Consider the following 57,671-nt stretch of genomic DNA (forward strand, 5'->3'; position numbering starts at 1 on the left):
ATGTAATGTTTTTCGATCCGCTAATCGTCATGCAAACAAACGGGGAGATTATAGATCTTATCTGGAAAATAACTGAAAAGGAGAATTAATCTTGAAAAAAATGTCTTTAGTTTTTGTGCTTTGCATATTATTGATAGCCGGCTGTGTGAAGACACAGCCGGCTTCGGAGGTTTCCGAAGTTTCTTCTCTAGCGTCTGCAAGCAGTGAAGAAATGGGTTCTTCGGAATCGACAGTTTCGGAGGATTCCAGCATTATTCCGGAATCGAATACTGCTGTTTTTGAATACGGTGATTATGAATATGAAATTGTTGGTGACAGCATTACTATTGTGAAATACAATGGTGACGATGAGGAGCTTGTAATTCCTGATACGATGGACGGGCTTTCGGTGACCGTGATTGGAGAGGGCGCATTCAAAGAAAATGAAACCTTAAAAAGTGTGGTAATTTCGGACAATGTTATCCTAATTGATAAAGCCGCTTTTCGCAAATGTACAGAGTTGGAAAGCGTTCAATTTGGGGAAAACGTTGAAGAGATCGGTGAAGGCAGCTTTTCGGCTTGCCAAAACCTGAAACAAATTATTATAAACAATAGCTTAAAAACAATTAAAAAATCTGCATTTGACGGTTGTCTAAGTCTTCAGGCACTTGATTTGCCGGAAAGTGTTGAGAGCATTGGAGAAATGGCTTTTGAGGTATCAGGGATTAAGAATTTCGTGTTTCCAAATAAAATTAAGGAAATAAACAGGGGAACATTTTATTTATCGGATTTAGAAACAGTTGTTTTACCGGAAAACGTTGAAATTATCGGAGCTGCATTTGCCGCGACAGCGATTACCGAGATATTTATTCCCGATAGTGTTATTTCAATCAGTGATTATGCTTTCGATGAATGCTCAAGGGAATTAGTTTTGCTTTACGACAACAATCTACTTGTCCCGCAATATGCAGAGAAAAACAACATTCTGTGTTTTCAAATTGATGAATATGACCCGATACTTACAGTGGTATTGGTAAACGGCAAGCCCTTGAATGACGATGAAAATATCGGAATCAGTCAGGAGGATTATAACATTGTAAAAAGACAGAATAATTTTACTATAGAATGGTTTGAATATGCTGTTTCAAACGACTATATTTGTTTTTTAGCGAATGAAGAACGGACAGATGAAACGATTAAAGCAAAATTAACAAAAGCCGCCACGCTGTTGTATCAATGCGGAATTACCGATTTTGACCCGGAGAATATTGAAAGTGCGGATTCTGATTATCTTGATAAAATGGCCACTTTGGCCATCTATTCGAGATCTGAAGACGGAACCGAAGTAGATGATAAAAAGGGATCCTCCGGTGTCATTTTTGTGGATGACAGAACTTTTTATTACTATTATACAATTTTCTTTGGTGTTGACCCCGATTTTTCAAAAATTACAGGACATTCGCAGCAGCAAAAGGGGATTTGGTATTACCCGAAGGAGTTTTCGGAGGTGCAGACCGAGGTGTTGGCGTTTTCAAGTGACGCCGAGAAAATGGAATATACTTTAACGTTGCGTTTTACTCCGGAAATCGGAACTCCTATCAAAAAAACATTTTCTTTCATAATGACGGAAGAAGACACTATTGGCGGTGAACAATACAGGATTACTTTGACGGGGATTTATTAAACAAAGGGATTTTTCTTAAAGAAAACCACGAATGGCGCCGGAGCATTTTGCTCCGGCATCATTTACAATATGGGAAAATTATGCTATACTACAGGCAAGAGGAATCACTTTTCCAATGTTATAAATTTGCGGAGCAGGGGATATTTGATGAAAAAAATAGTATGTGTATTGTTGATGATCATATTTCTGTGCGGATGTGCGACAGCGAATTCAGCAAATTCTACAGAAAATTCTACAAGTTCTGAGAATTCCGCGAGTTCTGAAAATCCTGTAAGTTCTGCAAGTTTTATAAATTCCGCAAGTTCCGAAAGCGCAGAAGAATCCGAATTGATCTATATGAGCTTTGATTCTTTTGGTGGTGAGAGCAGCTACGATGTCGCTGATTTTATAAACAACCCTTGGGACAATCAGTTATATGAGGATATACACGTTGTTTTTCGATTTGAGAAGCAAAACGGGCAATTAATATTAACAGGCATCTCAAGTGAAGATGGATCTCACAAGCAAGGACAGTTTCTTACCCTCAATGACCCGGACAACTGGGGATGGAAAAAGTTTAGAACAAGCGAGTATTTTCAACGAGCGATTATATTTCTATGTGATGAAGAAGGTATCAAAGAGTGTTTCCGGGAAAACGGCATTGAGAACATCCAAAAGATGGTCATTTTAGATGGTCCGAATGTAGAAACAGGTTATATCATTACAGCAATCACCGAAACGCAAGCGTATTTTATGACAGTACCCATATCGAATGAGAAATACGGTGATTATATATTTCAAAAGGTTTATACACAGGATGAATTTTTGAAAATTTTCAACCCCCGGTCGGCAAAAGTTTTTATCAATGAACAAGAAATAACATTTTTAACGACGCCTTTATTTGGCTACACATTCCTTGAAATAGATTTGTTTGAATTTTTAGATGCGCTTGATATTCAATATACTTATGACGAGGAGAATAATATAATCAGCTCAAACGAAGTAATCTTACAAATTAAAGAATACAGTGATGGTTCATATTGCGTGGATATATTTAAAAACGGCAGTGAGCATGTGGATGGTAAGGGAGGCGCGAGATATGAAAATGGGAAATATATCGGAAACTTATTATTTTATGATGAATTATGCCGCGTTTTGGGGTATGATATGGAATTGCACTATGATGATTACAGCGTGCGGATTGTGAAAAGCTGATCGGCGTTTGAATTTCAAGCAGGGCGTTTACCCTGCTGAATTTTTTAATAGCGGATTTTAGGTGGGATATGAAACGAGAACCGCATTTTTCGGAAAAGGAATATTTCTGACCGAAAAAGCGGTGAAACGCGGATAAAGTGATTGACAAGCTTGCGTTATTTGGATATAATGTACCCTATGGGTTTATGCCCGTTCGTTTAACACAAAGGAGGGAAGAGTATGCTTAGGACATACCAGCCGAAAAAACGGCAGCGGCAGAAGGAACACGGTTTCCGCAAGCGCATGAGCACAGCCAACGGGAGAAAAGTGCTTGCCCGCCGCAGAGCCAAGGGCAGACACGTCCTGTCCTATTAAAGATGCGGGTCGGTAACGCCGTTGCACTGCGCAACAACTGGGAGTTTCACCGTGCATACAGACGCGGGAAATGCGTTGCCGGGCCTGTATTGATCTGTTATTGCTTCAAGGGAAAAGGCCGGCGCACCCGCATCGGGGTCACGGCCGCGAAAAAGATCGGGTCTGCGGTGGAGCGAAACCGCGCACGGCGCGTGATTAAAGAGGCCTACCGCAGCATCTGTCCGCGGATTGACGGCGGTTGGGACTTGGTATTCGTCGCCCGTGAGGGCACGGGGAAGAAAAAAAGCCCGGAGATCGCCGCCGTGATGCAGGCACAATTGAAAAAGGCCGGTGTGCTTGCGTGAGAAAGCTCTTTATCGCGCTGATCCGCAGCTATCAGAAAATTCGTCCGCCTTGGTCGAAAGGGAACTGCAAATACTATCCCACCTGTTCCAATTACGCCATTGAAGCATATGAGACCTATGGGACCGTCGGCGGCGGTTTGCTTGCGGTATGGCGCATCCTGAGATGCAATCCGTTTTCGAAAGGCGGAGTCGATCCGGTGCCGAATCGATTTTGGATTTTTCGCAACCGCAAAACAGAAAGCATGAAAGGCAAGAAATGAGATGGATTTGATAACGGCATTCGGGACCGCTGTGTCCGGTATAGTGAAAATTGTCGCTGAGGCGGCTGCTGCTTCCAATGCGATGACCTTTTGGGATTACGTCGTTCTCCCACTGGGTGCAATCTTCAAGTTTTGCTATACGATACTGCCTAACTTCAGCTTAGCGGTGCTGCTGTTCGCAATCATCTTCAAAGCCGTTCTGTTTCCGCTCGACATCAAGCGCCAGCGCTCTCAAGCCAAAATGGTGCGGTTCCAGCCCAAAATCAACGCTATTCAGAAAAAGTACGCTACCGATAAGCAGCGTCAAAACGAAGAGATTCAAAAGCTCTATACCGAAGAGGGTTATAATCCGATGGGCGGCTGTCTGCCGTCGCTGCTTCCACTGCCGATCTTTCTCGGACTCTACCGGGTCATCGTGCGGCCGTTGTCCTTTTTGGCCGGCTCGTTATTCGATATCGGCACTCGTGCGGCTCAGGTGGTAACAGATGTTGCAACATTAAAATCCCATGTGACGATTGCGGGAATGACAACCTACAATCAAGAACTTTATCTTTTCCGTTATCTCAAAAGCAATCCTGAATGGTTTACAGGTTCCGGTTTGATTGAACCGGCCTCCCATTTGGATATGTCGCTGTTCGGCCTTTTCAAAAATTTTGATCTGAGTTTAGGCGTCGGACAGGAAGGGGCAAGTTGGATTTATTGGGTCTTCCCGATTCTGACCGTCCTCGCCAGTGTCGCCAGCTCCTATTACATGGGCCAGATCAACAAGCGTAACAACGAGGGTATGTCGGGTGCGAATGCCGCAGCAAGTCCGTTCATGGTGATCGGTATGCCGTTACTGACCGGCCTCATTACCTATCGGTTTCCGGCCTGCGTGCTGCTGTACTGGATTTACAACAGTTTGCTGATGCTGGGTTCCACAGTGATTTTAAACAAGTTCTGGCCGATGAGCAGGATGGTCGCCGAATATGAGGCAAAGCTTGAACAGATGCGGCTGAGCGGAAAGCCGGTTACCAAAACTTCGCAATTCCGGGACAAACTCGCACAGGCACAAAAAGCTACCGATGAAAAGCAAACCCGGTATAACGATTATGTAGATAAATCAAAATCCCAGAAAAAAGAACTGGAGCGCAGATTGATCGCCAAGGCACGCGAAGAGGAGCTCGCCAAGCAGGGTGAGGTGTACGAGGAAAAGATCGATCCCAAAGCGCGGGATTTGATGGAAAAGCAGATGGAAAAAGACCGTATCAAAGCGGAAAAAGAAAGAGCGAAAGAGACCCCGGCGAATGCAGAAGCACGCGCCGCTTATATCAAAATGATGGAGAGCAAGAAAAAGAGGGGCAGGAAGTAGCTCGGGAGCTTAGGAGGCATTTTAATGAAAGAGATCACCGCGACGGGCAAGACCGTTGAGGATGCGGTTGCAAGCGCGCTGAAGCAGCTGGGTGCAACCGAAGATCAAGTTCAGATTGAGATTATTTCACGCGGCAGTAAGGGTGTCTTAGGGATCGGTTCGACCGAGGCACAGGTCAAAGTCACCTTATTGGGCAAGGAAGATGCAGTGGCTGACGGAGAGCAGTATCTGTGCGAAATCCTGAACGCGATGGGCGTTGACGAGTATGATGTCGAAATTAAAAGGGATGCGGAGAGCGTCACCTATAATATTACCTCCGACGGCGACGTCGGCTTTGTAATCGGTTATCACGGCGATGTTTTGGATGCGCTGTCGGCCATCATTTCACTGGCAGTCAACCGCGATGCGGATTACAGGTATCATGTCAACGTCGACTTAAACGGCTATCGTGAAAAGCGGGTTGAGTCACTAAAGGATTATGCCGCACGCGCAGTCGATAAAGCCAATTCGAGTGGTTATGTCACGGTTGCGAATCCGATGAAACCGTTTGAGCGTATGATTCTGCACACTGTCGTTCAGGAGAATTCGGACGTGGTGTCGTGGTCGGAGGGCGAAGAACCCCGCCGCCGGGTCATCATTGCGCCTCTTTCCAAGGTGAAGAAGGTCGGTGACAAATACGAGCGCATCGATAAGCGGGATAATTTCCGTAAGCGCGACGACCGGCGTTCGTCCGGTTATGACCGAAATGACCGCGGTGACCGAAACGACCGGAATGATCGCGGAAATCGCGGCGGCGGCAGAGGCGGGAACGACGGACAACGCCCGATCAAGCCCATCAGCACCGGCGATAAGATCACGGTCGGCAGGCCCGTCAGAAGTGATTTCGCGGGCGGTCTTTATTCTAAGATCGAAGTGGATCATCCGAACACGAGTTCGGCTGCGGACCAAAGCACTGATGAATAATTCTGCGGCGGGGTAAACCCCGCCGTTTTACTTTTGATTATTTTGGGGGCAATTATGTATAAAATTGATCGGGATAAAATTGCAAAGGCATACGATCTGGCAAGATCGGCATTTTTAGCCTACGGCATTGATACAGACGCAGCGATTCAAAAATTCGAGACAATTCCGGTCTCGCTGCACTGCTGGCAGGGCGATGACGTCATGGGATTCGAGGATCTTGGGAACATCCACAGCGAAAACGTCGTCACCGGTAATTATCCCGGTGCTGCTCGAAACGGAAATGAGCTGCGGCTTGATATCGATACGGCGTTTTGTATGTCTCCCTGCAAACACCGCGTGAATCTGCACAGCATTTATGCTGAACCGAAAAAGAAGAAGGGGCGGGACGAATACACGGCCGAGGATTTTGAAACATGGATTTCCTGGGCGGTCGGGAACGGTTACGGGCTCGATTTCAATCCCACGTTTTTTAAGCATCCGATGATGGTGGGCGGATTTTCGCTGTCGTCCCGTGATAAAAAGGTACGCGATTTTTGGGTTAAAGTCGGTAAGAATTCCAGAGCAATCGCCGAGGCGATGGGGAAAGCTACCGGCACACCCTGCTGGAACAACATTTGGATTCCGGACGGATTGAAGGATCAGCCGGCAAACCGGAAATTATACCGTAAACTGCTGGCTGACTCACTGGACCGCATATTTGAGGATAAATACGACAGTCAATATGTCGTCGACGTGCTTGAGGGGAAACTCTTCGGCATCGGCACAGAGTGTTTCACGGTCGGCTCGCATGAGTTCTATCTGGGCTATGCGGCCACACATGGCGTCGGAATTACAATGGATACCGGGCACTATCACCCGACCGAGACTGCAATCGATAAACTCTCCTCGGTGACGCCGTTCGTCAAGAACGTGATGCTGCATGTCAGCCGCGGCGTACGGTGGGACAGCGATCATGTTTTGATTCAAGGCGACGATTTGAACGGGCTGATGAGCGAGCTGAAGCGCGGAAACTATTTCGGTCAGGTCGCTGTCGGGCTGGACTATTTCGACGCTCAGATCAACCGGGTCGCGGCTTGGATTATCGGGATGCGGGCGGCCGGAAAAGCGATGCTGACGGCGCTGTGCGAACCCGGCCATCTGCTGGAGGAGGCCGAGGCTAACGACGACTTCACAACGAGACTGGCATTGTTTGACGAATTCAAGAACCTGCCGATCAATCCGGTATGGGATATGCTGTGCGTGCGGCGGGGCGTTCCGGTAGGCGCTGAGTGGATTGAACTGCTTAAAGATTATGAACAGAAGATCTTGTCCAACAGAAAATGATATGGCAGTGAATGATTGGCATATCTGTGGATTGTAAACAATGGGTTTAAGGACACGTAAAGATTGACAAAGCAGAACGGTACGGGTATAATAAAATCGAAATTAAAGTGTGGAGCGTGGTTGTTGTGAGCAGTGTGACCGAAGATATTTCAATGCCCGTCGGCAAATTGGGGATTATCCCGCTGCAGGGCTGCAGCGAAATCGCCTCCCGAGCCGACGGTTATATCAAAGAATGGCGTGAAAGCGAACAGAGTTTCCTCGTCAGCGCATGTTGTCCGCGATTCGGTACCGGTGAGAGCAAGGGGATGATCAATCAATCGGTACGCGGGGACGACCTTTTTGTTTTGTGCGACATCTTCGATTACGGCACCACCTATAACATGTACGGCACCAAAACCCGTATGAGTCCCGACGATCATTACGGTGACCTCAAGCGTATCATCGCAGCCGTGGGCGGAAAAGCCCGCCGCATCAGCGTGATTATGCCGATGCTCTACGGCGGCCGTCAGCATCGCAGAGCTGCCAGAGAGTCGTTGGATTGTGCAATTATGCTGCAGGAACTGCAGAATATCGGCGTCGCCAACATCATCACTTTTGACGCCCACGATTCCCGGGTACAAAATGCCGTACCCTTTTGCGGATTCGAGAACATCAAACCGTATTACCAAATGATCAAAGCGATTTACCGCGCGGTACCCGACATCAAGCTCGACGCCGAACACACGCTCATTGTCTCACCCGACGCAGGCGGAATGGACCGCTGTATGTATTATTCCTCGATTCTGTCGCTTGATTTGGGTATGTATTATAAACGCAGGGACTATTCCAAAATCGTCAACGGGCGCAACCCCATCATAGCGCATGAATTTTTGGGCAATAATGTGAACGGCAAGGACATCATCATCGTCGATGATATGATTTCTTCCGGGGATTCGATTCTTGACATTGCCGAGCATCTCAAAGAAATGGGCGCACAGCGCATTTTCGTCTTTGCCACGTTCGGGCTGTTCTGCGAAGGGATTTCGCGGTTCGACGAAGCCTATGCCGCCGGGCAGCTTGCAAAAGTCTTTACCACCAATCTCAACTATCGGACCGACGAATTGAAGTCGCGGGTTTGGTATGAGGAAGTGGACATGTCCAAGTATATCGCGTTACTCATCGACGCGCTCAACTTTGACCGGTCACTGAGCGATCTGATCGATCCCGCCGCCCGTATTAAGAAATTACTGGCCAAAAAACGGGTTTGAGTACTTTAAAAAGATCAAATTTTCATCACCGAAATTTACTTGTATGTTCATAATATTTTGATAAATTAATTCAGAAATCAACCGGCATTCCATTTGAAAGGACAGAGCATATGGTAAAACGGATATTTGTGATTATCTTGGTCGCCGTTTTTTTGATCGGCGGCTGTTCTCCGAGCGGTTCCGAGACCTCCGTTCCGAAAATCAACTATGAAGATCTCTCACTTCCGACCGATCTCGAGATCGTGGCTCCTGCGTTTTTTTACAACTACGGCGATGACACCTTGACAGTGGACGAACGCAATGAATGGACCGACGCGATGAGTGAACGGTACGGGGTCTATATCACGGTAACCGTACCTGTCGATACGACTTATTCGAGTACAATGCAAGAGGCGTATAACCAGAATATTCACGGCGTGGTTAACGTCGGCGGGCTCGATGTGGTGCAGTATTTCAAGGACGGCGGGGCAATTTTGCCGCTGGATGATTATCTGGCAGACAATCCCGCATGGCTTTCGCTGCCTGAAGAGATGCGCAATATGTATATGATCGACGGTCATATTTGGGCTATTCCGAGCAGCTTTTATTATACGATGAAAACCCGTTCCTTCCGCACCGACTGGCTGGAGCAGCTTGGGCTTGAGGTTCCGACCGATTTGGACAGCTTAAGAGAATATGCGCTTGCGGTTGCGAATTCTGACATTGAAGGCGCTGCGATCGGCGGCGGAGCGGATCTTTCATGGGCTTTGGATATTTTAAACGCGTTTGGCGTGCGCATTGATTCCTCGGGGCAGTTCGGTTATGCTTATGACCCCGAAACAGGCACTTTCATCGACGGGTTTTTACAGTCGGAGGCGGCTGAAGCGCTGCAATACCTTCGTGAGCTCTATGAAGCCGACGCATTTGATACGAATCTGTGGAACATGACGTCTGAAGACGTTTGGGAAGCGCTCGACAACGGGGAATATGGCAGTTATTATACCACCGTCGGCGAAGGTAAATACGGCTACGGAATGTATGCCGCAGCAAATGCCATCTATGAGCAGACTTCGGAATGGCCTACCACCGATGAAAAGTGGAACGAATTGACCACGCTGTATACCGAGATCACTTCACTGTCGAACAACGGATATGAAGTGCCGCAGATTCTGTTCCCTACGGGAAGCGCTTTTGTGTTGATCAACGGTACCGCTCAACCTGCTGAGACCGCGAATTTCTTTGTCGATCTGCTGTATGGTTCGGAACCCAACTATATCGAGGCCTATGTCGGGTTGGAGGACAATATCGTTCGTAATTCCGACGGTTCGATCACACTCAAAATGATGCTCGATGAAGACGCGTCCGAAGAAGCGGGAGAAGGCGTTTATGTCACACGGCATATGGCCAATTTGGTGGGCATCATTGAAGGCGTATATGATTCCGAAAATCTCGAGATTATCGGGAGCGACAATGAGAATGTCCGCATTCGTAAGCAGGAATCGGCGGCATACAACAGTCAGACCATGACCACGGCTCTGAATGCCGAGGACGTGCTGAAGCTGGATCTGCAATATTCATTCCCGGTTTCTCAAACCTTGAATGCCAATGTCAGCGACATTGCCACCGCATTTCACACTTGTTTTGTCAACGCCATCAGCAATGAAGATTATACTGTGCAGCAGGCGCTGAGCGAATATGCCATTGCTATGGAACAGTTGGGCGCACAGCAGGTATTGGTTGAAGCCAACGCCGTCATCGGAAAGACCCCGACACAGAGATATTGATTGAGGATTTTAAAAACCGGCCTCTCCGTTTCGGAGAGGCCGAAGTTATAAAGAAGGTAATTGATTGATGGACACGATTAAAATCACGGACAAAAAAGGGGTAAAGATCATTGCGCATCGCGGCGTCAGCGGGATTGAGACGGAAAATACCAATTCGGCCTTCATCGCAGCGGGAAACAGGAGTTATTTCGGAATCGAAACCGATATTCATAAAACGGGCGACGGAAAATTTGTTTTGATTCACGATGATACGACCGGCAGGGTTGCAATCGACGATCTGGCGGTTGAGAAATCGACGTTTGATACCCTGCGGTCATTGATCCTCACCGACCGTGACGGGATTAAAAGACGCAGTGATTTGCGTATACCGACGCTGGCGGAGTATATAAACATCAACATGAAATACGGAAAGGTCGGCGTGCTGGAACTGAAAAACGCTATGGAAGAAGACGATATTTACCGTATTTGCGATGAAATCGAACGCCTCGGATATATGAACGGTGTAATATTTATCTCGTTTTGTTATGAAAATCTTGTTTACCTGAGAAAGAAGTATCCCCAACAAGCCGCGCAGTTTCTGACCGGTGAATACGACGGCGGGTTGATCGGGCGGCTCAAAGAATATAATCTGGACCTCGATATTCATTACAAAGCGCTCACCGCTGAAAATACCGCTATGCTGAAAGAAGCGGGAATTACGGTCAATTGCTGGACGGTGGATGATTCCGCTGATGCGGCAAAACTGATCGGTTACGGTGTGGATATGATCACGTCAAATATTCTGGAATAGACGAAATTCCATGTTTTGCGGCCGGTGGTTCTTCCGCCGGCCGCTTTTTGTGTATGATAAAAATTCCCACGGCATAACATAGGGTAAAAATGCGGGAGGAAACCGAGATGAAAGTTGCGCTTTTGACCATGTTCAACGGTTTGAGCAATACCTATTCGCTTGTCAACGTCGTTGCGGAACATCTGAAAATGCTGCTTGACGCCGGGATAAGCACAAAGGTTCTGGTCAGTCAGGATTGTTCAGACGAAGAACGGAGGGGTATCTTCGCAGATGAGCGGCTCGAGTGGGTGAAAATCACGAACCGGATCGACGGAAAACGGATGGAATGGCACGATTACGCCCTGCCAAACGGCACGCCGCACGAGACCTTTTTTGCCGAAACGGAGGCGATTGCAGCAGATTTAAAAAACGCCCTTGCCGACGTGGACGTCTGCATTATGCATGATATTCATTATCAGGGCTGGCATCTGATACATAACGTCGCCATTCGAAAAGCGCAGGAAAATCTGCCGAAAGTCAGATTTATCGCTTTTACGCATTCTGCTCCGGTAAACCGGCCTCCGGTTTTGAAATATCCTTTTTCCTGCCGGTATACGCCGATGCCGAATACGGTATATGTCTATCCCACTCATTCCGGGATTCCCGCGCTGGCCAGACAGTACGGCGTGCCCGAAGGCCGGTGCCGGGTGGTATACAACAGCGTCGACCTGATTACCCCCCTGAGCGAAGACCTCAAACAACTGCACAACCAAACGGATTTGTTAAAACCGGATATTTTAATCGTCTATCCGGGCAGATTTACCCCCGGCAAAAAATTCGAGAAAACTGCCGCTTTAGCTGGGGCCATCCGCAAAAAGACGGAACTGACGGTCAAGGTTATTTTTTGCGATTTTCCGTGCATGGACATTGAGCCGGCCAAATATAAGCTCGCCGTCCGGATGGCCGGCTGTCTTTGCGGCCTTGACGAGGAGGATATGGCTTTTACCAGTGATCTCGGCTGGCCACATGGATTTCCGCGAAGCGGCGTTTTTGAACTTTTTACGCTTTCAAATCTTTTTATCTGTCCCTCTTACTCCGAGTCCTTTGGCTTGACGGTGCTCGAGGCGGCAAGCCGCGGGAATTTTCTGGTGCTGAATGAGGCGGTTCCGGCGCTCGAAGAACTCGGGAAACGGCTGGGCGCTTACTTTATGCGGTGGGATGCCCGCAATTTCGGGTTTGACACCAAAGAAGACTATAAGCCCTCGGAACCGGCATATTTGGAAGAACACGCGGCGAGGATCGTCGACCGGATGAGGGACAATGCGGTCTTGCGGGCCAAGACTCTGGTCAGACGCGAGTTCAATCCGGATTGGATTTGGTACAATCAGTTACAGCCGCTGATCGAAGATATTTAGTAATGAGAAAACAGCAAGACCTCCGTTGGGAAGCGGGGGTCTTGCGTTTTTACGCGATAACGTTTTAAGCAACAATATGGGCGTGGGCCGCAACATAGATGGTATCCCCTTCAAACTCGCTTACTTTGACGGTGAAAGTAAAGGTTGAAAAATATCCGTCGGGGTTGGTAACGGTATACTGATAAGGGAAAAGTCCCGGCGCGCTGTTTGTGGGAATCTCATCTTCCGCATAAAGGTGAACCTGATCCATCAGATACGGGGAATTTGTGCTGATTGTCACCAGAAGATCGTCTCCGGAACGGAGCATTTCGACCGATCCGATCGGGATATGCACAGCACCGAGTCCCAAGTCGACGGTTTTTTGATCCTGATCGCTTTCGATATACGTGTATTGTGCGTTGCCGGTGCCGAAAGGGGTTCCGACGGACCACGCGGAGCCGATATCGGGGTCACTCGTCGACGAGGATGAGCTCGAAGAGGAAGAGGTTGTCGTAATACTGGCGGGGATTGCGAGTACATTGTCCAGTTTGAATTGCAAAAGCATTTCCTTTTTGATGATGTCCTTCAGTGCGTGGTCTACGGAGGCATCGGCTGCGAGAAGCTGGTCGAAAGTCGGCGGGGGAATTAATCTGTGAAAACGTCCGAGTGTACCGAGGACATATTGCAGTTTTTCCGCTTCCGCGTCAATCAGGTGCGCAAGACCGAATTCCTCGAAGGCCACCGATGCCAGCAGTAAATTGACGGCATCTTCAAGTGATATATCAACGGGCATTTGGGTGTCCGAAAAATTAGTAAATGACATAAAACATCTCCTTTCAAGGGTTTCACCCCATTGTATTTTACAGGCGCTTCTTTTGTTCCTTTGCAGTCACAACGGTTTCATCTTCGTTATATAATGGGTTAGAAATCCAGCGGATTCTTATCCGTTTACATATGAAAGAGGAAAGATTATGTCATCGAAAATCCCGGGTAAAAAGGCGAATCATGAGATTGATTTTGACGAATCGGTAAACCTTCTGCTGTCTTCCATCGCTATGGAGGAGATGAGTTTATCGCGCCTGATGGATGTGGAAAAAGAAAAAGTACAATACGCGCTTGAACGCTGCAGGGAACATTGCGGCGGTATGCAGGAGGCGGTGGAAGTCAATAAAAGCGTCAATGAAATGATGAAGACATTGGCGAAATTCCAAATGCTCTTGCAATTCAAATTGGAAAATGTGCGGGAATTGCTACCGCTTACGACCACGACTACGACCACAACAACCACGACCACGACCGCTACCACAACTTCCTGCACGGTGACGGTCTCTTCAACCTGCACCTGTCCGGCAACCGTATTGACGGGTTGTAATTGCTGCCTGATCGGAACCGGAAAGGGCTGTGTTCAAAACAGCTGTGATGATTTATACGGGAAATATGCTCAACTGCATGCTTTTATTAATGACAGCGATCACAGGGGCGGGACGATCCGGTATATGGCGGGCGATCATTGCGACGGGCTGTATTTTTCCGCTGTAAAGCGCGGAATCAAGGAAATTTGTCCCGATTGCCGTCTGAACCGATTTACGGTTTGCGGAGAAGGGACAGCGGAAATCAATCGTCCCTGCGGGCACGAACGAATCGGGAAAGCTGCTTTTGCGCTGACCGTTCAATACACGGTTGAGCACGGCCTTGTATTCAGAATGCAAATCCAAAAAGCGGATCCGTGTTTTGAACATGACAGCGGGTTTATTCCCGTCAAAGTGCCGCCGTCCACGTTATGTATGAAGCTTTGCTGTTAACTGATCGGCCATAGAGAATTAGTATAAAAATGAATCCGGCATACGTTGATACGAGCCGGATGAAAAGGATTTTGTTTGATTTTTTTCAGTTGACCAATCGCGCGTAGGCCGAAATATAGATTGTTCTGCCTAAATAGCCCCTGACATCCACATTAAAGGTATGAACGCGAAAATATTCGGACGGATCGGTTACGACATAACGATAGGGGAAGTTTTCCGGGTTGCTGTCGATCGGCGCAACAAGACCCACATACAGATATACTCGATTCATTATATGCGGTCTGGCGGTTGCAATCGTTACCAGTAAATCGGTGCCGCAGCGAACTATTCGGACCGTACCCACGGGAATGCGTTTACAGGCCAAATTCAAATCGGCGGCTTTACAGAGTTCACCGAGTTCAAGCGTCGTATACTGTGCACAACCGGTGCCGAAATCTATTCCTGCCACCCAGGCGGATTTATCGGATGGCGGTCTATGTGCGCTTTCTGCAACGCTTAAGGTGGCACTCGCCGCGGTGCTCACTATGACTGAGGTGGTTGTCGTGGATGCCGAAGAGGTGGATGTGGTGGTGATCGCAGCGGTTGAGACAGCGGTCTCGGCAACCGGGGTATCGGATGAGAGGCTGAGGATATTCTCCAGTTTGAGCTGGAGCAGAACTTCTTTTTTTATGACGTCGCGCAGGGTCTGATCCGCACATTGATTGACTTCGAGAATTTGATCGGGTGTTGAAGGCGGGTCCGGCGGGGTCTGTCCGTCCAGTGTCCCCAGCATGTATTGAATTTTTTCCGCCTCCGCATTGATCAGATTGGCCAATGCAAATTCTTCAAAGGCCACCGAGGCGAGCAGCAGATTGACGGAACTGCCGAGAGAAAGATCGGCGGGATCGCCTATGTCGATGAAATTAGGAAACGGCATAATAAAGCTCCTTCATACAATCTCATCCCATTGTATTTTTATTGTATCGGTTTTGTGCATGGCAGGCAGTCACAGATGGTGAAATAACGCTATATAATAGGGTACGGGTTATGATACATGCAACCTGAATGTCTGAAAAACAAGATGTATTAAACAAGAACAGGGGAGGGTGAGAAATATTATGTCAACTCCGGTGATTCCGTCAATAAAACCGGATTCGGTGATGACGTTTGATGAGGCCATGCGTATGTTGACAGCCTCGACTGCCGCGCAGGCGGAAAGTTTGACGAAACTGGCCGACATCGAACGTGAGAGGGTTACATATATCATCAAAAGCAACGGAGTCGATGCACAGGGCATCAGCGAAAGCGTTGAGGAAATTCTGGGGACGATCGAAAAATTCCAAGTGCTCTTGGCGCTGAAAGAGGAACAGATACAGCAGGTGACCGTTTCGTCGGTATCCAGACCGGAGCTGCCTGTCAGGGCCTCTGAATCGGTCTCAGATCAGGGAATTTTGACACAGAGGTATTCTGTACCCCAGCTTCGCGAACCCGACCCCCGGTCCTGTGCTGCCGCTCAACGCCCGTGTGCGAATCAATCCGGCCTGATCGGTTTGGCAAAGGGCAGCGTTGCAAATCCCGAGGACGCTGTTTACGGTGAAAACGCCGCTTTGCGCGCTTTTATCCCGAGTGTTGACGTCATGAACCGCTCAATTCGCTATACGGCCGGCGAAACCGACAGCGGAATTTATTTTTACGCTTACGGACGGAATGTTTCCGTGCAGAATGACGCCCGGGGGCAAAACAAAACAACCCGCTTCGGCTGCTGCTGGAACGGGTTGGTGATCAGCGGGGAGGGGACGGTACGCTTCAGACGGCCGGATATACCGGATCGTTCCGATTTGGCGGATTGTACAGCGAAAGCCCCCTATGTGCTGACCGTTCAGAATGCGGAACGCGGGCTGAAATTTCGGATGCAGATCGCCGCATCGGGAGATTGTCCCGCATATGACAGCGGGTGGGTTGCGGTAAAAGATTCGGTATCAAATCTTTGCATGCGGATTTGCTGTTGACTTTTTATTTTCCGCATTCGTCGGCATGTTCGTGCTGGTGACAGACCGAACCGGTGGATTTGAGATCGCCTTTCAGGTAATTTTCGACCGCTTCGCGTGCGCTGCCTTCCGCCCCGACGATGACTTCGATGTTTCTCTCGTTGAAGATCTCGACTGCGCCGCCGCCCATTCCGCCTGCGATGATGACGTTGACGCCCATATCGCCGAGAAAGTTCGGCAGAAATCCGGGTCTGTGGCCGGGGTTCGGGACGACGCTTTTGCTTTGAATGGCGCCGTCTTTTGTCTCATAGATGTTGAAATTTTCACAATGTCCGAAATGCCCCGAGATTTGAGTTTCCATGCTTGCAACTGCGATTTTCATGTTGTTTCCTCCATAATTTGTTGATTTTGGTTTGACAGAATGTGTCAGGCCGTGTTTTTTATTGATATAAAACAGCCATTGTACGTTCATATACCGTGTGCAGGGCGTTTTTCGCGGGACAATCGATGTCCGCGATGCTGCGTCCGGCGTTGATGGCTTCCGGCACATGCTTGTCATAAGGAATGCGTCCCGTATAAGGGATATTATTTTCTTTGCAGAAGGTCTCGATTGCCCTTGTGTTTTCGATGCAGGTGTCGTATTTGTTGATGCAGACGGCGGTTTTCGCGCCGAGAATCGCTGCGGTTTTCAGGATGCGCTGCATATCGCTGAAACCCGAGAGGGTCGGTTCCGCAACCACGAGTACGAGATCCACGCCGCTTACAGAGGCGATGACCGGACAGCCGATGCCGGGCGAACCGTCGATAATCTGCAGTTCGGTGTCGGGAAGGGCATTTGTCAGCGCCGTTTTGACCTGCGTCACGAGTTTGCCGGAATTGCCGCGCCCCATCTTGAGTTTCGCAGTCGAAAAGACGCGTGTGTCCCGATAGAGTTCGAGTTCGCCGGAGACGTCGTCGTGCAGAACAGCCGCGCCGACAGGGCAAACGTATTCACAGACGCCGCAGCCCTCACAGGCGTATTCATCGACGGTAAAATGCTGTCCGTCGGGGTGAATGGCGTCAAATCGGCAATGTTCTCGGCATAATCCGCAGCCGATGCATTTTTGAACGTCGATAACGGCTTTTTGGGAGCCCTGAAAGTCACTGCGTTCGGGCATGGCGTTCATCCGCGTGACGATGTGGAGATTGGGTGCGTCGACGTCACAGTCGGCAAAAGCGAGTGCGTTGGAAAAGGCAATGAAAGCCGCCGCCGTCGTGGTCTTTCCGGTGCCGCCTTTGCCGCTGAGAATCAGCAGTTTTTTCATATACGCACCTCCTGTACCTGTTTCAGAAGACGGGTAAACAGTTTATTCGTTTCAATATCTTGCAAAGAGGCAACTTGTGCCGCCGCACACAGAGCCGCCAGTTTTTCGCTGTATGGGATTCGGCAGAGAATCGGAATTTGATTCTGTGTGCAGAATAAATCGAGCGGCGCATAATCCCCGTCGGTTTTGTTGATGACGATTCCGAGCGGCTTTTGAAACAGGCGGACGAGTTCATATACCATTTCGAGGTTGTGCAGTCCAAAAGAAGTCGGTTCGGCGACCAGAATGCAAAAATCCGCATCCGCCACACTTTCCATTACCGCGCAGGAACTGCCGGGCGGGCAGTCAATGATCGTCAGCGCTTTCGGCTTTGCCATTTGCAGCGCCGCCTTGATAACGGGGATAGCGGAGGCCTCGCCGAGGTTGAGCACACCCGTGACGACTTGTGTGTTTTGATATTTGCCGGTTTCGATTATTCCCACCGAACGTTCGGTTTCGGCGACGGCGCGGCTCGGACACACTAAAGCACAGCCACCGCAGGCGTGGCAGACCTCCGGAAACACCATGGGTTTGTCTTTGATAAATACCAGTGCGTTGAATCTGCAAAAATCCACGCATTTTCGGCAGCCGATACATTTTGTTTCGTTAAAAGCGGGGAGCATGGTGTAAACTGGTTCCCGCTCCGGATTTTCGGGTTTGAGAAAAAGCCGGCCGTTCGGTTCTTCGACGTCGCAGTCAATGTAGGTCGCATGGCCGGCGGCGGAGGCAAGGTTGACGCTGACAAAAGTCTTTCCTGCGCCGCCTTTTCCGCTGAGTACCGCGATTTTCATTGTTTTCCATGAAAGCCGGGATGAAAATTGTTCAGAAGTTCCAGTCTTCCGGCTTTCAGATCAGCGAGATTTTGACCGGCATCGCCGCCGGAACTCTTGTAAATTTCAATGCCTGCGGCTTTGAGCACCTGCGCGGCGTTTTCTCCGCAGCGGGGGGTGATGAGCGCTTTGGCGCCTCTGTCGACGACAACCTGCGCCGCTTTGATTCCGGCGCCGCCCTGTGCGTTTGCCGCCTCGTTGACAACCGTTTCGGATTTGCCCGTCTCGGTATCATAAAAAAGGAAAAACGGTGCTCTGCCGAAAGAGACGCAGACGCTTGTGCTTTCACTGTTTTCATTGACTGGAATCGCTGTAATCATATATTTATGACCATCCTTTCAAAGCGTCAGCCGGAGTGCGCTCCGGCTGACCTCCGTGTTCTGCTTTAACGGTCCAGCAATTGCTCTTCGATTGCCGAGAGCTCATCCTGAAGCAGTCTTTTTCGCGCGTTCAGCACTTCTTTTGAATCCACCGCAGTATAACGGCGAAACCCGCGCCCACTGCCATAACCGCGGCCAAGACCGCAGCCATACCGAAAAAATCCGGTTGTACCGCTGGTACACTTACCAAGAGCGCGGCCGGTTTTAGGACCGAGCCCCAGCGGACCCGTACCATCCATTCCGGGCATAATCGACACCTCCTTTCAAGTAAACGACATATGCCATTTATAAAACTATTATACCCCATAAATGACATATGTCAATAACTTTATTGACATTTTTCTAAAAAAATTTATAATTAAAAAGAATGGAGGGATTTCTTTGAGCATATCCGCCTTTTTCCCGATATGGGATAAACTGAGCGCTGAGGAGAAAGAGACGCTCGAAAACGCCGCGCAGCCGCGTTTTGCAAAAAAGGGAACATTGGTTTACGGCGGTTCCTCCGATTGCATCGGGTTGTTTGTCATCCGTTCGGGACAGCTGCGGGCATACATATTATCCGACGAGGGCAGGGAAGTTACGATTTATCGCCTGTTCGAGCGGGACATCTGCCTGTTTTCCGCTTCCTGTATGATGTCCAGCATTCAATTCGAAATTGCAATCGAAGCCGAAAAAGACACCGAACTCTGGGTGATTCCGACGGCTGTTTATAAAAATCTGATGGAGAAATCCGCCGTTATTGCCAATTATACCAACGAGATTATGGCTTCGCGCTTTTCGGAAGTGATGTGGCTGATCGAACAGATTATGTGGAAGAGTTTCGATAAACGGTTGGCTGCGTTTTTATTGGAAGAAAGCATCCTCGATGATTCAGGGGCGTTGAAGATCACCCATGAAAAAATCGCAAATCATTTGGGAACGGCACGCGAGGTCGTGACAAGAATGTTGAATTATTTCCAGTCGGAAGATATGATCACCCTGACGCGCGGAGAGATTAAGATCAAAGACCGAAAACGGCTGGAGGCACTTGCGGAATAAAAAACGAATCCGCCGTCCGGTGCAACTCCGGGCGGCGGATTTAAGCAACCGCACATGATGGGGATTGATCATTCGTCAAACGAATGGTAGCGGTTGTTATGAGGAAGAGATTAGGCGAGCATTGAGAGGATTTGCTGTTTGGGTCTGGCACCCAATGCTTGATTGGTGATTTTGCCGTCTTTGATGACGACAAGCGTCGGAATGCTCATGATGTTGAACGCAGCGGCCAGTTCGCGCTGTTCGTCTACATTGACCTTGCCGACTTTGATGGTCGGGGTTTCATTGGAAATTTCATCAACGACCGGAGAGACCATCCGACAGGGGCCGCACCAAGAAGCCCAGAAATCAAGCAAAACAGGGATTTTGCTTTCCATAACTTCTTTTTGGAAATTGTCTTTTGTGATGTGGATGACTGACATAAAATTACCTCCTGTCATGTACGGTTAAAAGTTTTATTTATGAAAGTGAAAGCGCGCCCATCGGGCAGAAGCGAACACATTTGCCGCAGCTGATACATTTGCTGTCGTCGACAGTAGGTGCTGCGAAACCTGTTTGTGACAATGCTTGTGTCGGACACACCCGAACCGAGGGGCAGGGGTGGTTTTGCGGGCAGCGGTGTTTGTTGACCTGAAGTTTGTTATTGGACTGAGCGGGTGTTTCTTGTTTGTTTGAGAAACCGAAAGGCATTTTGGAATCACGTCTCCTTCGTGGGATTATGGTTGTATTATAAACCGCCGCAGGATTGCCTTCCGTGATAAACTCACATATGAAAAACAGACCCTCCGGAATGTTGATTCAGGGGGCTTATCATGCTCATAATCTTCGTTTAGTATGTAAAGTATTCGGTATCAATCCAAAGCGGGATGAACTTGAACTCATTAATTATTTTCCTGCGATATTCGCCGTCTTTGAATATTTTTTGTGCACCGCGCATTTCGGGTTTGATATTATATTCATAACCTTTTAGATTTTCAATAAAGCCATTAAAAAATTCTTTCGCTTCAATTTCTTTTTCAAGTTTAAAATAACACTCCATAATCATTGCAAGAGTAAATAGATCTATATGCCACTTTTGAAAAGTGGTTTCACTTAGCTGATAAGTTAGTTCATATTCGGAGCATAAAAAAGATAATGCCAAAACATCCGGCTCTAAATCCAGACAACCATTGTTTATAATTTCAAAGAGGACATCTCTTCCTTTATTATGATCTGTTTGCCAAACCGAAAATGCGTATGCGAGTTTTACTGCAAACCGATCATCCTCATTTTCGCATAAATTCCATGAATTTTGAAAATGAGCGGCAGCTTTTTCGAATTCCTCAATTTTATAATAAGAAGATGCAAGAAGATAGTGGCTTATAAAGACGTCGGATACTTCCAGCGCTTTTTGGAACCAAACAACTGCTTCGTTATATTGATGTTTCATATTTGCAATGCGCCCGAGATACATGAGATTTTCAAATAATGCGCTATTTTGCTCATGAGCTCTTCGTAAATATTTCAGACTGAGTGCGTTTGCGCTTCGGACTTTACCCTCCGGTGTTTCTGTTCCGTACATGTAGTAATACACGCCGAGATTGTGATACGAAACAGGGCCGGGATATTTTTTTGCATTTGCTTTGAATTTCTTCTGCGCCTGATAACAAGGCCCATACTTTTTTAAATATTTTACTGTGGTTTTATTTGACAAATTGATAAGCGTTCACCACTTTCAAATTCATTGAATCTTCCGCTTGAATAGATTGATTACCCTTTTGCTGTCTTCGCGCATTTCATAGGATACACTACCACATTACCAAAGAATTGTCAATTTAACGGGGTAATCATAAATTATCGTTTTAGGCAAAACTAGCGCTGAAAACCATTGAATGAAAGTGAAAATTTTTACGCGTTATATAAAAGGGAGAAATCAATATGAAAAATCAACAGCAGAGAATCAATTGATGGTATTCCGGCGAATTTTTCACAGATCAGCGAATAGAGCGACTGCGATTGCGGGAAGGAAAATAGAGCTGAGAATATTGCAAGGTTTGTAAATTTTTTCATTGACACACGATTTGTCAGGTGATATAATCAATTCAAACTTAGTGTTTGTGAGGGGATTATTTTATGAAAAAATTCATTGCGGCAGCACTGCTGCTTGTCCTTGTTGTGTCCATGCTCGGCTGCTCCACATCGGGACCTGCCACAAGAGGTACGGTAACCAATGGGGTTTACACCAACGACTATTTCGGACTGTCTTTTGTCATTCCGGACGGATGGAAAGCGCTTTCGGATGAGGAATATGCTGCGAAATTCCCCTATCCGCTGCCCACCAACGAGGAATTGGCGGAATTCGAAAGCGAATTTAAAGATTTGCGCATCGAAAAAGTCGCGGATGACACGGATTATATCATCATCTCGTACAGCATGCTGTTCGACAAGGGTTCAACCGATAACCAGATTAAGAATAAAATTGCCATGGTCGCAAGCTCCCTGCAGTTTGGCATAATCGATCCGATCACAATCGGCGATGCTGAATATTCAATCATGGCAGGTACCGCTGAAGACAGCACAAAGACGACTTACTACATTTGGAGCAAGGAAATGATCGGAAAGTTCCGTCCGTTGATTTGGGTTGTGGTTGACAGCAACGAATCCATCGATAATATTGTATCGGGTTTCTCGACCATATCGGAATAATTGACAGCAGAAAAACCCCCTGCAGGATAACTGCAGGGGGTTTTGTTATTGCTTGCTCGCCATCCCGTTTTTGAGGATGTCCAATAGCGTATCTACGTTTTCCAGGATTTTTTCATCCTCCAGATCCGGAGAAATCACGGTGTCGATTTTATTCATCAGAGTGGAGATGATAAACGCGGTTGTCTGAACGGGCAGATCCTCACGGAGTTCACCGGCTTCTTTGGCGCGCAGGATCATCTGTTCCATCATATTTTCCATCATGCCGCCGAAACCGGCGTTGATGACCTCCCGAATATCGTTTTCCTCCTCCAAAATCCGCTGAAACAATGCGTGATAGCGGGGTTCGGCCTTGGCAAAGCGCAGTCCGACCACGGCCTTTTGACGAAAATTTTCGAAAAAGCCGGTATCTTTTGTTTGGGCTTCGTATTCTTGAAATGTGGCTACTTTCTCGCCGGCGATTTTAATGAGCAAAGACAGGTAGAGTTCCAGTTTATCGTGAAACCGGTAATAAAAACTGCCTTTGTTCATTTCGGCTGCTTTTAGTATCTCGTTCAGCGAGGCCTCTTTGTACGAATGGGCGGCAAACTCATTCAGCGCCGCTTCAAAAAGCGCCGCATTTGTCTCGAGCGGATTTTGCGCTCCCTCTTCAATCCATTTCATGCAATCTCCAAATGGTGCTTATTCGTCTTCGGCCAGTTTTTGCCGCGCCGCCTTTTTTTCCTGCTGCTTTTTCAGCCATTTCGGCGCATAAATGATCTTGAGCGTGACGAGCCCGACAACGCCCGCCACGATCAGAACCCACCAATACCATTTCATACAAACAACTCCTTTCATTATCTGCCGATTCGGATTTTGGTTTTCTTTGCGAAGTAAAACGCCATCATTAAAAACCAGGGTGTGCCCACTGCCAGCGACATCAGGCAGGGGAAGAGCATTGCGCCGCCGTTGTTGATCGCATCAATTGCGCGATACTGCCAGTACATCGGGAAGATATAATAGGCGATCCGCCAGTTTCCGTGTACAAAGAACGCTGAAATGGGCAGAATCATTGAAATCGGCATCAGCGCTTTCATCACGCCGACTGCGGCAATTTGGTTCGCGGCGAACGCGCCGATAAGGAAGATAAACAGCCCCGAAACCGGAACGCTGAACAGGGCCAGCAGCAGGAATCCGGGCAACGCCTGTCCTCTGCCCATGATGAGTGTCGCGATCGTGATTCCCGCGATACTCAACACCAGTGACGGAATCAGTTTGATCAGAATATAGTTGGCCAATTTGAGCGGACTGACCGAGACCGCGCTGATCATATTGCTCTCGCGCTCGTTGACGATGGAAAACCCGATGGTCGCGCCGCCGATAAACAGGCTCATCAGCAATATTGCGATCATGGAGACATTATAGGCCAAGCTGCCTTTGGGTTCGATCGATTCTGCCTGATAGGAGACTTGGGCGCCGGAGAGGGCAGTCTGTACCAGTTGGCGTGTTCCCGCCATATAGTCGTCCCCTTCGTCGCCGGCAAATACCAGCACAGGTGCACCGTCTTCGATGACGATCCCGGCTACGGCGTCGGTGGCACGGACGCGGGACAAGAGTTTGGTTTCATCCGAAAACAACTCGATATCGGCGATGCGTGACAGCATTTCGACAGCGCCTGCGTCGGCCTGATCGCTGACCGCGAGTTTGAGCGACGCGCTTTGAGTTGCGCCGAAAATAAGGATAAAAACGATTGCCAAGATCGCCGGAGCCAGTGCCATGAACAGCGAGATGCCGTTGCGGAAAACCAGCTTAAATTCTTTGCCGAGGGAGGTTATAATCGCTTTCATGCTCTGACCTCCTTTAAAAACAACTTGGAGACCATTAAAGAAGCGATAAGATAGGAGATAATCAGCCAGCCGACCATGGACAGAATCGTGTAGAGCGTTTCGGGCGTGCCGCCGAACAGGGATTTTTGGAAGGCGAACAGAATCGGATAGGACGGGATGAACTTCATCCACAGCGGTGAGAAGGCGGGGGTGGTATAGGAAATAACCGGAAGCATATTGATGCCGAGCAGCACTACCATTGAGAAAAACCAGCCGCTCATCTCATGAAACAATGTTGTATACGCCAGCCCGATCAGCGTGAAGATCAGCGTACCGAAAAAGGCCAGCGGGAGAAAAACATCCCATGCGATGTCAAAGCCGATGGTGAAAACGCAGATTAGAGTTGCATATAACGTCCCGATGACTGAAAACAGAAGTGATTTTGAGATCAAATACCTTGCCGTTCCGGTCGGGGAAATACGCAGAACATTGACGGTGCCGTCCTCTTTTTCGGCGAGCATCAGTGCACCGCCTAAGATAAAGCCCGTGAGCAGGGCTTCAAAGCAGATAAAAATAGGCGATATCCGCAAATTGAACGGGATGACCTCGGTCTGTGCGTTTAAAATTTCAACCGAGATTTCCTGAGAACCCGCACCGCTCAGCATCAGCATCACGGCGTTCAGCGTTTTTTCGGAGAGTCCGGGATGGACGACGGTGAGGCCGTCGCTGCCGCCGATCAGACCGATCATGCCGCCGTCGCTTACGGCTTCGCGCAGGGCTTCTTCGCTGTCCATGACCTCGCCGTAAAGCGCGCCGTTGGTCAGATTATAGGTGACGATGTTGAATTCTTCCGGGGCGATTTCCGACGGAAGCGCCAAATTCACCACCAGTACGATCACCACGAGCGTGCCTGCCAGCACCCAGAACAGTGCGTTGGTCAGCAGCCGTTTGAAGTCCTGTACGCATAAAAAGAATACGCTTTTCATGCGGTCAGCTCCTTTCCGGTGACACGCAAAAAGATTTCTTCCAAAGTCGCCTCCTGCGAATGGAGTTTGATGACGTCTGCGGTTTTTAAAAATGCAGCCAGCCCGGCTTTGTCGTCCATCGGGAAGAAACGTTCGCTTTCGGCACCGTTTTCCCGGTAAAGAACCCGGATTTCGCGCTTTCCGAAGCGCAGTTTTAAAGCGTCGGGCGAATCGCTGGCCGCGATGACCCCGCCGTAGAGGAATGCCACGGTATCGCAGAGCGCGTCGGCGAGTTCCATGTTGTGGGTCGTCAGAAAAATGGCGGCGCCTTGTTCACGCTGTGCGCGGATCAGTTCCCGGATGCCGACGGCGGTTTTCGGGTCGAGGCCGCCGGTGGGTTCGTCCAAAAACAGATACTTGGGTTTGTTGATCAACGCCCGCGCAAAGGTGAGCCGCTGCTTCATGCCCTTGGAGTAGTTGGAAACGCGTTTGTTGGCGTCTTCACGCAGGCCGACCTGTTCGAGCAGTTCCATCGGATTTAGCGTCGGCACCGAAAACAGCGCGGCGTAATAGCGCAGGTTTTCGAGGCCGGTCAGCGAGGAATAGAGGTTCGGCTGCTCGAATGACACGCCGATTTGGTTGAAAAAGCGCGTTTTCAGTTCGCGGACCGACTTGCCCTCGTAGGTGATCTCGCCTTTTTGCAGCGCCAAAAGACCGGTCATGATGTTCTGGATCGTCGATTTGCCCGCGCCGGACGGCCCGAGAAATCCGAAAATTTTACCGCTTTCGACCTGAAAGCTGATGTCCGAGACGGCGCATTTGCCCTTGCCCTCGTAGTCGTGATACACATGGCTGACTTGAATCATATAAAACCCTCCTTGACGGTTGCCAAGCTTTGACCGGGTGGTCAATTTGATTATAAACCCATTTGACCGGTCAGTCAAGAGGTTTTTGAAAAATATTTTTTGTTTTTATATAAAAATTTTCGGAGATATGATATATTGAATTCGTAAATTTTTCGGGAGGATTATCGGAATGCGGATTTATCGGGACTGCAAAATGACGAAAACCGAAGACGGGTTTATCATCGAAAACGATAAAATTACGCGCAAAGTCGTTTTTTACGGCAACGTGCCCGTGACTGAATATATTGAAGATAAACAAAGCGGGTATCGGTGGAGTTCTCCGGCGAATCCGGCGGCGGCGTTTTATTTGCCGGTGCTGGATTTTAATAAGTGCAAAATCTCTTTTAACGGCTTCACCGACGACTGTTTGGGGCTTTCGCAAACCGGACTCGTGGCGGAGACGGTTTTCGAAGCGGGAAACATCACGGTCAAATGGCAGAACGTGATTTTTCCGGGCATCGCTTTTGTCACGACAAAATTGTCCGTGATCGTCGGCGGGGAAATCGTTTTGGGTAAAACTGAGGACAAAGTCACAGTTAGTGAGGGCATCGAGAACGCTACGCTCGGGAAAAATACGGCTGCGACCGGCATTCTGTTTCCGCCGCCCGATACCATCGAGGCCATCCGCCTGAACAGCCGCCACACCCGCCTGACCCGCACACGGCTGATCGACGTCTCCGACCATCACAACAATTTTGTCGAGGAACAGACCGAGATCCCCTATCTGATGTGGGAACAGCGTTTCGACGGGCATTTCTTTTTGTTCGACGACTACATCCACGGGCGCGGGCTGATGCTGGTCAAGGAAGCGCCCTGTCCGGCGGGGCATCTTGCCAAAACCAAAGAGGATATGCGTACCTACAATGCCCACTACGCGTTTTTAACCGGCAGCGGCATCGATTACGAAAACCTGCCGAAAAACGACGAGATCGCCCTTTATCAGGCCTCTGTGGGCGTCGGAGAGGCAGCGGCGCTGAACGATGAATATAAAAAGCTCTACCGTGCGCAATACCGGGGTCTTGAGACCCGCGGGCTTTATATGATGAGCAACACTTGGGGCGACCGCAGCCAGGACGCGGCGGTCTGCGAATCATTTATGCTCGGCGAAATCGAGCGTGCGGCGCAGATCGGCATCGATGTGGTGCAGATTGACGACGGCTGGCAGAAAGGTAAAACAGCCAACTCGATTTTGGTGAAAAATAAACTCTGGAGCGGCGATTATTACGACAGCGACCCGGATTTTTGGAAGCCGAATCTCGAAAAGTTCCCCGGCGGACTGGAGGTTATCGCAAAGGCCATCAAAGAAAAGGATTTGCAACTCGGGTTATGGTTTTCGCCCGATCTTGCGAACGATTACGAGTTATGGGAAAAAGATGCCGAGACGCTGCTGGGCCTGCACCGCAGATATGACGTGCGGTTTTTCAAATTGGACGGCATTATTTTGAAAAACAAGCAGAGCGAGATCAATCTGCTCAAGATGATGCGGCGGGTGACTACCGAGAGCGGCGGCAAGGTTTGGTTCAACATGGACATCACCGCGCAGATCCGGCTCGGACATCTGTATCAAAAGGAATACGGCAGCTTGTTCATCGAGAACCGCTACACCGATTCGGTGAATTATTATCCGCACTATACGCTGAAAAACGTGTGGGAGTTATCCAAATACATCCCGGTGGGCAAGTGCCAGTTCGAGCTTCTGAACGTGCGCCGAAATGAGCAGAAATATAATGAGCGGTACGGCGAACCCGACCCGCTGCGTCCGGCGCTTTGGCCGATGGACACGGTGTTCGCCTGCACGATGGTATCCTGCCCGCTGTTTTGGATGGAGATGAGCCATCTGGCCGACGAGGACGTGAAACTTCTGGCGGATATCGTGCGTATTTTTAAACAGCACCGCGAGCGGATGGCAGCGGGGAACGTCCGTCCGATCGGCGAATTGCCCGATGGAATGAGCTACACCGGTTTTGACATCGACTGCGGCGACGGTGGCTATCTGCTGTTGTTCCGTGAATTTTCGCAGGAGAAAACGCATTTTTATCCGACGGACAGCGCAGGGAGAGAATACAAGATACTCTACACCAACGGAGGCGGCACGATTGAAAAGGCCGACAGGGGTATTACGGTGAAACTCGAAAAGCCCGCGTCATTCCTCTTTGCCAAGTATCAAAAGCGCTGAAAATTTTCATATATAGAAAACCCTCTGCGTTTATGACGCAGGGGGTTTTAAATTTGAAATGTTTTTATCGGAAAATAAATTTTTCAAGGGGTATTGCTTTTTAAATACGGGTGTGGTATAACCATATTGTACTTATTAGTTAAGTAAGTAACTAATTAATGAAGGAGAAAAGTATGGAACCCAAACCGTTGATGTTGGTGATCAAACACACCTATAAAGAGTGGACCAACTATATGCGCAAAATGGCGCTCGAATGCGGAATTCCGGATTCTTACCGGATGATCATCATACACCTCTCAAGGCATCCCGGCGCGAGCCAGAAGGATGTGGCGGAGAACTGTCAAAAGACCTCCGCTGCCATCAGCCAGACGGTCAAGGAGATGCAGCTGACTGGATATATCACCAAAGAGACCGATGAAAAAGACCAGCGTTTTGCCAAGCTGTATCTGACCGAAAAAGGGCAGGAAAGTGCGGATCGGCTCCGGGAAAAAATCCACGAGGCCGACCGTCTGATCACCTCGGTGGTCACGACTGAAAAAGAAGCGCAGATGATTGAATTTTTAGAGATGCTCTCCGAAACCATACAAACGAGGTTATAAGTTTTTATGTTGAAATATATCAAGAAATATTGGCATTGGTGCCTGCTGGCGCCGATTTTTATGCTGGGCGAAATCACGATGGACCTTTGGCAGCCGGATTTGATGGCGACGATTGTGGACGACGGCGTCATCGGGCAGAACATGAGCATTATTCTGACGATCGGTGTCAAAATGATTCTGCTGGTGCTGTTCGGCGGTTTCTGCGGGATCATGTCCGGCGTTTTTGCCAACTTTGCGGCGCAGTATTTCGGCAACGATCTGCGCAAGGACCTGTTCGGCAGGATCATGGATCTCTCCTTTGAGCAGACCGATAAAATCTCTACCGGCTCGCTGATCACCCGTATTACCAACGACGTCACCCAGGTGCAGAATGTGGTGATGCTTTCCATTCGATCAGTGGTTCGCAGCACCGCCATGTTTTTAGGCGGCATTTATATGCTGTACAGGCAGTCGCCGCGGTTTGCCGTGGTGGTCGCCTGCGGGCTGCCGTTTGTCGTTGCGATCGTGGTCTTTTTTATGAAAAAAGCCGCGCCGATGTTTGCGGTTGTTCAGGAAAAACTGGACGGCGTAAACAACGTCATGCAGGAGGATATCGCTGGTGCGCGCGTCGTTAAGGCCTATGTCAAGGAGGATTATGAACTCAGCCGTTTTGACAACGCGAACGACGCGCTTTACGGCATCAATCTGAAAGTGCAGTCCTTGCTGGCGTTTATGAGTCCGGGCATGAACATCGTGTTGAATCTCTGCGTCGTCGGCATCATCTATATCGGGGGCATGACGGTTCAAAACAGCGGAAGCGTCACCACGGGTGAGATTATAGCCGCCATCACCTATGTCGGGCTTATTCTGAACAGCGTGATGTTTATGGCGAATCTCTTTCAGACGATAACCCGCGCCAAGGCCTCTGCCGCTCGTATCAACGAGGTTTTGAATTGTGAGCGGGTCATCACCGGAGGCGGTTATGCGGAAAGTTCCGATCGCCGCGGTGAAGTGGAATTCAAGCATGTGAAATTCGCCTATCCCAATTCCGGCGGCCGCGAAGTGCTGGAAGACATCAATCTGACCGTCCGCCGGGGTGAGACGCTGGCGGTTCTCGGCGCGACCGGCAGCGGTAAAACCTCGCTGATCAACCTGATTCCGCGATTTTATGATGTGACGGAGGGCGAAGTGCTGGTGGACGGCGTCGATGTCAGGGAATACGACCTCACGGCGCTGCGGGATAAAATCGCCGTGGTTCTCCAGAAAGCGGAACTGTATTCGCGCCCGATTGAGGCGAATATCCGTTGGGGCAAAGCTGACGCGACCCCGTGGGAGATCAAGAGCGCGGCGGAAATCGCCCAGGCGGACGACTTCATCTGCGCCACGCCGAACGGTTATTATACGCAGGTCACGGAAGGCGGGCATTCGCTCTCCGGCGGGCAGAAACAGCGCATTTCCATTGCGCGTGCCGTGTTGAAAGACCCTGAAATCCTGATTTTCGACGACTCTTCCAGCGCGCTTGACTTGAAAACCGAGGCAAAACTGTATGCGGCGCTGAAAAAAGAATGCCCCGACACCACCAAAATCATCATCGCCCAACGCATCGCCTCAGTCAAGGACGCGAATCGGATCGCCATCATCGACGGCGGCAGAATCACGGCCTGCGGGACGCATGAGGAGTTATTGAAAACGTCTCCGATCTATCGGGATATTTACAATTCGCAGCTGAAGAAAGGAGGCGAAATCGATGCGTGAACAAAAGCACAACCCCGGGGAAGTTCCGGCGGGTTTTGAACATACGCAGACCTCGGAGGCCAGTTACCGGAAAGTTGAACAGAAAAAAACACAGCAGATGGAATTCGGACCCCGCGGCGGTCCCGGGCGCAATATGGGACAGACGATCGAAAAGCCCAAAGCCGTGCAAAAAACGATTTCGCGCCTTTTGAAATATTTTGAAAACGAAAAGAAACTCTTGTGGCTTTTGGTCATATCGGTTGTGGCGGCGACGCTTGCCTCACTGGCCGCACCCGCGATGCAGGGCGATGCGATCGACCGGATCACGAAACTGGAGTGGAGCGGTTTCGGGCAGCTGCTGATCGTTTTACTGATCGTCTATTTTGTCTATACGGGCTGCACATTGGCGCAAATGCTGATCTCGGCGCACCTGAGCCAACGCATCGTTCAGAAAATGCGTCACGACCTGTTTCGGAAAATCGACAATCTGCCGATTAAATACCTCGACACACATTCCAACGGCGACGTGATGAGCCGCATGACAAACGACGTCGAGAACATCTCGAATACGGTTTCGCAGAGCATGAGTTCGTTGATTTCCGGCATTTTGACAATCCTCGGAACGATTGCGATCATGTCATGGTATTGCTGGCAGCTCACTTTGATCACGATGGCGACGGTGGTCATCACGGTGGTCGTGACCAAGAAGCTGTCAAGTGTCATGCGCCGCATTTACAAAAAGCGTGCGCAGGTCTTGGGGCGGCTGAACGGCCATTCCGAGGAGATGATCACCGGCTATAAATCCATCGTGGCTTACAGCCGGCAGAAAGACGTTGTCAGTGAGTTCAATGCGACCTCCGACGAACTGACGAAGGTCGGCATCAAAGCGGAAATTCTCGGCGGCTCCATGGGGCCGATTATGAACTGCATCTCCAACATCGGATTCGTCATCGTCGCGGCTTTCGGCGGGTATTTCGCGCTGACGGGACTGATCACGGTCGGCACGATTTCCGCGTTCATCATCTATGCGAGGCAGTTCTCGCGCCCGATCAACATGATCGCGCAGCTGTACGGCTCGGTGCAGACGGCGATGGCCGGCGCGGAACGCGTGTTTGAGCTGATCGACCAGCCCGATGAGGACAACAGCGGTGATCGGAATCTTGAAAAGGTGACGGGCGAAATTTCTTTCAAAGACGTCGATTTCTCCTACATCCCCGACAAGCAGGTGCTGTATAAATTCGATTTGGATATCAAGCCGGGTCAGAAAATCGCGTTGGTCGGGGCGACCGGCAGCGGCAAAACGACGGTCGTCAATCTGCTGATGCGGTTTTACGACGTGGATTCGGGCGAAATTCAAATCGACGGCGTCAACATCAAGGACATCAAGCGCGACGAACTGCGCCATAACGTGGCCATCGTGCTTCAGGATACGGTGTTGTTTTCCGATACGATTGAACGGAATATCAAATATGCCAATCTCGACGCCTCCGATGAGCAGATGCGCTATGCGGCCGAGATGAGCAATTCCGTCTATTTTATCGAGCGTCTTCCCGAACAGTATCAGACGTTTTTGAAGCATGCGGGCGCAAATCTCTCGCACGGGCAGCGTCAGCTGCTTGCGATTGCGCGCGTGGTGCTGGCCGACCCGAAGATTTTGGTATTGGACGAGGCCACGTCGTCGGTCGATACGAGAACCGAAAAGCACATTCAGGACGCCATGGTCAATCTGATGAAAAACCGGACGAGTTTGATCATCGCGCACCGGCTTTCCACGATTCAGGACGCCGACAAGATCGTTGTTATGGATCAGGGGCGTGTCGTCGAGAGCGGAAATCACGAGGAACTGCTGGCGCAGAAAAGCCGTTACTATTCGCTGTATATGACCCAGTTTGCCGGAAATCAGATTTAAATTGACAAAAATGCCGATCAAAGATATTCTATAATCAGGAAGTCATAGAAACTGACAGAGGCGGAGGGATTTTGATGGCGGAAATTTATCTGGCGGGCGGCTGTTTTTGGGGTATGGAGAAATACATCGCGTCGGTGCGCGGGGTCAAGTCCACGCAGGTCGGTTATGCCAACGGCAAGACCGCGAATCCGACCTATCAGGAGGTCTGTCACAACGACACCGGCCATGCCGAGACGGTGGAAGTGGTTTACGATCCGAAAATCGTCCCGCTGGGCTTTTTGTTGGAACTTTACTATTCTGCAATAGATCCGACTTCAATCAACAAGCAGGGAGGGGACACGGGAACCCAATACCGCACGGGCATCTATTACACGGATGAGGCCGATTTTCCGACAATCAAGCAGTCGATTCTGAAACTGCAGACGCGTTTGGACAAGCCGGTCGCGATAGAAGTCAAGCCGCTTGAAAATTTTTATCCCGCCGAGGAATATCATCAGAAATACCTCGATAAAAACCCGGGCGGGTACTGCCATATCCGACCCGAAAAGTTTGAAAAAGCCGCGAACGCGGTCGTGAATCCGGCGGATTACGCCGCATCGGACGCGGAAACCCTGCAAAAGAAATTAAATGACATGCAGTTTGCGGTCACGCAGCAAAGCGCCACCGAGCCGCCGTTTCGCAACGAGTTTTTCGACCACTACCGTCCGGGCATCTATGTGGATATCACGACCGGAGAGCCGCTGTTTTCCTCCGTGGATAAGTTCGAATCAAGCTGCGGCTGGCCGGCGTTTTCCAAGCCGATTGACCCGAACGTCGTGCGCGAAAAAGACGACCTGACCTTCGGGATGGTCCGTACCGAGGTGCGCAGCCGGGTCGGGAATGCCCATTTGGGGCATGTGTTCGAAGACGGCCCGCAGGAAAAAGGCGGTCTGCGCTACTGCATCAACAGCGCGTCGCTGCGCTTTGTCCCCAAAGAGGACATGGAAAAAGAGGGCTACAGGTATTTGCTCGATTTGGTGTAAACTGATTTAAAAAAATAGATATGATCGTTAAATTAAAATCAAAATCGCCCTCGTATTAATGATACGGGGGCGATTTTCAGATGATAAAAGAATTTAATATAGCATGATTGGAGCTTCCGGAAAGTCCTCAACATTTGACGAAATGGAGTTATATAAATTGCTGCCCCAAACCCAGAGATGTTCGTCTGAAGTTAAGGCGAAGGTAGCGAAACCTGCTTGAACTGAGATCACATCACCGGAAACCGGAATTTCTACCGGTGTATAGACAATAGCTGGGTTTGTGCCGATTCCCAAACTGGTATAATCAGAATCAGAGTTACCATTGTTGTTTTTCCCCCAGCCATAGAGGTTGCCGCTTTCGGAAATAGCATATGCGGTAAAGGCATTGCTGATGATACGCGTGATTTTTTCGGGAAGATCAATTTTTACAGGCACCGATGAAGACGTCACGGTTTCGTCAACACCGAGTTGTCCGACGTCATTTGCGCCCCAAGCATATACGGTTCCGTCGTCCAGCAGTGCATAACTCGCACCGCGTCCTGCCGCCACACTGATAACAGTTCCTTCAAGTGCTACAGCGGCGGCATAGGATCGGTTATTCTCAATCAATTCCCCGTTTTCATCTAGTCCCTTTACAGTCAGGCCATCGCCGAGTTCTCCGTAGTAATTGCTGCCCCAAGTGTAGATCTTTCCGTCTGTACATAGTGCAATTAAATGAGTATCGTATCCGCAGACCATTATAGCTTCGGCGGGTAATTGAGCTGTAATAGGAACGGACGACCATGTTTCATCAGTTGTTCCGAAGAGCTGTCCCTGTTCGTTCCAGCCCCAGATATATAATTCGCCGCTGATGCCCTTTGCCAGACCAACCATGCCATGCGCTTGAAAAATTTCCGAAATCGCTTCCGGAAGATCCTTTTGCATGGGTGTTGAATCGTAATTGAATGTGCTGCTGCTTTTCGGAAGTTCCGTTAATCCCCAAGTATAAACATTTCCGCTTTCACAGAGAGCTACGCAAAGAGCGCCCGGCGCCAAATCGACGACTTTTTCAGGGATATTGATCTTTGTGGGTTCATTGACGATTTCGTCTTCCGTGGGCAGACCGAGACAGCCACGGCTATTATATCCCCAAGCATATAGTATACCATCATCGGTAAGGCCGTATGAGGAGCCACCGTCAGTAAATATTTTTACAAACTCAGAGAGTTTTATTGTCGCGTCCGTCGGTTCTGTTTCGTCGGAATTGACTTGGGACAGGATTGATTCAGAGCTGTTTGAAACTTTACTGGGTGCGGACGAAACTATGGTTAACGCGCTATCCGATGACGTCGAAATATTTTTTGAACAGCTTAAGCATGTCGCCAGAAGCAGAAAAGATAATAACATGATAAAAAATTTTTTCAATGGTTGAGTTTCCTTTCAAATATAAATTTTATCATAGCCAGCGGTTTTTATACCGCTGGCTATGATAAAGAAAATTAATATGGCATATTGGGGAAAAGCACATACGTGAATGGATCAAGAATGGTACTATCATTACCTGCTCTTACTTCAAAGTGGAGGTGATTCCCCGTGGAATTCCCCGTTGAACCTGTACGACCTAAGTATAATCCAGCAGCCACAGACAATGTCCCTCTTGAAATTTCAATGGTGTTTACAGATATTCCACGAGGCTCATCAGGATTTGGATAAGTCAGATAGGTAAATCCACCACGGAATATGGATAAATGAGCATAATATGCTATTATTCCAGTATCAGAGCATGTCAGCTTAATATAGTTGCCATAACTGACCATTACAAGGCCTTCTTCAGGGTCATTTTCATGACGTGTTAAATATTCTGCACTTCCGTTTGTGATGGCATATACAGAGGTTGTTGTACCTACACCTCCGATATCAATACCATTATGCGAACCACTATAATCTTTAGTTCTATAACCACTGGTAATTGGTTTATTATAACCATATTGTGGAATTAAAATATAACTTTCTGATACATATCCCCTTTTGTTTCCGCTAGATGTGTAGTATTCAATATGATACCAAGAGGAATTTTCTGCTTTTAACACGGTAATTAATTCTCTGTTACTGATCGTACCAATATCAGCATATGTGGTTCCGGGACCACCGTATACATGAACAGTGCTGCCATATGTATTTATGCCCAATATGTTGATATTGTTGTTTTCATAAGAAACAGAAGATAAACTACCCGAAAGAGATGTGCTTAAAATATAACCTCGTGTAGTTACGCCGTTTTTTGTATATTGAACCAAGTAATACGATCCTGATCTTTCGATTGCATAACCGCCCTGAGCATATGTAAGGGTTTCTCTAAGGACATAGCTCGTACTTGGCCCATAATAAACAGCGGCAGAACTTAATATTGTAACATATACATAAGAATCAGTGTTATTACCTGCGATGCGATAAGTTGATGTAATATCAGTTCCTCCGGAAACGGGAGATGTTATAGTACAATCCCCATATTCACCATAGTCATAAACACCTTCAGTTTCACAACTTTCGTTTGAATTGAATGAATCTCCATCTCCTGCATAGACGGGTAGTGACAATGTTGTTATACACATGATAATTGTTATGATTATTGCGATTATTTTCTTTGACATTTTATTTCTTCCTTTCTTTTCATAGATGTATTTAAAGGTAAAATTACAATTATAGGCATCATCGGTTCCTTTCAATATTTTCCGAATTTGTTATTAAATGATTGAATAATAACATTATATTCAATTATACAATAAATGTCAAGCAGTAAATAACAAATTATTTACTATATTTTAAAATTTCATGGACGAGTGTTGAAATTTTTAATTATTAAAGTATAATTTAAGTAAAATCCGAAGCGGAGAATTATCATGAGACACATTAAACACGAGACCGATTTTTGCGTGGTGGGCGGCGGGATGGCCGGCATGTGCGCGGCGATTGCGGCGGCACGGCACGGCGCAAAAGTGATTTTAATGCAGGACAGGCCGGTGCTGGGCGGCAACGCCTCCTCCGAGATTCGCATGCACATTTGCGGCGCTGACCGCAGCGACGGCAAGGGCTTACGCGAGAGCGGCATTCTGGAAGAAATTGAACTGGCGAATATCTACCACAACGCCATGCGCAATTTCAGCATGTGGGATATGGTTTTATTTTCGATGGTCAAACGCGAAAAGAACATCATGCTGCTGCTGAACTGCTCGTGCAATGAAATTGAAATGTCGGGAAATACCATCGTCAGCGTCAAGGGCTGGCAGGGTACTTCCGAGATCTTTCACACGGTCAAGGCCAAACTCTTTGCCGATTGTTCGGGCGACAGCGTGCTGGCGCCGTTGTCGGGTGCGCAGTTCCGAATCGGCCGGGAGGCAAGAGACGAGTTCGGCGAATCCATCGAACCCGAACAGGCCGATAAAAAGACCATGGGCATGAGCTGCTTGATTCAGGCGAAAAAGTATGACCGCAAGATGGAATACCGCCCGCCGGAATGGGCAACGAAACTCGATTACGATTATGAAAAGTTGCTTTCGACAAGGGGTGCGAATATTGAAAACTGCACCAACTTCTGGTGGCTGGAACTCGGCGGCGAAAACGACAGCATTCACGACACCGACAAACTGCGTGACGAGTTGGTCGCGCTGGCGTTCGGGGTCTGGGATTATATCAAAAACAGCGGGAAATACAACGCCGACGACTGGGCCATCGAGTGGGTCGGCTTTTTGCCGGGCAAGCGCGAGAGCCGCCGTTATGAGGGCGATTACATGCTGACGCAGAACGACATTCGGGACGTCAGGGCATTCGACGATATCGTCGGGTACGGCGGTTGGAGCATGGACGACCACAACCCCGGCGGGTTTCAGTTTGCGGGAAAGCCGACGATTTTTCACCCCGCGCCGCAGCCCTACAACATTCCGTACCGATGTCTTTACAGCAAAAATATCGAAAACCTGTTTTTCGCCGGACGCAACATCAGCGCGACCCACGCGGCCATGTCCTCGACGCGGGTGATGGGTACCTGTGCGATATTGGGGCAGGCCGTCGGTGCCGCGGCCGCAATCGCAACGAAAAACGGCACGACACCGCGCGGCGTACTGCAAAACCATCTGGCGGAACTGCAGAATACCTTGCTGGAGGACAACTGTTATCTGCCGTCGAAAGAGAAAAAAATCTCTCCGCTGACCGCAAAAGGTCGTTTTGTCTGCGATGGGACGAATTCGGAAGCGTTGACAAATGGCATCGAACGCAATCTCGGCGACGTCAATCATTTTCACGGCAGCCGGATTGACCTTGTCTGGGAAAAACCCGAGCGGGTCGGACAAATGCGCATCGTGTTTGACAGCGAACTTGAGCGGCTTGATAAAAATATGCCCTTTGAGTGGGGCATGGAGCCGTATCACCGCAGGATGCCGAACCGGCTTGTGCGGGATTTCGACATTTCGGTGAAAGTCAACGGGTTTTGGGTGTTAAAGCAACAGGTCAGAGACAATCACGAGCGGCTTGTTCGGATCACGCTCGATTTGGTGTGCGAATCCGTTCGGCTGGATATAATCAAAACTTGGGGCGGTGAAAACACCGCAAACATCTTTGCGTTTGAAGCGCAGGATTAAATTATTCATAAGAAAACGAGATAAAAATGACGGTTTTCTGTCGGTTTCGACGGTTTTTTTGCGTTGTCTTGTCAGGAAAAAGAGAAAGTGGTATAATATATCTGTTGCGCTCCGGGCGTGGTTTTACGCCCGTCACAGGCGCTTCGTTTCATTTTTATCTAAATTTTCAGTGATATGTTTTATTGAAAAAGGAGGGCATGGACATGAAGCTGGTGGTGTTTGTACTCAATAAAACCGAGAAGCTCGAAGCGGTTCTTGAAGAACTTGCGCGGGAAAACATCTGCGGCGGAACCATCCTGAGAAGCGAGGGTATGGCACGGGTGCTCAAAGATTACGAGGGGAATGATATTCCGTTCATCGGTTCGATTCGGGCGATTATCAATCCCGAACGAAAAGAGAGCAGAACGCTTTTACTGGTGATTAAAGACGAGCAGCTTGAAGTGGTCACGAGGGCCATTGAGAAGGTTGTGGGTGATATCTGCGGAAAAGATACCGGTATCGTCTTCAGCGTGCCCGTAGATTTTACGAAGGGGTTGCCGCATCTTGAGTTTTGAAATTCTTTTATACGTCGCGATCATCATGGTCGGCGGACTGCTGTTCGGTCGACTTGGGAAATTCATTAAACTCCCCAATGTAACCGGATATCTGGTCGCAGGTCTGATCATCGGGCTGTTGATTCACATTCTGCCCCAAAAAGAGCAATTACAGCAAGCCGTGGATCAGTTCTCGGTTGTCTCGGAAATGGCGCTTGGATTTATTGCCTTTTCAGTCGGTATCGAGTTCAAATTTAAATACTTTAAGCAGGTCGGTGCGGCACCGATCGTCATCGCCAACACCGAAGCCTTCGGCGCGGTGATTTTGGTTACGGCGACTTTATTGATTTTCGGCGTCGATCCGAAACTGTCGATTTTACTTGGTGCAATTGCTGCGGCAACCGCACCCGCACAGACGATTTTGGTCATCCAGCAATATAAGTCGAAAGGCCTTTTGACGTCAATGCTGCTGAGCGTCGTTGCTCTCGATGATGCGGTCGCTTTGATCGCGTTCGGTTTTGCCGCCGCCATCGTCAAAGCGATGGAAGGTACCGGAGCGGTGACGGTCATGAACTTCGTCTCACCGTTCCTTGATATTGTGATTTCCTTTGCGATCGGTATCGCGGCAGGGGCGCTGATGTCACTGTTTTTCCGGTGGTTTCATAAGCCGAACAACCGCCTTTGTGTGATGATCGGATTTATCTTCTTGACGCTATGGGCTGCAGATGCCGCAGACGCCTCTCCGTTGTTGGCTTGCATGGCGTTGGGTGTTGCAATCACCAATATTGTCTCCGATATCGATGGAGTTGCCAAAGTAATCGAGTCATTTACGCCGCCGATCTATATGATCTTCTTTGTGATCTCGGGCGCGGGATTCGATGTCGGCGCACTCGCAAAGATCGGCTTGATCGGCGCGATCTATATCGTGATGAGAGTCGCCGGGAAATGGCTCGGCGCATGGTTCGGCGGCAAGGTGACCAAATCTGATGAGACGATCAATAAATATCTCGGTCCGACGCTGATGCCGCAGGCCGGTGTTGCAATCGGCCTGATCATTGCGGCAAAATCGCTTCTGCCGGCGGAATACGCCAGCCAGCTGCAAACGATTATCCTCGGATCCACGTTTGTCTATTCGATCATCGGGCCCAGCGTCGCTAAGAGCGCGTTGGTCAAGGCGGGAAATATTATATTACCCGATAAGAAGAAAGCCGAGACCCCGGCAAAAACGTAGTTTAATACAGAAAAAAGAACGGACTGCTGAGCAGTCCGTTCTTTTTTCATATCACGACGCAGGTAACATCTTCGGGATTTATGCGGATGTTTTTACCGGCTGCATTAAATGTAGTTGTTTTACTGCTCTTATTCCAAAAAGCGAACATGCGTCTGTCGCTGTTTTGATACTCGGTGTACTGAACACCCTCGGGCACAACGAGCGCTGTCTCGCAGATATAGCGGCCGTGGTAGAAAAATTCGCGGTATTCGTCTTTCAGCGCGATCAGTTTCTTGATATAGGCGGCGTATTCGGGCAGATCCGCAATGGTACTGTTTCGTCCCCGGTAGATGGAGACGTCGAAGCGGAAACCGTGGATGAACGCATGGTTGAGCTCTTTTTTCCAGTCGACACGGCAGTCGTGCACAAAACGATTGGTCATGATAACCTCAGGGAATGTGCGCAAAAACATCTGCGGAAACATTGTGTCCTGCCAGCGGTCGTTTTTATTGCGGCGATAAAAATTGCCGAAGTCGCAGCCGTGCAGAAAGTCCGTCATGGCGCTGACGAGGTCGTTGGTGCATTCGGTGGCGAGCGCTTGTTCCGGATTGAGTAATTCGCGCAGGGCGAGAAAATTTTCGGAACGGTAGGTATAATCCATATCCACGCGCCTGCCGTGCCGGTGGTTTTCGTTGAAGCATAGGTGCGCGGCCCCGCCGAGCTGGTCGAAAAACAGCGCGTCCGGATTGAACGTCAGCTTGTATTTTCCGACGTTCACAAGCTGCTTCTGCCAGCCCCAGGTGGCTTGGCAGGCGCTTGAAAACGTTTTGTAGCCGTAATTGCTGAGCACCGTGCCGTCGTTGGAGAAACGGTAATGCTCCTCGTATTCGTTGCCGTCGATGTCAATACGGGCGATGTCGTGTCCCTGTTCGCGGTAAAAGTCGGTTTTTCGGTCGATCAGATTGCCGTTTGCGTATAAAATCACACGACCGCCGAGCCGGTGAATCTCTTCAACCGCCGCTTTCAGACCCTCTTCGCCGCCGAGATCATCATCGGCCTCGTAAATCGGGTAGTTGTTGTCGAAGCGGCCTTTCCACCAGCCGAAAACCAACAAAGTATCAAGTCCGGACTCTTTCCCTTCGCGGTAAATCCGCGGCAGGTCGGAATAGTTCCAGAATTTTTCGCCGAACTGGTGACGCATGATGATGCGCTGCCAGCCGGTCATATTCCGCACCCATTCGGGCGGCTGCGCGTGTTTGAAAAAGGTCTCTCCGGCAAATGCGCCGAAAATATCCGAACCGTTGCGCCAGTCGCCTTTCGTCAGCGAGACGACAACGGGTGCGCAGGTAAGCGTCTCGCCCTGTGCCGCAAAGGGATATTGGCAGACGGTGCTGACCAGACGGGGTTCGCTGCATTCACGGGGCTGTATCGCGGAGAGCATGGAAAACGACCGGCAGAGTTTATCATGGCGGCCGATGTATAAAAAGTTGCCTGCACTCTCAATGCCGAACCAGGACATTGAGGCCGGACGGGGATACAGCAAAATCGATTTGATCTCGTGATAATCCGCGCTCATATATTCGGTGTGGGTATTTTCAAGCGCTGCCCAGGGATTTTTAATCCGTTCGCCGAGTCCGTTCGGGCGCACAAGCACGTCATTTTCACGGACTTCATCGCAGACGGTGCCGAGGTCGATATAGGGATATTGGAACTCGTTGACACGGGCGGCGTCATGGTTGCTGATCTCGGATTCAAAAAACAGTGCGTCTTTATTTTGGACGATTCGAAGCGTCAGGGTTACTTCAAAACGCCGTCCGTCAGTGCCGATGACATGGTCGTAGGTAATCGTTGTGGTATTGCCGTTTACGGTCACACAGCCGGTTTGTTCGGAGGATTTGACGGTCATTTCCCGCCTGTATCCGTCGTCGAGCATCAGCCGCCAAAAGTCAGTATTCTGTCTGCCGCAAAGCGGGAGGTCTTTTGCGGACCAGATAAGGCGGTCTCCGTTTGGAGAAACGGTAAAATTCAATTGGTTTTGAAACGCCATAATTTATCTCCTCTAAATTGGATTTTTTAATTATACCATAAAGGTTCAAGCTGTCAAACAAATCGGTTATGCTTTTTCGAGCAGCATATAGACAAAAAATGAAAAATCACGTATAATTTATAAATGCCAGCGATTTACTGTTTAACTATGCGACGACATTTGAATTTAAATCAATTATAAAAAAGGGGGCGTCCGGGGTGGATTCGGCACAGAAAAAACCGAAGGTACTGATGACGGCTTCCGTTGCATCGATGATTGATTTATTCAATATGAGCAACATTGATGTTTTACAGTCAATGGGGTATGAAGTTCATGTGGCGGCTAATTTTCAAAGCGGCAATATCACCGATCAGAAACGGGTAGATGAATTCAAGGCGGAACTGGCCGCTCGCGGCATCAAAGTATACGATATTCCGGTGCCGAGAAACATTTTTGCTTTTAAAAAGATTGCAGAATCCGACCGGATGTTTCGAAAAATTTATACGGAGAACCAATACCGGTTTGTCCACTGCCATTCCCCGATCGGCGGGGTTTTGGCGCGGCTTTGTGCACGGAAAGTTCGAAAAAAACAAGGCACAAAGATGGTATACACGGCGCATGGGTTCCATTTTTTCAATGGCGCACCGCTGCATTACTGGCTTTTTTACTTTCCCATCGAGTGGTATTGTTCTTTTTTCACAGACGTTTTAATCACCATCAATCATGAGGATTTTCGCTTTGCCCAAAAGCATTTGCGTGCCAAAAAGACCACCTATGTGCAGGGCGTGGGCGTTGATTTATTGCGGTTTTCCGAAGGTACGGCAGCGTTGCAGACCCTGCGAAAAGAACTCGGAATTCCTGAAGATGCTTTTGCGGTTATCACAGTGGGTGAATTATCTGCAAGAAAGAATCAACAGGTAATTTTAAAAGCAATCGCAGCGTCAAATCGGAATATTCATTACATATTGGTAGGCTTTGGGCAGGAAGAACATTATTTGCGCCGTTTGTCCGAAGAGTTTGGCATCACAGACCGGGTGCATTTTCTCGGATATCGAAGTGATGTTGCAGATCTGTATCACGCTGCCGATGTATTTTGTTTCCCGTCATTTCATGAGGGGTTATCGCTGTCGTTGATGGAGGCGATGGCTAGTGGGCTGTCGGTATTGTGTTCTGATATCCGAGGGAATCGGGATTTAATCGTCGATAAAAAAGGCGGTTTTCTCTATGCGCCGACGGACGTGTCGGCATTTGCCGAGGGATTGACGATCTTGGTGGATGATCCCTCATTGAGAGCGCGTTTCGGCGCATTTAACGCCGAACGGATTCGGGATTTTTCCTCCGAAGTCATCGGGGAAAAGATGCGGGGGATTTATCGGGAATTATGAAAAAGATCTTTTTTGTCCTCGGGGGAATGAGCCGGGGCGGCGCGGAACGGGTGATTTCAATTTTGGCGAACCGCTGTGCCCAAGACAATTGGGATGTCAGTGTTTTGATGCTGTTGACCAACCGCTGCGAATATCCGCTGAACCCCGCGATAAAATTGATTGATTTGACGGGCGGAGGCGGCTCCCGGATGAAAAAAGCGCCGTATTGGATCCGGGAACTCAGGGCTTTGATGCGTCTTGAAAAGCCGGACGTGGTGGTCTCGTTTGTCGCCCGTATTAACTTGCTCACGTTGTTTGCGGCAAGAGGATTGCAGCAGCGGGTAATTATCTCAGAGCGAAACGACCCTACTATGGACGGCAGAAGTGTTCTTGTCAAGTTTGCGACGAATCTGCTTTACTCAAAAGCCGACGGCATTGTCTTTCAGACCGAGCGTGCAAAGAATTACTTTAAAAAGCGGATTGCGGAGAAAAGTGTGGTCATCGGCAACCCTGTTCAGGTAAGCATACAGGCAAAATCGGAAAAACAGAATAAAATTGTCACGGCAGGGCGGTTGATGGCACAAAAAAACCATAAGATGCTCATCGACGCGTTTTCCCGGGTACATCAGGATTTTCCGGCGTGCAGGCTTTACATATACGGAGAAGGGGATTTACGCTGCAAGTTGGAAAAGCAGATCCGCGAACTCGGTTTGGAGGGATATGTCTTTTTACCCGGGAATATGGCGGATATCCACGAGCGTATTTCCGACGCAAAACTGTTTGTTTTATCTTCGGATTATGAGGGGCAATCCAATGCTTTATTGGAAGCGATGGCAATGGGTCTGCCGGTGATCTCGACCGACTGTGCCGGTTCGGACGAGGTGATCAGAGACGGCGAAAACGGTCTGCTTGTTCCGGTCGGAGACACGGATGCAATGGCGGTAAGCATTGAAAAACTGCTCGGGAACGATGAATTATGCGCAATTATGGGTGCACAAGCGAAAAAAGACGTTAAAAAATTTGATGCGGGATATATTCTCAGGCGGTGGTGTGATTTATTGATCGGAAGCGATAAAATCGAGACGGAGCGTGAGACGAATGAAACTCGAGACTCTCATCAAACAGACCGTGATGCGGCTGCTGCCGGCCAAATGGTGGGTAAAAATTGATTACCGATTCCATATGGGGCGAAAGTGCAACCTTAAGAACCCCCGGACATTCAACGAAAAACTCTGCTGGCTGAAGGTATATCACAAAGATAACGAGCGGACAAAGCTGGTGGACAAATATGCGGTGCGGCAATATATAGCCGATAAACTCGGACAAGCGTATGTAGTTCCGTTGTTGGGCGTTTGGAAACGGTTTGATGAGATTGATTTCAATACGCTTCCCGAACAATTTGTGCTGAAGCCGAACCACACTTCCGGTGATGTGTTTATCTGCGAGGACAAATCAAAGATTGATAAAGAAGTTCTGCGTGAAACGGTGAACAAGTGGATGCGGCGCAGGTATTATCATCAGGGTCGCGAAAGGGAATATAAGAGAATCAAACCGCGCATTATTGCCGAAGAATATTTGACCGATCAAACCGGCCGTGGGGTGATGGATTATAAGTTTCTCTGTTTTAACGGAAAACCCCGCTGTCTTTACACCTGTCAGGACCGCAGAGATGAGACCGGGTTGAAGATCAATTACTATGATATGCAATGGCAGCCTCTGCCTATTATGAAAAAGCACAATATCATCGGCAAAACGATTGAGAAGCCTGCTTTTTTTGACGAGATGGTACACATCTGCGAACTTCTTTCAAACCCCTTTCCGTTCGTCCGGCTGGATCTTTACGAGACCGGCGGAAAAATCTATTTCGGTGAGTTTACGTTCTGCCCCGACGCCGGAGTGAAGAAATTTGTCCCTGAGGAGTGGGATAAAACATTGGGGGATTGGTTGGAATTGCCGTATAAAACCGATGAATACGAGGGAACCGTATGAGAGCGGAAAGTGTAAAATACTATTTAAAACATCCGCAGGCGTTTTTAATGCGGGTATCAGGAGCCGGATTGCTGAACTGGATACCTGATAAACCGTATCTTTTATGGTATTATCGTTTGATTATAAAAATGAGGCTCAATTTGAAGTCGCCGAAGACCTTTACTGAGAAAATTCAATGGCTCAAGCTTTATAACAGAACCCCGCTTCATACGCGGATTTCAGATAAATATGCCGTTCGGGAATACATTGCAAATCGAGTCGGCATGGAATACACGGTGCCGCTGCTGGGCATCTGGAACACTTTTGAAGAGATTGATTTTGACGAACTTCCGGAGCAATTTGTATTGAAAACCACCCACGACTGCGGCGGGAACTACATCTGCAGGGATAAACGCTTATTGGATATCAGCGCCGCGAAAGATAAAATCGAGCGGCACTTGCGGCACAATTATTACCCTTATTATCGGGAATGGGCATATAAAGATATCCGACCCCGCATTATTGCGGAGGAATATCTGGTCGATGAGAGCGGATATGAACTTAAAGATTACAAATTTATGTGTTTTAACGGACATCCCAAGTATGTTAATGTCTGTAAAAACAGAGAGAGCCAAGCTCATCCGGCGGTTGACATGTTTGATATGCAGTGGAAACCCTTGGAGGATAAAATTAGATACAGGGATTATCAGCCCAGTGGCTGCGTTTTTGAACGACCGCAATCTTTTGAAAAAATGATTGAATTCTGCAAGATTCTCGCCAAGCCGTTTCCGTTCGTCCGGGTGGATTTTTACAATATTCAAGGCGAGATTTATATCGGTGAGCTTACCTTATATCCGGCTGCCGGGTATGCGGTTTATGAGACAAACACGATGAATGAGACGGTGGGCAGTTGGTTGATACTGCCTGAAAGGAAAAAAGAACAAAAAGCGTGAAAGGAATCGAAAACGAATGCGGGTTTTATTATATATCAATTCTCTGAGCAACGGCGGCGCTGAGCGGGTCATGTCGGTTTTAGCCAACGGACTGAATGCCCATGGGCATGATATCGTATTGATTACGGATTATTATAGGGGGAACGAATATCAAATTCCGGATTCCGTTGAAAGAATTGTTTTAGTTGGAAAATTCGAAGAAAGACCTCCGGGAATGTCTCGCAGCCGTAGTATTTTCAATATCAGAAACCTGCGTTTGCTATTTGAAATAATTCATCGAAATAATTCCAGTATAAAAAAATTGCGTACGCTTTGTATAGAGAGAAAGTTCGACGTTTTAATTTCATTTCTGCCCAAGAATAACTTTAGAGCGCTTTTAGCGGTAAGGCGTTTGAAAATTAAAAATTTGATTTCCGTCAGAAATGATCCTGGAAAAATATTTAAATCCCTGTGGCTCAGGAGATTGGTAAAGCTTCTGTATCGTTTTACCGACGGATGTGTATTTCAAACAGAAGAGCAGAAGAACCGATTCCCTGTGCAAAAACTAAAAAACTTTCGTATCATTCCGAACCCCGTTTCCGATGTGTTTTATCAAACGGAGCGCGCGGAAAGCGGACACAAAGACATTGTCGCTGTCGGGCGTTTGGAACCTCAAAAGAATTTTCCGATGTTGATCCGGGCGTTTGCAAGGATCGCGGATGATTTCCCAAACGAAAATCTGGTGATTTACGGGAAAGGAAAGTTGAAGGAAGAGTTGGCGGAACTCGCAAAAAAAATCGGTTTGTCTGATAGAATCCGGTTTCCCGGCAATGTACCCGACATCGCCGAAAAGATAAAAAACGCGCGGCTGTTTGTTCTGAGTTCGGATTGGGAGGGGCTGCCGAACGCGCTGATGGAGAGTATGGCCATCGGACTGCCGGTGATTGCGACGGATTGCGCGGGCGGAGGAGCACGCGCGTTGATTCATGACGGCGTAAACGGCCTGTTGATCCCAAAAGGCGACGAGCAGGCGTTGGCGAATGCCATGCGTAAATTGCTGGAAAGCCAAGCGCTTTCCGATGATCTCGGAGAAGCAGCAAAACAGAGCGCTCAGGCCTATAGGACGGACGAAATAGTCGCCCGGTGGGAGGAATATCTTCTGGAGATCGGAGGGGAAAATGACGGGCGAATCGATCAAACGATTTTTTAAAAGTCCGGGGGCTGCGTTACAAATGTTGTCTTACGCGGGCCTGTTGTTTTGGCTGCCGGACAAACCGTATATTCAATTATTTTACCGCACGGCTTTTCACCGCAAGTTGAACTTGAGAGACCCGAAGACCTACAGCGAAAAAATCCAGTGGTTAAAATTATATCATCGCGACCCGCTGTATACGGTGCTCTCGGATAAATACGCCATGAGGGGTTATGCGTCTGAAATACTCGGCGACGATTATATGGTACCGCTTCTGGGCATTTGGGACACATTCGGGGAAATCAATTTCGAAAAGCTGCCGAATCAATTCGTACTCAAATGCACCCGCGACAGCGGCTCAGTTATCATTTGCCGTGATAAAACGACATTTGATAAAGCAAAAGCAAAAACACGGCTTGAAAAAACAATGAAAAGGAATTATTATCGAATCACCCGGGAATGGGGATACAAAAACATCCGGCCGCGCATTATTGCGGAGAAATATCTGTTTGATGAGAATGAATGCGGTTTAAAAGATTATAAATTCACCTGTATGAACGGCGAACCCCGCTATCTGTTTACTTGCCAAAACAGAGGCGGAGAAGGCGGGCTTCAGGTGGACGCCTATAATATGCAGCTGCAGCATCTGGAACTAAGAGAAAAAAATTATGCAAACAGCCCGAAACCTTTTGCGGCGCCCGCATCATTAGAAAAAATGCTTCAAATCTGCAGGACCATTGCAAAACCGTTTCCGTTGATCCGCATTGATTTATATGACGTATGCGGTAGACCGTATATCGGAGAATTCACTTTTTATCCGGCGGGAGGATTAAACCGCTTTTACCCCGAAGAATGGGACGATTACATCGGAAGTGGACTTATTTTACCTGAAAAAGATTCTGAAATCAAAAAACGGAGTATTTAAAAATGAAGTGCAGAGAACGGTTTGAACAAATTTATCATCATGAACCCGAAAGCATGGGATTTTGCCCCTATCGCGTTTGCCCTATCGGCGCGCATTCGGATCACCAATACGGAAAGATTACAGGTTTTGCGATTGATCAGGGGATTCACATTGCTTATGCGCCCAAACAAAACGGAGTTATCGAATTGGTTTCGTTAAATTTTGATAAGCGGGCACAGTTTCACATTCATGAAGTGCCGAAGCAAAAACAAAACGACTGGGCAGATTATCTGCGCGGTGCAACACTTTTAATGGGCAAAAAATATCAGTTGCAAAAAGGTCTTGCAGGTGTGGTTGAAGGAGATCTGCCGATCGGCGGGCTTTCTTCGTCCGCGGCGGTAATCATCGCGTTTCTCAGTGCACTTTGTAAAGTGAACGAGATTATGCTTAGGCCGGAAGAGATGATTGAACTTGCATTGCGCGCCGAGAACGACTATGTGGGTGTGGCCTGCGGAACATTGGATCAGTCCTGTGAAATCTACAGTCGGAAAGATCATCTGCTTTATTTGGACACGAAAGACGACAGCCGAGAGCTGATTCCGGCAAACGTTGTGATGAAGCCCTATGAAATCGTCATCTTTTTCAGCGGTATTGAACGCATGTTGGGTGGTACGAAATACAATATGCGGGTAGATGAGTGCAAGGCGGCCGCTTATGCATTGATGGGTTTTTCGGGTATGGAATACGGCGATTTTAAAGATGCGCGTTTACGGGATATCTCGCGGAAGGTTTTTGAGCGATATCAGAGAAAACTCCCGGAGAACTGGCGAAAACGGGCGGTGCATTTTTATACCGAATTCGAGCGGGTGGAACAAGGTGTTGAAGCCTGGCGGAAAGGCGATATCGAGAAATTTGGTCAACTGTGTTTTGAGAGCGGAAAAAGTTCCATTGTGAATTACGAGACCGGCTCGCCCGAACTGATCGCGCTTTATGAGATCATGCGCAAAACCGACGGCATTTACGGCGGGCGGTTTTCCGGCGCGGGATTCAAGGGCTGCTGCATGGCGCTCATTGATCCGGCATTTCGGGATAGTATCGAAAAAGCGGTCACGAGCGAATATTTAAAGCAATTTCCGAACTTGGCGGATAAATTTTCGGTTCATTTTTGCCAAACCGCCGACGGCGTTCGGCTGTGAGAAGGGGAATGAGCGTTTTGACAGTGCAATCTAAAATTTTAGTGACGGGCGCTGCGGGATTTATCGGGGCGGCGCTGTCGAAAAAATTGCTAGAGGCGGGATTGTCCGTCGCCGGTGTTGACAATCTCAACGATTATTACGATGTAAAATTAAAATATGCCCGTCTGGATTTGTTAAAAGCATATCCGAATTTTACGTTTCACCGAATGGATTTGGCAGATAAAGCCGCAGTTGATGAACTGTTTGCAAAAGAGAAATTCGATATCGTCGTGCATCTGGCGGCGCAGGCGGGTGTGCGGTATTCCATCACCCATCCCGAGGCCTATATTCAAAGCAATATCGTCGGGTTTTTTAATATCCTCGAGGCCTGCCGCCATCACCCTGTGAAAAATCTGGTGTATGCGTCGAGTTCGTCGGTATACGGGGCGAATCAAAAAGTGCCGTATTCGGCCGAGGACAAGACCGATATGCCGGTCAGTTTGTATGCCGCAACCAAAAAAGCCGACGAGGCCATGGCCTACAGCTATGCGAAACTCTATCAAATCCCGTCGGTCGGCCTGCGCTTTTTCACGGTTTACGGGCCGATGGGCCGTCCCGACATGGCCTATTTCAGTTTCACGGATAAGATGGTTCGGGGCGAAAAGATACCGCTTTTCAACTACGGCGAGATGAAGCGCGACTTCACTTATATCGACGACATCATCGAGGGCATTATCAACGTGATGCAAAAACCGCCTGTGCAGGACGAAAACGGCGCACCGCACAAGATTTACAACATCGGCAATAGTCATCCCGAAACCCTTACCGACTTTGTGGCGACATTGGAAAACTGCCTGATGACGGCGGGCGTCATCAAGCAGCCGGCGGAAAAAGAATATCTCCCGATGCAGCCCGGCGACGTCTTGCAGACCTATGCCGACGTCAGCGAACTGGAACGGGATTTCGGATTCAAACCCCGCACGAGCTTAAAAGACGGTCTGACCGCGTTTGCAAAGTGGTATAAAGAATATTATAAAATTTAATGGGTTCTCGGCGGGAGCCATAACCAATGCGACGGGACGGCGGGCCAATCGTAGTCGATGAACGATTGGAGCGCGGGACTGTCGCTTTTTTTCAGCACCGAGAACGCGGCACGCAGCGCCCACAGATAAAACGACTGGTCCAAGATGTTGGCGTCACCGGCGCGCGATAGGGTCTCGTAAGAAGCGGAATGGTGCAGGTATTCGCGGTTTTGGCGCGAGACCAACACGCCGTCTTTGTTGATTTTATCGTTTAAAATAGCAATGGCGGCTTTTTCTAGCGCAGTTTCGATTTCTTTGCGGCGGTAATCCTGCCGCTGATAATTAATTGCCAACAAGGTCATGCAGTCGACGTCTTTGCAGTTGTCGGATTCGGAATCAAGGCGGTCGGGCGAATCCAAACCGAAGCGATGATCGTTGACATTTTGCAGAGAGAGCAGAGTATCGGTCTGGGCTTTTCGGACGTTTTCGGGGATCGGATGCCCGTCGTAATCGTAAAACCAGAGCTGGTGCGCGCCGCCCATGACCGGAACCGAGACCCATTCGAATTTTAAATCGCTGCGGTCGTTGGGCAAGATGTTTCCGGAAAAACCGTTATTCCAGATTCTTTTCGGGTCGCCGTTAAGTTCTCCGTACCAAAAACCCGTGACGCCGAAGTTTTCGTCATGCCACTTGTACCAAACCTCGTCGAGCATCTTTCGCGCCTGTGCAGCGGTAGGCGTTCCGGATTCCCACTGCGTAATCTGCCACAAAATACAGGCCGGGTACCAGAACTCGTTGCCCATCCACCAGGGGTTGTGGCGGCGGTAGTTGCCGTCTTTTTGGTAGGCGTTCCAGTCGCGTCTCCAAAGGTATTCTTCAAGATAGGATTGCTCCAAAAACCGCCCGGTCATGCTGCCGGAGGAAAGCGGATATTTCGATTTGCCGCCGAGCAGCATCATGGTCGGACACAGTGAGGACACAAAATGATCGTGCATATGGTACCACGGGTGGGTACAGAGCGAAAAATCCCGCCAAGCACGATGATTTTTCGGGCGCACATACGGGCCGAGATAATAGCCGGTTTCCCGGTCTTGATATTGATTGAAATAGGCGATCCAGGCGTCTTTGTTTTCCTGCGGCAGCTGCTCGGTCAGCCCGTAAAAATAATAGGTCTCGAGTGCCGAATGGCCGCCTTCCAGCGATTCGCAGCCGCCCGGTGTCGAAGAAAACCGCCAGTCGTTTTCAGCCATGCGTTGTGAAAATGATTTTTTCAAGACACGAATCTGATCGTCGGTTTTGATAAAAGCCCTTGCTGCAGGCGTCAGCACGCTGTTTTCGCCGCTTGACTCCCAACCGACAGCATTGAAAACCCCGTTCGAAGGACAACAGTTCTCCAGAAAAGCCAGGGTATTGTTTTTAAGCGTCATGAAGTCAGTCATATTCACTTTTCACTCTCCTATACGGCTTTTTGAGATACGGATCCGCCGAAAGACCTCTTTGGAGCCACCGGTCCGGAAAGCGCTGAAAATGGCCCGGGAATAAGCGACGGGGAAGGTCAGCGCTTTCCATACCGTCAGCCGGCGGGCGAGTTTCGGCATAATGGGATTCCCCCGCAAAATCCGTCGTATTGCCGAATCTGAAGCGGGAGAGGGTATATATCCTCTTTTCAATCCGGTCAGTTCCAACTTTTCGAGCGCACCGTTTTTGAGTGTGGCATAGTATTCTCGGAACACAGCAGCGCTTTTGCAGGTAGTCAGAAAACTCGTATTCATAATCGCATTCATCGAACAGACTCCGCGCTTAACTTGATTGTAAAACGGCAAAGAAGCGGCGAAATCGTGCAGCAGCAGTGTTGATTCGATACGGCACAACGGTGCTTTATCGAGGGTGTCTTCAATACTGGTTCCGGTGCCGATTCGATACAGCATAAGTTTGATATCCGACAGCACAATCCGGTCTGCCAGCAGCATCAATGAGAGCAGATAGACATAATCTTCACAGTTTCTCAGGGATGTAAATTGAATTCCGGATTCCTTTAAAAATGAACGCCGAAAGATTTTCGAATGCACACAGATTTTAAATTTCAATGCGAAAAATTCAGGATCGTCACGCCAAGAAAACGGATGCCCGATCGGCGGACGATCCGCATAAAAAATTTCGGTCGGGATAATGATCTCACCGGTCTGATGCTGATAAATATCACTACAGAATTCGACCATATCAGCATTGCTTGCGTATGCGAATTCTACGGCGGGAGCAAGTTTTTGGTCGTATAAAAAATCATCTGCATCTAAAAAGAGGATGTATTCGCCAACGGTGGCGGCAAGTCCTGTGTTTCTGGCGGATCCGACTCCTCGGTTTTGCTGGTGAATGACTTTGACACGCACATCCTTTTCGGCATATCCGTCGAGAATCAAGCCCGAAGAATCGGTTGAGCCGTCGTCGATCGCAATGATTTCAAACTCATCAAGGCCTTGATTCAACACACTGTCAAGGCATTGGCACAAGTACATTTCCTTGTTGTATACAGGAATGATAACCGAGAGTTTCAAACTGAAATCATCCTTTCATAGGGAGTGCTTTCCTTTATGTACAGTGGAACAATGCGCATCATCTTTTTGCAAAGAGAGGCGGCGTCGAATTTCTGCCGGACCGTTATGGAAAAGCCGATAGAAAAACCACCGCACGGATCCGCCGAAAAAGGTGATGCCCTTCCAGAACCGGATGGTTTTGCGGGCATTTTTCGGCATTGCGGGGTTTCCACGCAAAATGCGTCTGACCGCATAATCGGCGAAGGGAGAATGCAGATATCCGCGAGGCAATCCGAACAATTCCTCCCGTTCGAGCGCGCCGTTTTTTAAGGCATTGTAATATTCCCGGAATGCTTTTGCGGTACGGCAGGAGGATAAAAATCCGATATGGATATGCGCATTAATTCGAGCGACGCCTTTTTTGATCTGGGAATAAAACGGCTGAGTTGCCGCGAAATCGTGAAATGCGTCAGTGGCTTCAATGCGGCCACAGGGGTCGCTTTCGAGAAGGTCTTCTATGCTATCGCCGATATTGACCCGGTAATTACAGAGAAAAAGATCGGAGCAGACAATCTTTTTCGAGAGAATCAGATGAGAAAATGTATGATCAAAGTCCTCGGAGTTGTTGGCAGCTCTGAATTTAACACCGGAGTTTTGCAGCAAAGCGCGGCGATATAATTTTGAATTTACGCCGGAATAGAAAAAGAGAAAGAAATCATCAGGAAAATCATGCCATGAAAACACTCTGCCGGATTCGGGCGGTTTCAGATAAGAGGCGTAGTGCAGCGGTTGAGACGTTCCGGTTTTATCATTATATTCGTCGATTTGAAAAACGGCGGTATCAGCGTCATGGGTGACGGCGAATTGATAAGCTGCTCCGAGTCGGTTTTTATGCAGAAAGTCGTCTGCGTCGAGAAAAAGGATATATTCACCGACGGCCAATTCCAAACCCGCATTACGCGCATAGCCGCAGGAGGAATTCTTTTGGTGAATGACGCTGACGCGGGGGTCTTTGGCGGCATATTCGTCGAGAATTTTGCTTGAGGAATCCGTTGAGCCGTCATCTACAGCAATCAATTCAAGGGAATCAAGGTTTTGGCTTAGGACGCTGTCAATACATTGATGCAGGTATTTTTCGGCGTTATAAACCGGAGTAATGATTGAAATTTTGATGTTTTCCATAATTGTCCCTTTTTGAACCTCCAAGAGTGGTCTTTGGGTTATTTAATCTTTGATAATTTTATTTTAGATGTTTTAAATGTTTAAACGTATGGCTAAAACCGTTTTCAAACGTCCGCGTGAAGAACCAGACTAGGCCCGGAATGAGGAAGGTCACTTCTTTCCAAAATAAAATATTTCTTTTTGCGTTTTTGGGCATAAAAGGCCCGAAGTATCTAATATGTCTCATTTCGGAGGAGATAAAGCGAGAATAAATATATTTTTTCGGAAGGTCTGTCAGTTCCATATGGCGTAGACCTTCGTCGTGAAGAGCAATGTACAGGGCTCTGAATGCTGCAGCGGTTTTATAATTAGAGAAAAATTCGTTCATAGATTTTGCGTTGAGATTGGCAATACCGCGTTTGATTTTCGGAAACCAAGGGAGGGATGCTGCAAAATCATGGATTGCCTCATTTGCGTAGAGGGTACACAGCGGATTTTTTTCACGCCCGTCGGTGATGCTGGTGCCGGTTCTGATACGGTAGTGCATCGTTGTGATATCGGAACAAACAACACGTTGTGCCAAAATCAGATTACAGAAGACAAAAAACACGTCATTGCAATTTGCCAGCGGCATAAACTCAATACCGGTTTCTTTGAGGAATTCGCGGCGGAAGAATTTTGCGCAGATAATGCCGGAAAACATCAAAGGAAACCGGTCGGGATCGTCATGTATGGAAAAAACCGTACCGTATGGAGGATGCGGAATCAAATGAACGTTATGGGGCGTCTCAAAGACGCCGATATCATCGCAGTAATGATTCATCAAAAATACGGCGACATCGGCATCATGGGATTCGGCAAATTCATAAGCGCTTTTCAGACAGTTTTCGGGCATAAAGTCATCCGCATCAAAGAAGGTCACATAGTTTCCGGTTGCCAACGCCATTCCATGATTTCTGGCCGGTCCCGCTCCTTGGTTTGATTGACGGATGACTTTGACTCTGGAGTCTTTTTGGGCGTATTCGTCGAGAATTATGTAGGAATTGTCGGTCGAACCGTCGTCTACTGCAATAATTTCAAAATCCATAAGGTCTTGATTCAAGATACTGTCAAGACATTGATTCAAATATTTCGCAGCGTTGTAAACGGGAATAACAACTGACAATTCCATAGGTTTATTTGTCCTTTTTTATATGGGCGTGAATCAGGCTTTCGTATGCATTAAAATCAATCTTTTTAATGATCTGTTCCAGCTCGTCGTCCCCCATGACGGTATTACGCCCTCCGGCATATTCGATGTCGACCTGTTCTTTGACCTTGGCAACCAGATCGCTCTTTTTATCAATGCATTTATCGTCGTCCAGGCGGAAGAAGCGGTTCATCCAGAGTGCGATACCGGCGAGGCCGCTGTGGGAATCGACTGCGACTGTCGGCGGGCGGTGCAGCAGCTTATGGGTGTTGAAAATATTATAAATCTCCTCGTCCTTGAGCAGTCCGTCGGCATGGATACCGGCGCGGGTAACGTTAAAGTTACGGCCGACAAACGGGGTGCGCGGCGGAATCTCGTAGCCGATCTCGTCTTCAAAATAGCGGGCAATCTCGGTAATCACCGGCAAGTTCATGCCGTCGTTGGTCCCGTGCAGGGCACAGTATTCCATAACCATCGCTTCGAGCGGACAGTTGCCGGTACGCTCGCCGATGCCGAGCAGGGCGCAGTTGACGCTGCTGCTGCCGTAAAGCCAGGCGGTGGAGGAGTTGGTGACAACTTTATAAAAATCGTTGTGACCGTGCCACTCGAGCAGTTCGCTGGGGATATGGGCATAATGCATCAGACCGTAGATGATGCCCGGTACGCTTCTGGGGAGCGCCACGCCGGGGAAGGAGACGCCGTAGCCCATCGTGTCGCAGGCGCGGATTTTAATCGGGATACCGGATTCGACCGAGAGCTCATGCAGGGCTCTGGCCAGCGGCACCACAAAGCCGTAAAAATCGGCGCGGGTGATGTCTTCAAAGTGACAGCGCGGACGGATACCGTATTCCAGCACCGATTTGACCACGCCGAGATATTTGTCGAGGGCTTTCTGACGGGTCAGCCCCATTTTGTTGTAGATGTGATAATCTGAGCAGCTGACAAGAATGCCGGTCTCTTTGATGCCGATCTCCTTGACAAGTTTGAAATCATTTTCACTGGCGCGGATCCAGCTGGTAACTTCGGGGAATTGATAACCCAAAGACAGGCACTTGTCGACTGCCTCACGGTCTTTTTGCGTATAGACGAAAAACTCACTCTGACGGATCAGACCCTTCTTGCCGCCGAGGCGGTGCATCATCGTGTACAGATCGACGATTTGCTTGACCGTGAACGGAGAGGTGGACTGTTGACCGTCGCGGAAAGTGGTATCGGTGATCCACAGGTCATTCGGCGTGTTCATCGGGACGACACGGTGGTTGAAAGCGATTTTGGGCACGCTTTCATAGTCAAACAGGTTGCGGTAGAGATTCGGGGTCTCGCGCTCCTGAAGTTGATATTCATATACCGATTGTTCCAAAACATTGGTGTTTTTGGAGAAATATACGGTTTTGAGATCGTCCTCGGTGCGATCGGGTCTGGGGTTGGTTGCCATATGTACGCCCTCCTTTATAGCGGTTTCCGGAAAAAGATGAAATTAACTGATAATTATAATCGGATTTTCATGTTTTGTCAAATTAAGTATTCTGATTATTTTATGCAAAATAACGAATAAAAATCCGTGGAATAAATCCGGTTTTCCTATTTAATAGTACCATACGGGTCGGTTATTGTCAATTTTGGAAAAAGCGACAAAAATATTAAGCAGTCCTTTCCGCGTTTCGTGAAAAACGCAAAAGAGAATTATCTTCATGTAATAAAATTCACAGTGGTTTTTATGATTGATCGACTATTCACCACCGGTTTGCGAATCAATCAAATCAAGCAGTTCGATACTGTGGGAGTCAACCTTTCGGAAAAACGGAAGGCCGCTTGCTTTGATTGTTTCAAATTCATCTCGTTCAAACACATGAACAGAATTTGTGTATTTGAAAAACATTGTTGTGCAGGCGTTTGAATTCATATGAGAGACGGGAAGGCACTGCTCGCGGAACGGAGAATTAAATAATATCGTGTGGATATAAGATTCGTCCGGTGCGAAGACAGTCTTGAAAAAGGCGTTGACTTCCGGGTGCGTGTCAAAAAAAGCAACCACATACTCTGCTGCTGCACGGGTTAGGGCGATATGTGTCCACCCACACCAGAGCGGACAC

Annotated in this window: 55 protein-coding genes (1 of these 55 running past the window's edge); 32 read left to right on the forward strand and 23 right to left on the reverse strand. The window is 48.6% G+C overall.

Features of this window, described 5'->3' with window-relative positions; all coding sequences use genetic code 11:
- Window positions 1–100 precede the first annotated feature (100 nt).
- From PK629_06525 to PK629_06580, 12 genes are all read left to right on the forward strand, one after another.
- Window positions 101–1,663: a leucine-rich repeat domain-containing protein gene (locus PK629_06525; GenBank protein HOP11126.1), complete on the forward strand. Its 1,563-nt coding sequence runs from the start codon at window positions 101–103 to the stop codon at window positions 1,661–1,663.
- A 147-nt stretch (window positions 1,664–1,810) separates the two neighbouring features.
- A complete protein-coding gene (locus PK629_06530; GenBank protein HOP11127.1) occupies window positions 1,811–2,857 on the forward strand; it encodes a hypothetical protein in 1,047 nt (348 codons plus the stop codon).
- 219 nt (window positions 2,858–3,076) lie between these two features.
- Window positions 3,077–3,211 (forward strand): 50S ribosomal protein L34, encoded by a 135-nt coding sequence (gene rpmH, locus PK629_06535; GenBank protein ID HOP11128.1) that lies wholly within the window; start codon window positions 3,077–3,079, stop codon window positions 3,209–3,211.
- A gap of 2 nt (window positions 3,212–3,213) precedes the next feature.
- Entirely contained in the window at window positions 3,214–3,555 is a 342-nt protein-coding gene (rnpA, locus tag PK629_06540; GenBank protein ID HOP11129.1) for a ribonuclease P protein component, read from the forward strand.
- Window positions 3,552–3,815: a membrane protein insertion efficiency factor YidD gene (gene yidD / locus PK629_06545; protein ID HOP11130.1), complete on the forward strand. Its 264-nt coding sequence runs from the start codon at window positions 3,552–3,554 to the stop codon at window positions 3,813–3,815. The genes rnpA and yidD overlap by 4 nt, the downstream gene beginning before the upstream one ends.
- A 1-nt stretch (window position 3,816) precedes the next feature.
- Window positions 3,817–5,166 carry a membrane protein insertase YidC gene (yidC, locus tag PK629_06550; GenBank protein ID HOP11131.1) on the forward strand — a complete coding sequence of 450 codons (1,350 nt, stop codon included), beginning with the start codon at window positions 3,817–3,819 and terminating at the stop codon, window positions 5,164–5,166.
- A gap of 24 nt (window positions 5,167–5,190) precedes the next feature.
- Entirely contained in the window at window positions 5,191–6,129 is a 939-nt protein-coding gene (jag, locus tag PK629_06555) for an RNA-binding cell elongation regulator Jag/EloR (protein HOP11132.1), read from the forward strand.
- Window positions 6,130–6,183: 54 nt separating this feature from the next.
- A complete protein-coding gene (locus tag PK629_06560; GenBank protein HOP11133.1) occupies window positions 6,184–7,452 on the forward strand; it encodes an L-rhamnose isomerase in 1,269 nt (422 codons plus the stop codon).
- A 152-nt stretch (window positions 7,453–7,604) separates the two neighbouring features.
- Window positions 7,605–8,699 (forward strand): ribose-phosphate pyrophosphokinase, encoded by a 1,095-nt coding sequence (locus PK629_06565; GenBank protein ID HOP11134.1) that lies wholly within the window; start codon window positions 7,605–7,607, stop codon window positions 8,697–8,699.
- Window positions 8,700–8,809: 110 nt separating this feature from the next.
- A complete protein-coding gene (locus PK629_06570) occupies window positions 8,810–10,462 on the forward strand; it encodes a hypothetical protein (protein HOP11135.1) in 1,653 nt (550 codons plus the stop codon).
- A 67-nt stretch (window positions 10,463–10,529) separates the two neighbouring features.
- Window positions 10,530–11,252 (forward strand): glycerophosphodiester phosphodiesterase family protein, encoded by a 723-nt coding sequence (locus tag PK629_06575; protein HOP11136.1) that lies wholly within the window; start codon window positions 10,530–10,532, stop codon window positions 11,250–11,252.
- A gap of 107 nt (window positions 11,253–11,359) precedes the next feature.
- On the forward strand, window positions 11,360–12,646 hold the full coding sequence (locus PK629_06580; protein ID HOP11137.1) for a glycosyltransferase: 1,287 nt from the start codon (window positions 11,360–11,362) through the stop codon (window positions 12,644–12,646).
- A gap of 64 nt (window positions 12,647–12,710) precedes the next feature.
- Here the strand turns inward: PK629_06580 and PK629_06585 are convergent, their stop codons facing one another.
- Window positions 12,711–13,448, reverse strand: a complete 738-nt coding sequence (locus PK629_06585; protein HOP11138.1) for a hypothetical protein — start codon at window positions 13,446–13,448, stop codon at window positions 12,711–12,713.
- A gap of 148 nt (window positions 13,449–13,596) precedes the next feature.
- Between PK629_06585 and PK629_06590 the strand changes: the two genes are divergently transcribed.
- A complete protein-coding gene (locus PK629_06590) occupies window positions 13,597–14,427 on the forward strand; it encodes a hypothetical protein (GenBank protein HOP11139.1) in 831 nt (276 codons plus the stop codon).
- Between the two features lie 85 nt (window positions 14,428–14,512).
- Here the strand turns inward: PK629_06590 and PK629_06595 are convergent, their stop codons facing one another.
- Window positions 14,513–15,343 carry a hypothetical protein gene (locus tag PK629_06595; protein HOP11140.1) on the reverse strand — a complete coding sequence of 277 codons (831 nt, stop codon included), beginning with the start codon at window positions 15,341–15,343 and terminating at the stop codon, window positions 14,513–14,515.
- 181 nt (window positions 15,344–15,524) lie between these two features.
- On the opposite strand from PK629_06595, the gene PK629_06600 reads away from it, so the two are divergent.
- Window positions 15,525–16,415, forward strand: a complete 891-nt coding sequence (locus tag PK629_06600) for a hypothetical protein (protein HOP11141.1) — start codon at window positions 15,525–15,527, stop codon at window positions 16,413–16,415.
- Window positions 16,416–16,419: 4 nt separating this feature from the next.
- Here the strand turns inward: PK629_06600 and PK629_06605 are convergent, their stop codons facing one another.
- The 5 genes from PK629_06605 to PK629_06625 all read right to left on the reverse strand — a co-directional run bounded on the left by PK629_06605 (window position 16,420) and on the right by PK629_06625 (window position 19,195).
- Window positions 16,420–16,776, reverse strand: a complete 357-nt coding sequence (locus PK629_06605; GenBank protein HOP11142.1) for a NifB/NifX family molybdenum-iron cluster-binding protein — start codon at window positions 16,774–16,776, stop codon at window positions 16,420–16,422.
- A 58-nt stretch (window positions 16,777–16,834) separates the two neighbouring features.
- The gene (locus PK629_06610) at window positions 16,835–17,698 is read right to left on the reverse strand and encodes an ATP-binding protein (protein HOP11143.1); all 864 of its coding nucleotides are present in this window, start codon (window positions 17,696–17,698) and stop codon (window positions 16,835–16,837) included.
- A complete protein-coding gene (locus PK629_06615; GenBank protein ID HOP11144.1) occupies window positions 17,695–18,528 on the reverse strand; it encodes an ATP-binding protein in 834 nt (277 codons plus the stop codon). Before PK629_06615 ends, PK629_06610 begins: the two co-directional genes overlap by 4 nt.
- Window positions 18,525–18,887 (reverse strand): NifB/NifX family molybdenum-iron cluster-binding protein, encoded by a 363-nt coding sequence (locus PK629_06620; protein HOP11145.1) that lies wholly within the window; start codon window positions 18,885–18,887, stop codon window positions 18,525–18,527. Before PK629_06620 ends, PK629_06615 begins: the two co-directional genes overlap by 4 nt.
- Window positions 18,888–18,952: 65 nt before the next feature.
- Window positions 18,953–19,195 carry a DUF5320 domain-containing protein gene (locus tag PK629_06625; GenBank protein HOP11146.1) on the reverse strand — a complete coding sequence of 81 codons (243 nt, stop codon included), beginning with the start codon at window positions 19,193–19,195 and terminating at the stop codon, window positions 18,953–18,955.
- A gap of 133 nt (window positions 19,196–19,328) precedes the next feature.
- On the opposite strand from PK629_06625, the gene PK629_06630 reads away from it, so the two are divergent.
- Window positions 19,329–19,985, forward strand: coding sequence for a Crp/Fnr family transcriptional regulator (locus tag PK629_06630; protein HOP11147.1), 657 nt, complete (start codon window positions 19,329–19,331; stop codon window positions 19,983–19,985).
- 110 nt (window positions 19,986–20,095) lie between these two features.
- On the opposite strand, the gene trxA is transcribed toward PK629_06630, so the two are convergent.
- Together trxA and PK629_06640 are read right to left on the reverse strand one after the other, a co-directional pair.
- On the reverse strand, window positions 20,096–20,404 hold the full coding sequence (gene trxA, locus PK629_06635; GenBank protein ID HOP11148.1) for a thioredoxin: 309 nt from the start codon (window positions 20,402–20,404) through the stop codon (window positions 20,096–20,098).
- 407 nt (window positions 20,405–20,811) lie between these two features.
- Entirely contained in the window at window positions 20,812–21,675 is an 864-nt protein-coding gene (locus tag PK629_06640; GenBank protein ID HOP11149.1) for a hypothetical protein, read from the reverse strand.
- 419 nt (window positions 21,676–22,094) lie between these two features.
- Here PK629_06640 and PK629_06645 point away from each other — a divergent pair, with 419 nt between their 5' ends.
- The gene (locus PK629_06645) at window positions 22,095–22,667 is read left to right on the forward strand and encodes a hypothetical protein (GenBank protein ID HOP11150.1); all 573 of its coding nucleotides are present in this window, start codon (window positions 22,095–22,097) and stop codon (window positions 22,665–22,667) included.
- 45 nt (window positions 22,668–22,712) lie between these two features.
- On the opposite strand, the gene PK629_06650 is transcribed toward PK629_06645, so the two are convergent.
- Genes PK629_06650 through PK629_06670 form a run of 5 tightly spaced genes read right to left on the reverse strand, consistent with a single transcriptional unit; the run spans window position 22,713 to window position 26,300 of the window.
- Window positions 22,713–23,327 (reverse strand): TetR family transcriptional regulator, encoded by a 615-nt coding sequence (locus PK629_06650; protein HOP11151.1) that lies wholly within the window; start codon window positions 23,325–23,327, stop codon window positions 22,713–22,715.
- Window positions 23,328–23,345: 18 nt separating this feature from the next.
- Window positions 23,346–23,483, reverse strand: coding sequence for a hypothetical protein (locus PK629_06655; protein HOP11152.1), 138 nt, complete (start codon window positions 23,481–23,483; stop codon window positions 23,346–23,348).
- Window positions 23,484–23,500: 17 nt separating this feature from the next.
- Window positions 23,501–24,490: an ABC transporter permease gene (locus PK629_06660; GenBank protein HOP11153.1), complete on the reverse strand. Its 990-nt coding sequence runs from the start codon at window positions 24,488–24,490 to the stop codon at window positions 23,501–23,503.
- Window positions 24,487–25,455 (reverse strand): hypothetical protein, encoded by a 969-nt coding sequence (locus PK629_06665; protein HOP11154.1) that lies wholly within the window; start codon window positions 25,453–25,455, stop codon window positions 24,487–24,489. The genes PK629_06660 and PK629_06665 overlap by 4 nt, the downstream gene beginning before the upstream one ends.
- Complete coding sequence (locus PK629_06670) at window positions 25,452–26,300, reverse strand: ABC transporter ATP-binding protein (GenBank protein ID HOP11155.1); 849 nt, start codon at window positions 26,298–26,300, stop codon at window positions 25,452–25,454. Before PK629_06670 ends, PK629_06665 begins: the two co-directional genes overlap by 4 nt.
- 169 nt (window positions 26,301–26,469) lie before the next feature.
- On the opposite strand from PK629_06670, the gene PK629_06675 reads away from it, so the two are divergent.
- The 5 genes from PK629_06675 to msrB all read left to right on the forward strand — a co-directional run bounded on the left by PK629_06675 (window position 26,470) and on the right by msrB (window position 33,758).
- A complete protein-coding gene (locus PK629_06675; protein ID HOP11156.1) occupies window positions 26,470–28,515 on the forward strand; it encodes an alpha-galactosidase in 2,046 nt (681 codons plus the stop codon).
- 173 nt (window positions 28,516–28,688) lie between these two features.
- Window positions 28,689–29,114: a MarR family transcriptional regulator gene (locus tag PK629_06680; GenBank protein HOP11157.1), complete on the forward strand. Its 426-nt coding sequence runs from the start codon at window positions 28,689–28,691 to the stop codon at window positions 29,112–29,114.
- 6 nt (window positions 29,115–29,120) lie between these two features.
- Window positions 29,121–30,848: an ABC transporter ATP-binding protein gene (locus tag PK629_06685; protein ID HOP11158.1), complete on the forward strand. Its 1,728-nt coding sequence runs from the start codon at window positions 29,121–29,123 to the stop codon at window positions 30,846–30,848.
- Window positions 30,841–32,736 (forward strand): ABC transporter ATP-binding protein, encoded by a 1,896-nt coding sequence (locus PK629_06690; protein ID HOP11159.1) that lies wholly within the window; start codon window positions 30,841–30,843, stop codon window positions 32,734–32,736. The genes PK629_06685 and PK629_06690 overlap by 8 nt, the downstream gene beginning before the upstream one ends.
- 74 nt (window positions 32,737–32,810) lie before the next feature.
- On the forward strand, window positions 32,811–33,758 hold the full coding sequence (gene msrB / locus PK629_06695) for a peptide-methionine (R)-S-oxide reductase MsrB (GenBank protein ID HOP11160.1): 948 nt from the start codon (window positions 32,811–32,813) through the stop codon (window positions 33,756–33,758).
- A gap of 93 nt (window positions 33,759–33,851) precedes the next feature.
- Here the strand turns inward: msrB and PK629_06700 are convergent, their stop codons facing one another.
- A complete protein-coding gene (locus PK629_06700) occupies window positions 33,852–35,162 on the reverse strand; it encodes a hypothetical protein (GenBank protein ID HOP11161.1) in 1,311 nt (436 codons plus the stop codon).
- A gap of 74 nt (window positions 35,163–35,236) precedes the next feature.
- Window positions 35,237–36,388: an SH3 domain-containing protein gene (locus tag PK629_06705; protein ID HOP11162.1), complete on the reverse strand. Its 1,152-nt coding sequence runs from the start codon at window positions 36,386–36,388 to the stop codon at window positions 35,237–35,239.
- 249 nt (window positions 36,389–36,637) lie between these two features.
- Between PK629_06705 and PK629_06710 the strand changes: the two genes are divergently transcribed.
- The 3 genes from PK629_06710 (at window position 36,638) to PK629_06720 (ending at window position 40,135) form a co-directional block, all read left to right on the forward strand.
- Window positions 36,638–38,371, forward strand: coding sequence for an FAD-dependent oxidoreductase (locus PK629_06710; protein ID HOP11163.1), 1,734 nt, complete (start codon window positions 36,638–36,640; stop codon window positions 38,369–38,371).
- Window positions 38,372–38,568: 197 nt separating this feature from the next.
- Entirely contained in the window at window positions 38,569–38,925 is a 357-nt protein-coding gene (locus PK629_06715; GenBank protein HOP11164.1) for a hypothetical protein, read from the forward strand.
- The gene (locus PK629_06720; GenBank protein ID HOP11165.1) at window positions 38,915–40,135 is read left to right on the forward strand and encodes a cation:proton antiporter; all 1,221 of its coding nucleotides are present in this window, start codon (window positions 38,915–38,917) and stop codon (window positions 40,133–40,135) included. The genes PK629_06715 and PK629_06720 overlap by 11 nt, the downstream gene beginning before the upstream one ends.
- 46 nt (window positions 40,136–40,181) lie before the next feature.
- Here PK629_06720 and PK629_06725 read toward each other — a convergent pair whose 3' ends face one another.
- Entirely contained in the window at window positions 40,182–42,161 is a 1,980-nt protein-coding gene (locus PK629_06725; protein HOP11166.1) for a DUF6259 domain-containing protein, read from the reverse strand.
- A 197-nt stretch (window positions 42,162–42,358) separates the two neighbouring features.
- Between PK629_06725 and PK629_06730 the strand changes: the two genes are divergently transcribed.
- Genes PK629_06730 through PK629_06765 form a run of 8 tightly spaced genes read left to right on the forward strand, consistent with a single transcriptional unit; the run spans window position 42,359 to window position 50,718 of the window.
- Complete coding sequence (locus tag PK629_06730; protein ID HOP11167.1) at window positions 42,359–43,525, forward strand: glycosyltransferase family 4 protein; 1,167 nt, start codon at window positions 42,359–42,361, stop codon at window positions 43,523–43,525.
- On the forward strand, window positions 43,522–44,673 hold the full coding sequence (locus PK629_06735) for a glycosyltransferase family 4 protein (GenBank protein ID HOP11168.1): 1,152 nt from the start codon (window positions 43,522–43,524) through the stop codon (window positions 44,671–44,673). The genes PK629_06730 and PK629_06735 overlap by 4 nt, the downstream gene beginning before the upstream one ends.
- Window positions 44,603–45,493, forward strand: coding sequence for an ATP-grasp fold amidoligase family protein (locus tag PK629_06740; protein HOP11169.1), 891 nt, complete (start codon window positions 44,603–44,605; stop codon window positions 45,491–45,493). The genes PK629_06735 and PK629_06740 overlap by 71 nt, the downstream gene beginning before the upstream one ends.
- Window positions 45,490–46,425: an ATP-grasp fold amidoligase family protein gene (locus PK629_06745; protein HOP11170.1), complete on the forward strand. Its 936-nt coding sequence runs from the start codon at window positions 45,490–45,492 to the stop codon at window positions 46,423–46,425. Before PK629_06740 ends, PK629_06745 begins: the two co-directional genes overlap by 4 nt.
- 16 nt (window positions 46,426–46,441) lie before the next feature.
- Window positions 46,442–47,614, forward strand: coding sequence for a glycosyltransferase family 4 protein (locus tag PK629_06750; protein ID HOP11171.1), 1,173 nt, complete (start codon window positions 46,442–46,444; stop codon window positions 47,612–47,614).
- Between the two features lie 22 nt (window positions 47,615–47,636).
- The gene (locus tag PK629_06755; GenBank protein ID HOP11172.1) at window positions 47,637–48,521 is read left to right on the forward strand and encodes an ATP-grasp fold amidoligase family protein; all 885 of its coding nucleotides are present in this window, start codon (window positions 47,637–47,639) and stop codon (window positions 48,519–48,521) included.
- Between the two features lie 2 nt (window positions 48,522–48,523).
- Window positions 48,524–49,696 carry a galactokinase family protein gene (locus PK629_06760; protein ID HOP11173.1) on the forward strand — a complete coding sequence of 391 codons (1,173 nt, stop codon included), beginning with the start codon at window positions 48,524–48,526 and terminating at the stop codon, window positions 49,694–49,696.
- Between the two features lie 8 nt (window positions 49,697–49,704).
- Complete coding sequence (locus tag PK629_06765) at window positions 49,705–50,718, forward strand: SDR family NAD(P)-dependent oxidoreductase (protein HOP11174.1); 1,014 nt, start codon at window positions 49,705–49,707, stop codon at window positions 50,716–50,718.
- Here the strand turns inward: PK629_06765 and PK629_06770 are convergent.
- The 6 genes from PK629_06770 to PK629_06795 form a co-directional block, all read right to left on the reverse strand.
- Window positions 50,715–52,136 carry a hypothetical protein gene (locus PK629_06770; protein ID HOP11175.1) on the reverse strand — a complete coding sequence of 474 codons (1,422 nt, stop codon included), beginning with the start codon at window positions 52,134–52,136 and terminating at the stop codon, window positions 50,715–50,717. The two genes, PK629_06765 and PK629_06770, sit on opposite strands and share 4 nt — an antisense overlap.
- Window positions 52,137–52,145: 9 nt before the next feature.
- A complete protein-coding gene (locus PK629_06775) occupies window positions 52,146–53,249 on the reverse strand; it encodes a glycosyltransferase family 2 protein (GenBank protein ID HOP11176.1) in 1,104 nt (367 codons plus the stop codon).
- Between the two features lie 15 nt (window positions 53,250–53,264).
- Entirely contained in the window at window positions 53,265–54,410 is a 1,146-nt protein-coding gene (locus PK629_06780) for a glycosyltransferase family 2 protein (protein HOP11177.1), read from the reverse strand.
- Window positions 54,411–54,468: 58 nt separating this feature from the next.
- Entirely contained in the window at window positions 54,469–55,560 is a 1,092-nt protein-coding gene (locus PK629_06785; protein HOP11178.1) for a glycosyltransferase family 2 protein, read from the reverse strand.
- Window positions 55,561–55,564: 4 nt separating this feature from the next.
- Entirely contained in the window at window positions 55,565–57,013 is a 1,449-nt protein-coding gene (locus tag PK629_06790; GenBank protein ID HOP11179.1) for a 2-isopropylmalate synthase, read from the reverse strand.
- A gap of 294 nt (window positions 57,014–57,307) precedes the next feature.
- Window positions 57,308–57,671, reverse strand: partial view of a beta-1,6-N-acetylglucosaminyltransferase gene (locus tag PK629_06795; GenBank protein ID HOP11180.1) — the 3' portion only. Its footprint extends 524 nt past the window's final position; only the last 364 of its 888 coding nucleotides appear in the window; its start codon lies off the right edge, out of view — the gene reads right to left on this strand; it ends in the stop codon at window positions 57,308–57,310.

Source organism: Oscillospiraceae bacterium, from assembly GCA_035380125.1.
Taxonomy (GTDB): Bacteria; Bacillota; Clostridia; order Oscillospirales; family JAKOTC01; genus DAOPZJ01.

Excerpts from the sequence above, each read along its gene's own strand:
- PK629_06525 (HOP11126.1), top strand. The coding sequence starts at position 101 with ATGTCTTTAGTTTTTGTGCTTTGCATATTATTGATAGCCGGCTGTGTG.
- PK629_06530 (HOP11127.1), top strand. The coding sequence starts at position 1,811 with ATGAAAAAAATAGTATGTGTATTGTTGATGATCATATTTCTGTGCGGA.
- rpmH (HOP11128.1), top strand. The coding sequence starts at position 3,077 with ATGCTTAGGACATACCAGCCGAAAAAACGGCAGCGGCAGAAGGAACAC.
- rnpA (HOP11129.1), top strand. The coding sequence starts at position 3,214 with ATGCGGGTCGGTAACGCCGTTGCACTGCGCAACAACTGGGAGTTTCAC.
- yidC (HOP11131.1), top strand. The coding sequence starts at position 3,817 with ATGGATTTGATAACGGCATTCGGGACCGCTGTGTCCGGTATAGTGAAA.
- jag (HOP11132.1), top strand. The coding sequence starts at position 5,191 with ATGAAAGAGATCACCGCGACGGGCAAGACCGTTGAGGATGCGGTTGCA.
- PK629_06560 (HOP11133.1), top strand. The coding sequence starts at position 6,184 with ATGTATAAAATTGATCGGGATAAAATTGCAAAGGCATACGATCTGGCA.
- PK629_06565 (HOP11134.1), top strand. The coding sequence starts at position 7,605 with ATGCCCGTCGGCAAATTGGGGATTATCCCGCTGCAGGGCTGCAGCGAA.
- PK629_06570 (HOP11135.1), top strand. The coding sequence starts at position 8,810 with ATGGTAAAACGGATATTTGTGATTATCTTGGTCGCCGTTTTTTTGATC.
- PK629_06575 (HOP11136.1), top strand. The coding sequence starts at position 10,530 with ATGGACACGATTAAAATCACGGACAAAAAAGGGGTAAAGATCATTGCG.
- PK629_06580 (HOP11137.1), top strand. The coding sequence starts at position 11,360 with ATGAAAGTTGCGCTTTTGACCATGTTCAACGGTTTGAGCAATACCTAT.
- PK629_06585 (HOP11138.1), bottom strand. The coding sequence starts at position 13,448 with ATGTCATTTACTAATTTTTCGGACACCCAAATGCCCGTTGATATATCA.
- PK629_06590 (HOP11139.1), top strand. The coding sequence starts at position 13,597 with ATGTCATCGAAAATCCCGGGTAAAAAGGCGAATCATGAGATTGATTTT.
- PK629_06595 (HOP11140.1), bottom strand. The coding sequence starts at position 15,343 with ATGCCGTTTCCTAATTTCATCGACATAGGCGATCCCGCCGATCTTTCT.
- PK629_06600 (HOP11141.1), top strand. The coding sequence starts at position 15,525 with ATGTCAACTCCGGTGATTCCGTCAATAAAACCGGATTCGGTGATGACG.
- PK629_06605 (HOP11142.1), bottom strand. The coding sequence starts at position 16,776 with ATGAAAATCGCAGTTGCAAGCATGGAAACTCAAATCTCGGGGCATTTC.
- PK629_06610 (HOP11143.1), bottom strand. The coding sequence starts at position 17,698 with ATGAAAAAACTGCTGATTCTCAGCGGCAAAGGCGGCACCGGAAAGACC.
- PK629_06615 (HOP11144.1), bottom strand. The coding sequence starts at position 18,528 with ATGAAAATCGCGGTACTCAGCGGAAAAGGCGGCGCAGGAAAGACTTTT.
- PK629_06620 (HOP11145.1), bottom strand. The coding sequence starts at position 18,887 with ATGATTACAGCGATTCCAGTCAATGAAAACAGTGAAAGCACAAGCGTC.
- PK629_06625 (HOP11146.1), bottom strand. The coding sequence starts at position 19,195 with ATGCCCGGAATGGATGGTACGGGTCCGCTGGGGCTCGGTCCTAAAACC.
- trxA (HOP11148.1), bottom strand. The coding sequence starts at position 20,404 with ATGTCAGTCATCCACATCACAAAAGACAATTTCCAAAAAGAAGTTATG.
- PK629_06645 (HOP11150.1), top strand. The coding sequence starts at position 22,095 with ATGAAAAAATTCATTGCGGCAGCACTGCTGCTTGTCCTTGTTGTGTCC.
- PK629_06650 (HOP11151.1), bottom strand. The coding sequence starts at position 23,327 with ATGAAATGGATTGAAGAGGGAGCGCAAAATCCGCTCGAGACAAATGCG.
- PK629_06655 (HOP11152.1), bottom strand. The coding sequence starts at position 23,483 with ATGAAATGGTATTGGTGGGTTCTGATCGTGGCGGGCGTTGTCGGGCTC.
- PK629_06660 (HOP11153.1), bottom strand. The coding sequence starts at position 24,490 with ATGAAAGCGATTATAACCTCCCTCGGCAAAGAATTTAAGCTGGTTTTC.
- PK629_06665 (HOP11154.1), bottom strand. The coding sequence starts at position 25,455 with ATGAAAAGCGTATTCTTTTTATGCGTACAGGACTTCAAACGGCTGCTG.
- PK629_06670 (HOP11155.1), bottom strand. The coding sequence starts at position 26,300 with ATGATTCAAGTCAGCCATGTGTATCACGACTACGAGGGCAAGGGCAAA.
- PK629_06675 (HOP11156.1), top strand. The coding sequence starts at position 26,470 with ATGCGGATTTATCGGGACTGCAAAATGACGAAAACCGAAGACGGGTTT.
- PK629_06680 (HOP11157.1), top strand. The coding sequence starts at position 28,689 with ATGGAACCCAAACCGTTGATGTTGGTGATCAAACACACCTATAAAGAG.
- PK629_06685 (HOP11158.1), top strand. The coding sequence starts at position 29,121 with ATGTTGAAATATATCAAGAAATATTGGCATTGGTGCCTGCTGGCGCCG.
- PK629_06690 (HOP11159.1), top strand. The coding sequence starts at position 30,841 with ATGCGTGAACAAAAGCACAACCCCGGGGAAGTTCCGGCGGGTTTTGAA.
- msrB (HOP11160.1), top strand. The coding sequence starts at position 32,811 with ATGGCGGAAATTTATCTGGCGGGCGGCTGTTTTTGGGGTATGGAGAAA.
- PK629_06705 (HOP11162.1), bottom strand. The coding sequence starts at position 36,388 with ATGTCAAAGAAAATAATCGCAATAATCATAACAATTATCATGTGTATA.
- PK629_06710 (HOP11163.1), top strand. The coding sequence starts at position 36,638 with ATGAGACACATTAAACACGAGACCGATTTTTGCGTGGTGGGCGGCGGG.
- PK629_06715 (HOP11164.1), top strand. The coding sequence starts at position 38,569 with ATGGACATGAAGCTGGTGGTGTTTGTACTCAATAAAACCGAGAAGCTC.
- PK629_06725 (HOP11166.1), bottom strand. The coding sequence starts at position 42,161 with ATGGCGTTTCAAAACCAATTGAATTTTACCGTTTCTCCAAACGGAGAC.
- PK629_06735 (HOP11168.1), top strand. The coding sequence starts at position 43,522 with ATGAAAAAGATCTTTTTTGTCCTCGGGGGAATGAGCCGGGGCGGCGCG.
- PK629_06740 (HOP11169.1), top strand. The coding sequence starts at position 44,603 with ATGAAACTCGAGACTCTCATCAAACAGACCGTGATGCGGCTGCTGCCG.
- PK629_06745 (HOP11170.1), top strand. The coding sequence starts at position 45,490 with ATGAGAGCGGAAAGTGTAAAATACTATTTAAAACATCCGCAGGCGTTT.
- PK629_06750 (HOP11171.1), top strand. The coding sequence starts at position 46,442 with ATGCGGGTTTTATTATATATCAATTCTCTGAGCAACGGCGGCGCTGAG.
- PK629_06755 (HOP11172.1), top strand. The coding sequence starts at position 47,637 with ATGTTGTCTTACGCGGGCCTGTTGTTTTGGCTGCCGGACAAACCGTAT.
- PK629_06760 (HOP11173.1), top strand. The coding sequence starts at position 48,524 with ATGAAGTGCAGAGAACGGTTTGAACAAATTTATCATCATGAACCCGAA.
- PK629_06765 (HOP11174.1), top strand. The coding sequence starts at position 49,705 with ATGAGCGTTTTGACAGTGCAATCTAAAATTTTAGTGACGGGCGCTGCG.
- PK629_06770 (HOP11175.1), bottom strand. The coding sequence starts at position 52,136 with ATGACTGACTTCATGACGCTTAAAAACAATACCCTGGCTTTTCTGGAG.
- PK629_06780 (HOP11177.1), bottom strand. The coding sequence starts at position 54,410 with ATGGAAAACATCAAAATTTCAATCATTACTCCGGTTTATAACGCCGAA.
- PK629_06785 (HOP11178.1), bottom strand. The coding sequence starts at position 55,560 with ATGGAATTGTCAGTTGTTATTCCCGTTTACAACGCTGCGAAATATTTG.
- PK629_06790 (HOP11179.1), bottom strand. The coding sequence starts at position 57,013 with ATGGCAACCAACCCCAGACCCGATCGCACCGAGGACGATCTCAAAACC.